Annotated in this window: 53 protein-coding genes, 5 tRNA genes and 1 pseudogene (1 of these 59 only partly in view); 46 read left to right on the top strand and 13 right to left on the bottom strand. The window is 62.7% G+C overall.

The genetic code is table 11. From position 1 onward, the window contains the following. The 8 genes from alaS to mgtE form a co-directional block, all read left to right on the top strand. Nucleotides 1-2,022, top strand: the 3' portion of a protein-coding gene (alaS, locus tag NTD88_RS03300) for an alanine--tRNA ligase (protein ID WP_262155577.1). Its footprint begins 603 nt before the window's first position; the window shows 2,022 of its 2,625 coding nt (coding positions 604-2,625); the start codon falls outside the window, past its left edge; the stop codon is at nucleotides 2,020-2,022. An 86-nt stretch (nucleotides 2,023-2,108) separates the two neighbouring features. Then, entirely contained in the window at nucleotides 2,109-3,344 is a 1,236-nt protein-coding gene (locus tag NTD88_RS03295; RefSeq protein WP_095156839.1) for an aspartate kinase, read from the top strand. Nucleotides 3,345-3,524: 180 nt separating this feature from the next. Then, a complete protein-coding gene (gene csrA, locus NTD88_RS03290; RefSeq protein WP_010226667.1) occupies nucleotides 3,525-3,713 on the top strand; it encodes a carbon storage regulator CsrA in 189 nt (62 codons plus the stop codon). Between the two features lie 72 nt (nucleotides 3,714-3,785). Next, nucleotides 3,786-3,876 (top strand) — tRNA-Ser (locus NTD88_RS03285). A 108-nt stretch (nucleotides 3,877-3,984) separates the two neighbouring features. Then, nucleotides 3,985-4,061 (top strand) — tRNA-Arg (locus NTD88_RS03280). A 76-nt stretch (nucleotides 4,062-4,137) separates the two neighbouring features. Continuing rightward, nucleotides 4,138-4,214: transfer RNA gene (locus NTD88_RS03275), tRNA-Arg, on the top strand. Nucleotides 4,215-4,291: 77 nt separating this feature from the next. After that, a tRNA-Arg gene (locus NTD88_RS03270) sits at nucleotides 4,292-4,368 on the top strand. Nucleotides 4,369-4,739: 371 nt separating this feature from the next. Beyond that, nucleotides 4,740-6,182, top strand: a complete 1,443-nt coding sequence (mgtE, locus tag NTD88_RS03265) for a magnesium transporter (protein WP_262155575.1) — start codon at nucleotides 4,740-4,742, stop codon at nucleotides 6,180-6,182. A 120-nt stretch (nucleotides 6,183-6,302) separates the two neighbouring features. Here the strand turns inward: mgtE and NTD88_RS03260 are convergent, their stop codons facing one another. Further along, a complete protein-coding gene (locus tag NTD88_RS03260) occupies nucleotides 6,303-6,629 on the bottom strand; it encodes an Arc family DNA-binding protein (protein ID WP_003254499.1) in 327 nt (108 codons plus the stop codon). A gap of 338 nt (nucleotides 6,630-6,967) precedes the next feature. Between NTD88_RS03260 and phnN the strand changes: the two genes are divergently transcribed. Then, nucleotides 6,968-7,564 carry a phosphonate metabolism protein/1,5-bisphosphokinase (PRPP-forming) PhnN gene (phnN, locus tag NTD88_RS03250; protein WP_262155574.1) on the top strand — a complete coding sequence of 199 codons (597 nt, stop codon included), beginning with the start codon at nucleotides 6,968-6,970 and terminating at the stop codon, nucleotides 7,562-7,564. On the opposite strand, the gene NTD88_RS03245 is transcribed toward phnN, so the two are convergent. After that, on the bottom strand, nucleotides 7,561-7,749 hold the full coding sequence (locus NTD88_RS03245) for a hypothetical protein (protein ID WP_095156842.1): 189 nt from the start codon (nucleotides 7,747-7,749) through the stop codon (nucleotides 7,561-7,563). The genes phnN and NTD88_RS03245 overlap by 4 nt on opposite strands. A gap of 294 nt (nucleotides 7,750-8,043) precedes the next feature. On the opposite strand from NTD88_RS03245, the gene NTD88_RS03240 reads away from it, so the two are divergent. Continuing rightward, nucleotides 8,044-8,120 (top strand) — tRNA-Arg (locus NTD88_RS03240). Nucleotides 8,121-8,128: 8 nt separating this feature from the next. Here the strand turns inward: NTD88_RS03240 and NTD88_RS03235 are convergent. Then, nucleotides 8,129-8,593 (bottom strand): MarR family winged helix-turn-helix transcriptional regulator, encoded by a 465-nt coding sequence (locus tag NTD88_RS03235; RefSeq protein WP_262155573.1) that lies wholly within the window; start codon nucleotides 8,591-8,593, stop codon nucleotides 8,129-8,131. A 257-nt stretch (nucleotides 8,594-8,850) separates the two neighbouring features. On the opposite strand from NTD88_RS03235, the gene NTD88_RS03230 reads away from it, so the two are divergent. The 3 genes from NTD88_RS03230 to NTD88_RS03220 all read left to right on the top strand — a co-directional run bounded on the left by NTD88_RS03230 (nucleotide 8,851) and on the right by NTD88_RS03220 (nucleotide 11,938). Beyond that, the gene (locus NTD88_RS03230; protein ID WP_262155572.1) at nucleotides 8,851-9,804 is read left to right on the top strand and encodes a PDR/VanB family oxidoreductase; all 954 of its coding nucleotides are present in this window, start codon (nucleotides 8,851-8,853) and stop codon (nucleotides 9,802-9,804) included. Between the two features lie 31 nt (nucleotides 9,805-9,835). Next, nucleotides 9,836-10,915 carry an aromatic ring-hydroxylating dioxygenase subunit alpha gene (locus NTD88_RS03225; protein ID WP_262155571.1) on the top strand — a complete coding sequence of 360 codons (1,080 nt, stop codon included), beginning with the start codon at nucleotides 9,836-9,838 and terminating at the stop codon, nucleotides 10,913-10,915. Between the two features lie 93 nt (nucleotides 10,916-11,008). After that, on the top strand, nucleotides 11,009-11,938 hold the full coding sequence (locus NTD88_RS03220) for a LysR family transcriptional regulator (protein ID WP_262155570.1): 930 nt from the start codon (nucleotides 11,009-11,011) through the stop codon (nucleotides 11,936-11,938). Here the strand turns inward: NTD88_RS03220 and NTD88_RS03215 are convergent. Beyond that, nucleotides 11,929-12,372, bottom strand: coding sequence for a GlcG/HbpS family heme-binding protein (locus NTD88_RS03215; RefSeq protein WP_262155569.1), 444 nt, complete (start codon nucleotides 12,370-12,372; stop codon nucleotides 11,929-11,931). The genes NTD88_RS03220 and NTD88_RS03215 overlap by 10 nt on opposite strands. Before the next feature lie 2 nt (nucleotides 12,373-12,374). Beyond that, nucleotides 12,375-13,718 carry a metal-dependent hydrolase family protein gene (locus NTD88_RS03210; protein WP_262155568.1) on the bottom strand — a complete coding sequence of 448 codons (1,344 nt, stop codon included), beginning with the start codon at nucleotides 13,716-13,718 and terminating at the stop codon, nucleotides 12,375-12,377. A gap of 260 nt (nucleotides 13,719-13,978) precedes the next feature. Here NTD88_RS03210 and NTD88_RS03205 point away from each other — a divergent pair, with 260 nt between their 5' ends. Continuing rightward, complete coding sequence (locus NTD88_RS03205; RefSeq protein ID WP_095156853.1) at nucleotides 13,979-14,356, top strand: nuclear transport factor 2 family protein; 378 nt, start codon at nucleotides 13,979-13,981, stop codon at nucleotides 14,354-14,356. A 49-nt stretch (nucleotides 14,357-14,405) separates the two neighbouring features. On the opposite strand, the gene NTD88_RS03200 is transcribed toward NTD88_RS03205, so the two are convergent. Next, complete coding sequence (locus NTD88_RS03200; protein ID WP_095156854.1) at nucleotides 14,406-15,344, bottom strand: LysR family transcriptional regulator; 939 nt, start codon at nucleotides 15,342-15,344, stop codon at nucleotides 14,406-14,408. 400 nt (nucleotides 15,345-15,744) lie between these two features. On the opposite strand from NTD88_RS03200, the gene NTD88_RS03195 reads away from it, so the two are divergent. From NTD88_RS03195 to NTD88_RS03140, 12 genes are all read left to right on the top strand, one after another. Next, nucleotides 15,745-17,424, top strand: coding sequence for a DUF1302 domain-containing protein (locus tag NTD88_RS03195; RefSeq protein ID WP_262155567.1), 1,680 nt, complete (start codon nucleotides 15,745-15,747; stop codon nucleotides 17,422-17,424). A gap of 10 nt (nucleotides 17,425-17,434) precedes the next feature. After that, on the top strand, nucleotides 17,435-18,799 hold the full coding sequence (locus NTD88_RS03190) for a DUF1329 domain-containing protein (protein WP_095156856.1): 1,365 nt from the start codon (nucleotides 17,435-17,437) through the stop codon (nucleotides 18,797-18,799). Between the two features lie 57 nt (nucleotides 18,800-18,856). Beyond that, nucleotides 18,857-19,957, top strand: a complete 1,101-nt coding sequence (locus NTD88_RS03185) for a WD40/YVTN/BNR-like repeat-containing protein (protein ID WP_262155566.1) — start codon at nucleotides 18,857-18,859, stop codon at nucleotides 19,955-19,957. 5 nt (nucleotides 19,958-19,962) lie between these two features. Continuing rightward, the gene (locus tag NTD88_RS03180) at nucleotides 19,963-22,386 is read left to right on the top strand and encodes an efflux RND transporter permease subunit (protein WP_262155564.1); all 2,424 of its coding nucleotides are present in this window, start codon (nucleotides 19,963-19,965) and stop codon (nucleotides 22,384-22,386) included. Further along, nucleotides 22,379-23,572 carry an MFS transporter gene (locus NTD88_RS03175; protein WP_262155562.1) on the top strand — a complete coding sequence of 398 codons (1,194 nt, stop codon included), beginning with the start codon at nucleotides 22,379-22,381 and terminating at the stop codon, nucleotides 23,570-23,572. Before NTD88_RS03180 ends, NTD88_RS03175 begins: the two co-directional genes overlap by 8 nt. Before the next feature lie 10 nt (nucleotides 23,573-23,582). Beyond that, complete coding sequence (locus NTD88_RS03170) at nucleotides 23,583-24,350, top strand: SDR family NAD(P)-dependent oxidoreductase (RefSeq protein WP_262155560.1); 768 nt, start codon at nucleotides 23,583-23,585, stop codon at nucleotides 24,348-24,350. A 12-nt stretch (nucleotides 24,351-24,362) separates the two neighbouring features. Next, the gene (locus NTD88_RS03165; RefSeq protein ID WP_262155559.1) at nucleotides 24,363-24,935 is read left to right on the top strand and encodes a cupin domain-containing protein; all 573 of its coding nucleotides are present in this window, start codon (nucleotides 24,363-24,365) and stop codon (nucleotides 24,933-24,935) included. Next, nucleotides 24,932-25,924, top strand: a complete 993-nt coding sequence (locus NTD88_RS03160; protein WP_262155557.1) for a fumarylacetoacetate hydrolase family protein — start codon at nucleotides 24,932-24,934, stop codon at nucleotides 25,922-25,924. The genes NTD88_RS03165 and NTD88_RS03160 overlap by 4 nt, the downstream gene beginning before the upstream one ends. Further along, nucleotides 25,915-26,901 (top strand): NAD-dependent epimerase/dehydratase family protein, encoded by a 987-nt coding sequence (locus NTD88_RS03155; protein WP_262155556.1) that lies wholly within the window; start codon nucleotides 25,915-25,917, stop codon nucleotides 26,899-26,901. Before NTD88_RS03160 ends, NTD88_RS03155 begins: the two co-directional genes overlap by 10 nt. Nucleotides 26,902-26,912: 11 nt before the next feature. Next, entirely contained in the window at nucleotides 26,913-27,713 is an 801-nt protein-coding gene (locus tag NTD88_RS03150; RefSeq protein WP_262155555.1) for a cyclase family protein, read from the top strand. Nucleotides 27,714-27,728: 15 nt separating this feature from the next. Further along, nucleotides 27,729-29,366, top strand: coding sequence for an arylsulfatase (locus NTD88_RS03145; protein WP_262127501.1), 1,638 nt, complete (start codon nucleotides 27,729-27,731; stop codon nucleotides 29,364-29,366). Between the two features lie 257 nt (nucleotides 29,367-29,623). Beyond that, complete coding sequence (locus NTD88_RS03140; RefSeq protein WP_262127502.1) at nucleotides 29,624-30,028, top strand: hypothetical protein; 405 nt, start codon at nucleotides 29,624-29,626, stop codon at nucleotides 30,026-30,028. 108 nt (nucleotides 30,029-30,136) lie between these two features. Here NTD88_RS03140 and NTD88_RS03135 read toward each other — a convergent pair whose 3' ends face one another. Both NTD88_RS03135 and NTD88_RS03130 read right to left on the bottom strand, forming a co-directional pair. Further along, nucleotides 30,137-31,072 carry a VOC family protein gene (locus NTD88_RS03135; protein WP_095156866.1) on the bottom strand — a complete coding sequence of 312 codons (936 nt, stop codon included), beginning with the start codon at nucleotides 31,070-31,072 and terminating at the stop codon, nucleotides 30,137-30,139. Between the two features lie 21 nt (nucleotides 31,073-31,093). Then, nucleotides 31,094-32,251, bottom strand: a complete 1,158-nt coding sequence (locus tag NTD88_RS03130) for an alpha/beta hydrolase family protein (RefSeq protein ID WP_262155554.1) — start codon at nucleotides 32,249-32,251, stop codon at nucleotides 31,094-31,096. A 322-nt stretch (nucleotides 32,252-32,573) separates the two neighbouring features. On the opposite strand from NTD88_RS03130, the pseudogene NTD88_RS29065 reads away from it, so the two are divergent. Together NTD88_RS29065 and NTD88_RS29060 are read left to right on the top strand one after the other, a co-directional pair. Beyond that, nucleotides 32,574-33,695 (top strand): annotated as a pseudogene (locus NTD88_RS29065) (HAMP domain-containing protein); the annotation flags it as partial. Further along, nucleotides 33,687-34,556, top strand: coding sequence for a methyl-accepting chemotaxis protein (locus NTD88_RS29060; protein WP_410017245.1), 870 nt, complete (start codon nucleotides 33,687-33,689; stop codon nucleotides 34,554-34,556). The pseudogene NTD88_RS29065 and the gene NTD88_RS29060, both read left to right, overlap by 9 nt. Before the next feature lie 9 nt (nucleotides 34,557-34,565). Here the strand turns inward: NTD88_RS29060 and NTD88_RS03120 are convergent, their stop codons facing one another. Beyond that, complete coding sequence (locus NTD88_RS03120; RefSeq protein WP_095156869.1) at nucleotides 34,566-35,489, bottom strand: LysR family transcriptional regulator; 924 nt, start codon at nucleotides 35,487-35,489, stop codon at nucleotides 34,566-34,568. 187 nt (nucleotides 35,490-35,676) lie between these two features. On the opposite strand from NTD88_RS03120, the gene NTD88_RS03115 reads away from it, so the two are divergent. The 15 genes from NTD88_RS03115 (at nucleotide 35,677) to NTD88_RS03045 (ending at nucleotide 49,109) form a co-directional block, all read left to right on the top strand. Continuing rightward, nucleotides 35,677-36,801, top strand: coding sequence for an FAD-dependent oxidoreductase (locus tag NTD88_RS03115; RefSeq protein WP_175651457.1), 1,125 nt, complete (start codon nucleotides 35,677-35,679; stop codon nucleotides 36,799-36,801). Nucleotides 36,802-36,862: 61 nt separating this feature from the next. Next, a complete protein-coding gene (locus NTD88_RS03110) occupies nucleotides 36,863-37,195 on the top strand; it encodes a Rieske (2Fe-2S) protein (protein WP_262127505.1) in 333 nt (110 codons plus the stop codon). 488 nt (nucleotides 37,196-37,683) lie between these two features. Then, complete coding sequence (locus tag NTD88_RS03105) at nucleotides 37,684-38,682, top strand: ATP-grasp domain-containing protein (protein ID WP_262155552.1); 999 nt, start codon at nucleotides 37,684-37,686, stop codon at nucleotides 38,680-38,682. 73 nt (nucleotides 38,683-38,755) lie between these two features. Continuing rightward, complete coding sequence (locus NTD88_RS03100; protein WP_095156872.1) at nucleotides 38,756-39,895, top strand: trypsin-like peptidase domain-containing protein; 1,140 nt, start codon at nucleotides 38,756-38,758, stop codon at nucleotides 39,893-39,895. A gap of 70 nt (nucleotides 39,896-39,965) precedes the next feature. Next, nucleotides 39,966-41,093: a phosphoribosyltransferase domain-containing protein gene (locus NTD88_RS03095; RefSeq protein ID WP_095156873.1), complete on the top strand. Its 1,128-nt coding sequence runs from the start codon at nucleotides 39,966-39,968 to the stop codon at nucleotides 41,091-41,093. Beyond that, a complete protein-coding gene (locus NTD88_RS03090) occupies nucleotides 41,083-41,841 on the top strand; it encodes a trehalose phosphatase (protein ID WP_095156874.1) in 759 nt (252 codons plus the stop codon). Before NTD88_RS03095 ends, NTD88_RS03090 begins: the two co-directional genes overlap by 11 nt. Continuing rightward, nucleotides 41,834-42,928, top strand: coding sequence for a cysteine protease StiP family protein (locus NTD88_RS03085; RefSeq protein ID WP_262127508.1), 1,095 nt, complete (start codon nucleotides 41,834-41,836; stop codon nucleotides 42,926-42,928). Before NTD88_RS03090 ends, NTD88_RS03085 begins: the two co-directional genes overlap by 8 nt. Continuing rightward, nucleotides 42,928-43,878: an HpcH/HpaI aldolase/citrate lyase family protein gene (locus tag NTD88_RS03080; RefSeq protein ID WP_262155549.1), complete on the top strand. Its 951-nt coding sequence runs from the start codon at nucleotides 42,928-42,930 to the stop codon at nucleotides 43,876-43,878. The genes NTD88_RS03085 and NTD88_RS03080 overlap by 1 nt, the downstream gene beginning before the upstream one ends. Further along, entirely contained in the window at nucleotides 43,875-44,588 is a 714-nt protein-coding gene (locus NTD88_RS03075) for an HAD family hydrolase (RefSeq protein ID WP_095156876.1), read from the top strand. Before NTD88_RS03080 ends, NTD88_RS03075 begins: the two co-directional genes overlap by 4 nt. A gap of 2 nt (nucleotides 44,589-44,590) precedes the next feature. Further along, complete coding sequence (locus tag NTD88_RS03070) at nucleotides 44,591-45,181, top strand: TerD family protein (protein WP_262155548.1); 591 nt, start codon at nucleotides 44,591-44,593, stop codon at nucleotides 45,179-45,181. Continuing rightward, the gene (locus NTD88_RS03065) at nucleotides 45,178-46,353 is read left to right on the top strand and encodes a TerD family protein (protein ID WP_262155547.1); all 1,176 of its coding nucleotides are present in this window, start codon (nucleotides 45,178-45,180) and stop codon (nucleotides 46,351-46,353) included. The genes NTD88_RS03070 and NTD88_RS03065 overlap by 4 nt, the downstream gene beginning before the upstream one ends. 50 nt (nucleotides 46,354-46,403) lie before the next feature. Continuing rightward, nucleotides 46,404-46,853, top strand: a complete 450-nt coding sequence (locus NTD88_RS03060) for a tellurite resistance TerB family protein (RefSeq protein WP_095156879.1) — start codon at nucleotides 46,404-46,406, stop codon at nucleotides 46,851-46,853. Nucleotides 46,854-46,897: 44 nt separating this feature from the next. Continuing rightward, a complete protein-coding gene (locus tag NTD88_RS03055) occupies nucleotides 46,898-47,902 on the top strand; it encodes a TerC/Alx family metal homeostasis membrane protein (RefSeq protein ID WP_177454443.1) in 1,005 nt (334 codons plus the stop codon). Between the two features lie 21 nt (nucleotides 47,903-47,923). Further along, on the top strand, nucleotides 47,924-48,499 hold the full coding sequence (locus NTD88_RS03050) for a TerD family protein (protein WP_095156881.1): 576 nt from the start codon (nucleotides 47,924-47,926) through the stop codon (nucleotides 48,497-48,499). Between the two features lie 31 nt (nucleotides 48,500-48,530). Next, nucleotides 48,531-49,109, top strand: a complete 579-nt coding sequence (locus NTD88_RS03045) for a TerD family protein (RefSeq protein WP_095156882.1) — start codon at nucleotides 48,531-48,533, stop codon at nucleotides 49,107-49,109. A gap of 108 nt (nucleotides 49,110-49,217) precedes the next feature. Here NTD88_RS03045 and NTD88_RS03040 read toward each other — a convergent pair whose 3' ends face one another. From NTD88_RS03040 to NTD88_RS03030, 3 genes are all read right to left on the bottom strand, one after another. Beyond that, nucleotides 49,218-50,468: a VWA domain-containing protein gene (locus NTD88_RS03040; protein WP_262127511.1), complete on the bottom strand. Its 1,251-nt coding sequence runs from the start codon at nucleotides 50,466-50,468 to the stop codon at nucleotides 49,218-49,220. Between the two features lie 130 nt (nucleotides 50,469-50,598). Beyond that, on the bottom strand, nucleotides 50,599-51,498 hold the full coding sequence (locus tag NTD88_RS03035; RefSeq protein WP_095156884.1) for a DMT family transporter: 900 nt from the start codon (nucleotides 51,496-51,498) through the stop codon (nucleotides 50,599-50,601). Nucleotides 51,499-51,534: 36 nt separating this feature from the next. Beyond that, on the bottom strand, nucleotides 51,535-52,161 hold the full coding sequence (locus NTD88_RS03030; protein WP_262155546.1) for a glutathione S-transferase family protein: 627 nt from the start codon (nucleotides 52,159-52,161) through the stop codon (nucleotides 51,535-51,537). Nucleotides 52,162-52,246: 85 nt separating this feature from the next. Between NTD88_RS03030 and NTD88_RS03025 the strand changes: the two genes are divergently transcribed. Continuing rightward, on the top strand, nucleotides 52,247-53,104 hold the full coding sequence (locus NTD88_RS03025; RefSeq protein WP_262155545.1) for an AraC family transcriptional regulator: 858 nt from the start codon (nucleotides 52,247-52,249) through the stop codon (nucleotides 53,102-53,104). Nucleotides 53,105-53,119: 15 nt separating this feature from the next. On the opposite strand, the gene NTD88_RS03020 is transcribed toward NTD88_RS03025, so the two are convergent. Continuing rightward, nucleotides 53,120-53,914, bottom strand: a complete 795-nt coding sequence (locus tag NTD88_RS03020; RefSeq protein WP_262155544.1) for a hypothetical protein — start codon at nucleotides 53,912-53,914, stop codon at nucleotides 53,120-53,122. Nucleotides 53,915-53,985: 71 nt separating this feature from the next. Here NTD88_RS03020 and NTD88_RS03015 point away from each other — a divergent pair, with 71 nt between their 5' ends. After that, nucleotides 53,986-54,699: a conjugal transfer protein TraX gene (locus NTD88_RS03015; RefSeq protein ID WP_262155542.1), complete on the top strand. Its 714-nt coding sequence runs from the start codon at nucleotides 53,986-53,988 to the stop codon at nucleotides 54,697-54,699. Between the two features lie 70 nt (nucleotides 54,700-54,769). Further along, nucleotides 54,770-55,519, top strand: coding sequence for a FadR/GntR family transcriptional regulator (locus NTD88_RS03010; RefSeq protein WP_262155541.1), 750 nt, complete (start codon nucleotides 54,770-54,772; stop codon nucleotides 55,517-55,519). Nucleotides 55,520-55,563: the final 44 nt, after the last annotated feature.

Below are 55,563 nucleotides of genomic sequence, written 5' to 3'. Positions count from 1 at the left end.
GACGGAGACCGCTACATCGAGATCTGGAACAACGTTTTCATGCAGTTCAACCGCACCGCGGACGGCGTCCTGCACCCGCTGCCGGCGCCTTCGGTGGACACCGGCATGGGCCTGGAACGCATCAGCGCGGTCCTGCAGCACGTTCACTCGAACTATGAAATCGACCTGTTCCAAAGCCTGCTGGCCGCTTCGGCCAAGGCCATCGGCTGCAGCAACGACGCCCAGCCGTCGCTCAAGGTGGTCGCTGACCACATTCGCTCCTGCGGTTTCCTGATCGCCGACGGCGTGCTGCCATCGAACGAAGGCCGTGGCTATGTGCTGCGCCGCATCATTCGACGCGCTTGCCGTCACGGCAACAAGCTCGGCGCCAAGGGCAGCTTCTTCTACCAGATCGTCGCCGCGCTGGCGGGCGAGATGGGCGAAGCCTTCCCTGAGTTGAAATCCCAGCAGGCGCATATCGAGCGCGTGCTGAAAAGCGAAGAAGAGCAGTTCGCCAAGACCCTGGAACAGGGCCTGAAGATCCTCGAGCAGGACCTGGCCGAACTGAAAGGCAACGTGGTGCCGGGCGACGTGGTGTTCAAGCTGTACGACACCTACGGCTTCCCGATGGACCTGACCGCCGACATCGCCCGCGAACGCGAGCTGACCATCGACGAAGCTGGCTTCGAGCGTGAAATGGACGCCCAGCGCGAGCGCGCCCGTTCCGCCAGCGCCTTCGGCCTGGACTACAACAGCCTGGTCAAGGTCGACGTGGACACCGTGTTCACCGGCTACACCACCACAGAAGACAGCGCCAAAATCGTCGCCCTGTACAAAGACGGCCAGTCCGTTGAGCAACTGGGCGAAGGCGAGGAGGGCGTGGTGATCCTCGATCGCACGCCGTTCTACGCCGAATCCGGCGGCCAGGTGGGCGACACCGGTTACCTGCTGGCGGGCGCCGTGCGTTTCGACGTGCGTGATACCACCAAGACCGGTGGCGCGTTCCTGCACCACGGCATCGTTGCCAGTGGCAGCCTGAGCGTTGGCGCCCAGGTTGAAGCCAAGGTCGATGCCGATGTCCAGCACGCTACCTCGCTCAACCACTCGGCCACCCACCTGCTGCACGCCGCGCTGCGTCAGGTACTGGGCGATCACGTACAACAGAAAGGCTCGCTGGTGGACAGCCAGCGCCTGCGTTTCGACTTCAGCCACTTCGAAGCGATCAAGCCAGAGCAGATCAAGGCGCTGGAAGAGATCGTCAACCGCGAAGTGCGCAAGAACTCCGAGGTGCAAACCGAAGAGACCGATATCGAAACCGCCAAGCGCAAAGGCGCCATGGCACTGTTCGGCGAGAAGTACGGCGACAATGTGCGTGTCCTGAGCATGGGCGGCGACTTCTCGGTTGAACTGTGCGGTGGTATCCATGCCAAGCGCACCGGTGATATCGGTCTGCTCAAGATCATCAGCGAAGGCGGTGTGGCCTCCGGCGTCCGTCGTATCGAAGCGGTCACCGGTGCTGTGGCGCTGGCTTACCTGAACGCCGCCGAAGAGCAGTTGAAGGAAGCCGCGCAACTGGTCAAGGGCAGTCGCGACAACCTGATCGACAAGCTGTCGGCTGTGCTCGAGCGCAACCGCCAGTTGGAAAAACAACTGGAGCAACTGCAGGCCAAGGCCGCCAGTGCCGCCGGTGACGACCTGGCCAACAGCGCGGTGGACGTCAAGGGCGTCAAGGTGCTGGCTGCGCGTCTCGACGGTCAGGATGGCAAGGCCCTGCTGGCGCTGGTCGATCAACTGAAGAACAAGCTCGGCCGCGCAGTGATCCTGCTCGGCAGTGTCCACGAAGAGAAGGTCGTACTGGTCGCAGGCGTGACCAAGGACCTTACCGGCCAACTCAAAGCCGGTGATTTGATGAAGCAAGCCGCTGCGGCGGTGGGCGGCAAGGGCGGTGGTCGTCCGGACATGGCGCAAGGCGGTGGCGTGGACGCCGCGGCGCTGGACGGCGCACTGGCCCTGACCGTGCCATTCGTAGAGCAGGGTGTCTGAGGCGCCTGCGGCCCGTCGTCTAGTGGCGGGCCGCGGGCGTTGTGATTGTTTATTGGGTGCCCTTCACGGGCTGAGGCGGCTTTGAAATGGCGTTGATCGTACAGAAATTTGGCGGTACTTCGGTCGGCACAATCGAGCGAATCGAGCAGGTTGCCGAAAAGGTCAAGAAATTCCGCGAAGCTGGCGATGACCTGGTGGTTGTGCTGTCGGCGATGAGCGGCGAAACCAACCGCCTGATCGACCTTGCCAAGCAGATCAGCGATCAGCCGGTTCCGCGTGAACTGGATGTGATCGTTTCCACTGGTGAGCAGGTGACTATCGCCTTGCTCGCCATGGCACTGATGAAGCGTGGCGTTCCGGCGGTTTCCTACACCGGCAACCAGGTGCGGATTCTCACCGACAGCGCGCACAACAAGGCGCGCATTCTGCAAATCGACGATCAGAAGATCCGTGGCGACCTCAAGGCCGGCCGCGTGGTTGTGGTCGCAGGTTTCCAGGGTGTCGATGAGCACGGCAACATCACCACCCTCGGTCGTGGCGGCTCCGACACCACCGGCGTGGCCCTTGCGGCAGCGCTGAAGGCTGATGAGTGCCAGATCTACACCGACGTGGACGGTGTCTACACCACCGACCCGCGCGTCGTGTCCCAGGCCCAGCGCCTGGACAAGATCACCTTCGAAGAGATGCTGGAAATGGCCAGCCTCGGTTCCAAGGTGCTGCAGATCCGTGCCGTCGAGTTCGCCGGCAAGTACAACGTTCCGCTGCGCGTGCTGCACAGCTTCCAGGAGGGTCCGGGTACCCTCATTACTATTGATGAAGAGGAATCCATGGAACAGCCGATCATTTCCGGCATCGCCTTCAACCGCGATGAAGCCAAGCTGACCATCCGTGGCGTACCGGATACTCCGGGCGTTGCCTTCAAGATCCTCGGCCCGATCAGCGCCGCCAACATCGAAGTCGACATGATCGTGCAGAACGTTTCGCACGATAACACCACCGACTTCACCTTCACCGTGCACCGCAACGACTACGCCAAGGCGCAGCAAGTGCTGGAAAACACCGCACGTGAAATCGGCGCTCGGGAAATCATTGGCGATACCAAGATCGCCAAGGTTTCGATCGTCGGCGTCGGTATGCGCTCCCACGCGGGCGTTGCCAGCCGCATGTTCGAAGCGCTGGCCAAGGAGAGCATCAATATCCAGATGATCTCCACTTCCGAGATCAAGGTCTCCGTGGTCATCGAAGAGAAGTACCTGGAACTGGCTGTACGCGCGCTGCATACGGCTTTCGAGCTGGACGCTCCGTCCCGTCAGGGCGAGTAAGCGTTGGTCCCCAGGGGCGCGGCCAGGCCGCGCCCCTTCTTTTTTGGCTGGTGTGGAATCTGTTCTTTTGTCCGCGCTGGTCAATACTTAGGTGTAGGTCGATAGCCATCCTGGTTGTAGGCTGAAGCCCTTTTTTTTGCAGACTGTTGTCCCTGAACTGAATTGCGTGAGGAGAAAGGTATGTTGATTCTGACTCGTCGGTGCGCAGAGAGCCTGATTATTGGCGATGGCGAAATCACCGTGACCGTGCTCGGCGTCAAAGGAAATCAAGTGCGGATCGGTGTGAACGCCCCCAAGGAAGTGGCCGTACACCGTGAGGAAATCTACCTTCGGATCAAGAAAGAGAAGGACGAAGAACCAACCCATTAATTTTTATCGATTTTTTTTCAAAAAAGAGTTTGCAAACGGGGAAAGCTCTGGTTATTATACGCCCCGTGTTGCGGAGAGGTGGCCGAGTGGCCGAAGGCGCTCCCCTGCTAAGGGAGTATACCTCACAAGGGTATCGGGGGTTCGAATCCCCCCTTCTCCGCCATTATTCATGTAGGGCGCTGTAATCTGATCCAAATTGCTAAGTCGTTGAAACTAAACGAAAAAGCACTTGTAAAAACGATTAAGCGAACTATAATGCGCGGCTTCAAATGCACTCGTAGCTCAGCTGGATAGAGTACTCGGCTACGAACCGAGCGGTCACAGGTTCGAATCCTGTCGAGTGCACCATATAAAGAAGCGGTTTCCAACAGGAAGTTGCTTCTGCTTCAACCAGAGGTGATCTGGTCCATCAAATACCAACCCTGCACTCGTAGCTCAGCTGGATAGAGTACTCGGCTACGAACCGAGCGGTCACAGGTTCGAATCCTGTCGAGTGCACCATATAAAAGAAGTGGTTTCCATCAGGAAGTTTCTTCTGCTTCAACCAGAGGTGATCTGGTCCATCAAGTACCAACCCTGCACTCGTAGCTCAGCTGGATAGAGTACTCGGCTACGAACCGAGCGGTCACAGGTTCGAATCCTGTCGAGTGCACCATATAACGAAGAGCCCGCCTTAATGGCGGGCTTTTTGTTTTCCGCGTTTATTTCTCCGATTAATAAAAGGTCATCGAGCAATCGATAGGGCGTGCTAATTTTTAGTTGGCGCATGTGCTCTTTTTCGGGCGCTTGCCGTCGCATTGATGGATTCGGGCGTTTGCGTCGGTCATTTCCGCAAACGATTGTTTTCGCCGATATTTTCAGCCTCTGGCAGCTCAAGCGGTGTATGATTGCGCCCGTCAGCCCCGCCGGGGCTTGTGGAATACCACCATGGACTTACCCAGTAGTTACTCAATAGCTCGTTTTGCCAATCACGATGTGACTGATTGATCTCCCGGCGTGCTCCGCTGCTGGGAGTGGAGTTCGCCTATGACTGAAGTCGAAGTAAAAAAGACGCAAGATAGCCTGCAGGATCGCCTGGCCCAGGTGGTCGAGTTGCTCCATCGCCAGCGCGTGGTGGAAGATCTCACTCACCGCCAGGAAGGCCATCATCAAGACCGGGTAGAAAACCTGGTTCACCGGCAGAATCTGGTCGAGCTGCAACGCAAGCTCGATGACCTGCACTCCGCCGACGTTGCCCATATTCTCGAAGCATTGCCCCTCGACGACCGCCTGACGGTCTGGCAGCTGGTCAAGGCTGAGCGAGACGGCGACATTCTCCTCGAAGTATCCGACGCGGTGCGTGAAACCCTGATCGCCGACATGGACGATCATGAGTTGCTCGCCGCCGCCAAGGAAATGGACGCCGACGAACTCGCCGACCTCGCCCCTGAACTGCCCCGTGACGTTGTCCATGAGTTGATGGAAACCCTCGATGGCCAGCAGCGTGAGCGTGTGCGCTCAGCCCTGAGCTACGACGAGGAGCAGGTAGGTGCGTTGATGGACTTCGAGATGGTCACCATCCGCGAAGACGTCAGCCTGGAAGTGGTTCTGCGTTACCTGCGCCGGCTCAAGGAGCTGCCAGGGCACACCGACAAGCTCTTCGTGGTCGATTACGACGGCATCCTCAAAGGCGTGCTGCCGATCAAGCGCTTGCTGGTCAACGACCCGGACAAGCAGGTTTCCGAAGTAATGGCCAGCGACCCGGTCAGCTTCCACCCCGACGAGGACGCCTATGACGCGGCCCAGGCGTTCGAACGTTATGACCTGGTATCAGCGCCCGTAGTCGACAAGAACGACCGCCTGATCGGCCGTCTGACCATCGATGAGATGGTCGACCTGATCCGCGAGGAAAGCGAAAGCGAAGTGCTGAACATGGCGGGTCTGCGCGAAGAAGAAGATATCTTCGCATCGGTCTGGCGCTCTCTGCGCAACCGCTGGGCCTGGCTGGCGATCAACTTGATCACTGCCTTCCTTGCTTCGCGGGTGATCGGCCTTTTCGAGGGCTCGATCGAGAAGCTGGTGGCGCTGGCTGCACTGATGCCAATCGTGGCCGGTATTGGTGGCAACTCCGGGAACCAGACCATCACCATGATTGTGCGGGCCATGGCGCTGGATCAGGTCAGTCCCGGTAACACCACGCGCCTGATGCGCAAGGAACTGGCGGTCTCTTTGCTCAATGGCCTGATCTGGGGTGGTGTAATCGGTGTAGTTGCCTTCCTGCTTTACAGCAGTTGGTCGCTGGGGCTGGTGATGATGGCGGCGATGACGCTCAACCTGTTATTGGCGGCGCTCATGGGCGTACTCATTCCGATGACCCTGGTACGACTCGGGCGAGATCCCGCGATGGGGTCCAGCGTGATGATTACTGCGGTCACCGACAGTGGTGGCTTCTTCATCTTCCTCGGCCTGGCCACGTTGTTCCTGCTGTGATGCCCAGCTGAAGTAAAAGAAAGCCAGCTGAGATGCTGGCTTTTTTTGTGAGCGCCGAAAAGCAAAACGCCCGGTGCAATGCATCGGGCGTTTTGTTCTGAAGCGGGTTCAGGAATAAGGTCAGGAAGCGTCCGCGGCCATCTCTACGTCGTGGGCGATCAGAGCCACCAGGGCGTTTTGCTGGCGATGGGACAGTTGACGGAAGCGTTGCAGCAGCTCGCGTTCATGCAGGGACAGTTCCGGGCTGTCCAGGCGCATGCTCAGCTCGTCTCCCAGTGCGCCTTCCTGGATAAGGCTCTGCTCCAGGCGGGCAATGATCTCGGAGTTCATGCTGCGGTGATGGTTACGCGCAACCTCGGCAATGCGCTCACGCATTCCGTCGGGTAGGCGGACGACGAATTTGTCTGCGGTGCGGCTTGAGTAAATAGCCTGTTTCATTGGGCGCATATAATTGACCGGTTTAGTTCAGGGGAAGCGGTTCTTGAAATTGGCCGCGCGATGAGACTACGACCATCATCACGGTCAAATGTTCAACCTGAATTGTGAATGAGGCCGTTATGATGCCTCATTGTCGCCGGTTCCTTGGCGTCAATTCTGTGACAAATATTGAACCGGGTGGAGGCTTTTTGCCAGTACCAATTATCAGAAATGAGTACTGGTTTGAAAAGTTTTGTGTCACCACTTTTCCGATTCAGCCACCTTTTTACCTGCCATCAGCAACAGGCGAAAAGGTCATGGAAAGCGCCTAGAATGCGCGGGCTTTCCTATCTATGAGCATAGTGGCTATGCAGCATGACGCAAGGGGCGACGGCCCGTTGGCCGCCCACGGCAGGTTGATCTACCTGATGGGACCCTCCGGGTCTGGCAAGGACAGTGTGATTGATCACGCACGACCTGCGTTGCAGGCGTTGGGGGTGGCTGTCGCCCGACGCGTCATTACTCGTTCCGCCGAGGCGGTGGGCGAAGTGGCGCATAGTGTATCGCCATGGCAGTTCGCCACGCTACGTTCGAATGGGGCTTTCGCGCTGGATTGGCAGGCCAATGGCCTGTCGTACGGCATCCCTGTGGAGATCGATACCTGGCTCGCTGAAGGCCGGTCGGTCCTGGTCAACGGCTCCCGTGGCCACTTGCCGGCGGCGCGTGCGAAGTATCCTGACTTGGTGCCGATTCTTCTTACGGCGTCTGCAGAAGTCTTGAGAGACCGACTGCTGCGCCGCGCCCGGGAAGGCGTAGCGGAAATCGAGGAGCGACTGGCGCGCAACCTGCGGATTGCAGGTCAATTCGATGAGGGTGTGTACCTGCTGGACAATTCCTCGACGCTCGACGCTGCCGTGCAGCGCCTGCTGGCGATACTGCGGGAAGAGGGCGTCAGTAACGTCTAGAAGGAGAGGGTATGCTCGGCGACCGGAGTGGCGGACTGCTGCGGTGCCTCGCCGAGAACGGCACGGTTTGGCTGCATCGAGGTTTTGTAATCCAGAGAGCCCACAGAAGTTTGCGCAGGCATGAGGTTCAACCCGATCACGGCCGTCAGGGCAAGGGCATTCAAGGCGATGAGGACGTGATTCATGGCGTGGGTTCCAGGGCTGTGGGATCAATACATTCCATTGTGGTTGATACAGCAGTTGTCGTGCCAATCGAATTTTTTAAAATTTTACTTTTAAATCAATTAGTTAGATGTTATTTGAGCTGGCGTTTTCGTGCATCCTGCAATGATGGCTTTATGCTTTGTTGCAGAATGCACGATTGGTTACGTAAGCCTCGCGACGTCGGCAGGCAAAAAGCCCGATTCACGGCATGACAAATAACGCCCTGCTGGTTAACATGCACGCCTTCCGCCGCGCGGCGTCCGCTGCCGGCTTGTGTCCCAGTAGCTCAATTGGATAGAGCATCCCCCTCCTAAGGGGAAGGTTGGCCGTTCGAACCGGCCCTGGGACACCATCTCGATTTCACTCCTCTGGCTCCACCGCATTCACCTTGTCCAACTGAGCAGTCATCCGGTGCAGAAAACCGATGAGTGTTTCCACCTCTGTTTCTGTCAAATCCCCCAGCAACAACCGCTCCCGCTCCAGCGCGGTGACCAGCACCCGATCATGCAGCGCATGCCCCGCTTCAGTGAGCGAGACGGTGTAGCGACGCGCATCTTTTGCATCCACCTCAGTCGATATGTGCCCATCCCGTTCAAGCGTTTGCAGTGCCCGGCTGATGGCGCTCTTGTCCAGTCCGATCACCTGAACCATACGGTTGGCGCTGATGTTGTTTTCAACCGCGAGCATCGCCAGCAGTCGCCATTCGACGATGCCAATCCCGAAATGCTTGCGGTAGCAGGCGGATGCGCCACTCGACATTTTGTTGGTCAGGAAGGTCAGCAGCGCCGGTACGTAGCGCTCCAGATTAAGTGGCGTATGTGGCATGGCAGGAGAGATACCCGTGCATTGAAATGAAATTAGTTGACACCGCAACTAAAATGGCTAGGATGAAAATCACGTGAGGATTGCGCGTCCGCATCATAAGCGCACGCGACACTACAACAAAAACCAGAGGTCCCGTGTCATGACTCGCTTGTGCCCTTCGTTCCTGCCTGATCCGTAAACCCCGCTTTTCCCGCCGGTGTGCCCGGCACTCCCGTACTCATTTTCAAACACTGCATAACCGTGGTGAGGGCAGGCTCATGCTCGAAGTTTGTGTGTCACAGAAAACCATCGAAGCCGATGGCGTTTGCAGTTTCGAACTGCTCGCCGTGGAGGGGGCGGCGTTGCCCGCGTTCACCGCGGGTTCGCATGTCGATGTTCAGGTTGCCCCAGGTGTGGTTAGGCAGTATTCGCTGTGCAATTCCCCGCAGGAGCAAGGTCGCTATTTGATTGCCGTGCTTCACGAAGCCGAATCCCGTGGCGGTTCAAGGGGCATGCACCTGGATGTCGGGGAGGGTGCCCGGCTCACTATCGGCACACCGAGAAACCTGTTCGACCTCGACCTGACGGGCCAGCGCTATCTGCTGTTCGCGGGAGGCATCGGCATTACGCCGATCCTGGCAATGGCTCATACCCTGATTGCCGCCGGCAAGGATTTCGAGCTGCATTACTGCGGACGTTCGGTTCAGCGCCTGGCCTTTGTTGAGCTGCTGAACAGCCCGCTTTTCAGCCGCCACCTTCGACTGCATGTGGATGACGGACCTGTCGAGCAGCGGTTCAATGTCGCGCAGGTGCTCGCGAGCCCTGCCGCGGGTGACCAGCTTTACGTCTGCGGCCCAGCGGGCTTCATGACCCATGTTCAGTCCACCGCCAACGCCTGCGGCTGGAACGACCAGCAGATGCATCGAGAGGATTTCGCCGCGCCGCCCCAGGTGCTTGAGGGCGACCGTGCTTTTGACGTCGAGCTTGCGCGTTCCGGGCGGGTCATCAGCATCCCGGCCAGCCGCACCGTGCTTGAGGTGCTGCTGGAGAACGCCATCGATATCGACAGTTCCTGTGAGCAGGGCATCTGCGGCGCCTGCATGACAGGGGTGTTGGCTGGTGAGCCTGACCATCGTGATCAGTTCATGACCGAAGCGGAACACGCCCGCAATGACCGTTTCACCCCGTGCTGCTCACGTTCGAACAGCCCCCGCCTGGTGCTGGACCTGTGACCCCCCAACAAGAAGATGAAAGGAGATCGTTATGAGTGCATCCCATGCTCACGCGCTTGCCCACGCGATAGGCGCGACAGCCGAAGAACCGAAGTTCCCGCTGAACCAATGGTACGTCGCCGGGTTCGCCTGGGAGCTCAAGGACAAGCCGCTTGGCCGGACATTGCTGGGCAAGCCGGTGGTGCTTTTCCGCACCGCTGACGGCAAGGCCGCCGCACTCGAGGATCGTTGCTGTCACCGGGCACTTCCGCTGTCCAGCGGCACGCTGGAAGAGCAGGGTTTGCGTTGCGGTTATCACGGCCTTTTGTTCGACGCCACGGGGCAGTGCCTTGAGGTGCCGGGCCAGGCGAAGGTGCCGACCAAGGCCAGGGTCCAGGCATATCCCGTTCAAGAGCGCGACCAGATCATCTGGATCTGGTTCGGCAGCGCCTCGCAGCCGCAGCCAACGATCGAACCGCCGGCGTACGAGGTTCACAGCAGCGGCGAATACGTCTTCGAAGGCGGCATCTATCACTACGATGCGCCGTATCAACTGATCCACGACAACCTGCTGGACCTGAGCCACCTGGGCTATGTGCACCTGCGCACCATCGGCGGCAACGCCAGCGTTCACATGAATGCGCAGATGCGCGTCGAGAGTGATGACACCTCGGTGAAAGTGGTCCGCCACATGCCCGGGTCGCAGCCACCCCCGACGTACAGCGCGGCGTATCCCTTCAAGGGCAAGGTCGATCGCTGGCAGGAAATCGAGTTTTTGGTCAGCCATTTGCGCATCTGGACCGGCGCGGTCGATGCCGGAACGGACGCCCTCGATGACCCTCGCCGTGGCGGCTTCCACATGCGCGGTTTCCATGGCGTGACGCCAGAGACCGAGACGACCAGCCACTACTTCTGGACCATGGCGACCAACCCCGAAAGCAATGTCGAAGAGGTCAAGGCCAAGGTTGTCGAGCAGACCGCGCTGACCTTCGATGAAGACAAGGTGGTGATCGAGGCCCAGTACAAGAACATGCTCGGTTTCGGTCCCCGGCCGATGGTCGATATCCACGTGGATGTCGGCGCCAACCGCGCGCGCAAGATCATCGAACGGCTACGCCTGGCGTCTGCCTGATGTCACCGGCCCCAGGCGAGGTATCGCCTGGGGCGATACCTGGTAACGCGAAACTGGCACGCGGGCGATGACCCGGCAGGGTATAAGTCGCCCATGCGCTACCGTCGTCTCGATCTGAACCTGCTGGTCGCTTTGAATGTGCTGCTGGAAGAATGCAGCGTCAGCAGAGCGGCCCAGCGCCTGAACCTCGGCCAGTCGGCGACCAGTGCCGCGCTGGGGCGGCTGCGCGAGCATTTTCAGGACCCGTTGCTTGTCCCGCTCGGTCGCGGCTTGCAGCTCAGCCCGCTGGCACGTCAACTGGCACCCAAGGTGCGCGATGTACTCGACCTGGCCGGCGAACTCGTGGAAACCACCGCCGACTTCGACCCCGCCCGTTGTGAGCGGCGTTTCACCCTCGTGGCGTCGGACTATGTGGCGGCCACGCTGATACCCGCCGTCAGCCGCGAACTGTGCCGTCTGGCGCCCGGCGCATCGCTGGTGGTGCGGGATCTGTCGCTGTCGCGTGACGGTGACCAGGTGGGCGAAGCGCTGGAGTACCGCCGCAGTGATCTGGTGATCGTGCCGCAACGGCGGATCAATCCCGCGTATCCCCACGCCCCGCTGCTCGAAGATGAACTGTGCTGCATTGTCTGCGCGGAGCATTGGCCTGAAGGCAATGACCTGGACCTCGCCCGTTACCGCGCCGCCGAGCACGTGGTGCGAGAGTTCGCCGATGGGCAAAGCCTGTCGCTGGACACGCAGCACCTGAGGGACATCGGCATCGAGCGACGGGTGGTCGCGACGGTGCAGAGCTTCGCCCTGATGGCGGATTTCGTGATCGACACCCCACGGGTTGCCACGCTGTTTCGCCGCCAGGCCGAGGCGCTGGCGCGACGGTATCCGTTGCGGGTGCTGCCGGCGCCTATCGAATTTCCGCCAGCCTCCCAAGCGCTGCAGTGGCACCCGCAACAGGTGTGCGACCCGACGCTGGCCTGGTTCCGCCAGGTGCTGGTGGAGCAGGCCGGGTTGCTGCGTCAGGGCTGAGGGTCACCGGTTTCGCCGTGCAACCCGACTTCTTCGATGGCCAGTAGCGCACAGCGCTCGTCATTGTCCGAGGTGTCGCCGCTGACGCCGAGGGCGCCCAGCAAGCGGCCTTCGGCGTCGCGCAGGAGTATGCCGCCGGCCACCGGGATTACTTCGCCGTCGGTCAGGCTGTTGATGGCATCGAAGAACGCCGGCATCGCCTGGGCGCGGCGCGCCAGTTCGCGACCGCCCATGCCCATGCCCAGGCAACCGCGAGCCTTACCGGTGGCGATTCGCGGACGCAGGAAGCTGGCGTCCTCATCGCGCAGCACGGCCAGCGGGTGGCCGGCGCCATCGAGCACCGCCGCGGCGAGCGGGCGCAGGCCGAGGTTGCGGGCATGGCGAAGGGTGGCTGCCGCGAGGCGCGCGGCGTGTTCGACATCGAGACGGGTCATGTTCATTGGCTCCATTTGCCGAGTTCCGCAACGCGGCTGCGGGTGTAGAGATCGGTCCACTTCAAGGTGTTGAAGTCCGACACCTGTTTCGGGTTGTAGGCGGTCCGTTGCAGGTTCACCGGTTCGCCGGCTTTGTAGACGGCGTGCAGGCGGTTGCGGTCCTGAAGGATGCGGATGTCATCCAGCGGCGAGCCGTCGAGTATCAGCAGGTCGGCCTGTTTGCCCGGTTCCAGGGTGCCGATGGTTTCACCGCGGGGCATCAGGCGCGCGCCGACGTTGGTCGCGGCAAACAGTGCTTCCGCTGGCGTGAATTCCAGGCGGCGGACCAGCAACTCCAGTTCACGGGCATGCCACTCACCGTACGGCGTGACCGCGAAGCCGCTGTCGCTGCCGCAAGCAAAGGGGATTCCGGCGGCTTTGGCCCGCTTGAGCACTGGCGTTCCCACTTCCAGGGTACGTGCGCAGTAACCGGCGTAGCCGGTGGTGATGGCCGGGTCGTGGGGCTGGCAGAAATCCACGGTGTTCTGCGGGAAGGTCATCGTCGGCGCCAGTACGGTGCCGGCTTCGAGCAGGGCCTCGATGCAGGCGTCGTCCATATAGAACGCATGGAAGACCAGGTCCACGCCCGCCTTGGCGGCGTACATCACGGCCTCGCGACCGTAGGCGTGAGTGGCCACGCGGCAACCGAGCCGATGGGCTTCCTCGACCATCTCGCGGGTTTCGTCGGCGGTGAAGGCGGCGATGATTTCGCCGTTGGGACGACGCTGGGTGCCGTCCATGGCGATCTTGATCAGGTCCACGCCATCCTTGGCCTGCTTGCGGATTTCCGCGATGGCGCCGGTACGGCTGGTGACCAGCGCGGCGGTGAAGAATTCCGGTGCGCCGACGCGGCTCGGGAACCAGTCGTTGAGGCTCTGCCGGTTGGTGATCACGCGGCTGCTGGCGGCGATTCGCGGCCCGGCGAAAAGCCCCGCGTTGACCGAGTTGCGCACGGCGATGCTGAGTTGGCCGCTGTCGCCAGGGCAGACCATGGAGGTGACACCGGCGGCAAGCACGTGCTGGGCGAAGAACAGCCCGCGCAGGGCGCGAAATTCGTCACTGGTCCAGATGTCGATGTCTTCCTCGCTCTGGGCGTTGCCGAACGCCAGGTGGGTATGCACGTCCACCAGGCCCGGCATGACGAAATCGCCACGGACTTCCCGGTCGCCCGCCGCGGGCCGTGGGGCCTGGGCTGTCGGGCCGACATGGCGGATCACGCCGTTCTCGATGACCAGGGTCTGCTGCTGGCGGACGTCCAGGCCGGTGCCGTCAAACAGGGTGGAGCAGTGCAGGTGCAGGGCGCTCATGGTTGTGGATCTCCTCGTCTTGTTTGCCCCGGAGGCTAGGGCGCCACTGCCTGCATGCACTATCAGATGCTATCGATGGCGAACCATCGACGCCGTGGATAGCTGGCGAGACCCGCGCAGGGCCTGGGCGCGAGGGGAAAAACAGCGGGGCCGGAGCAGGTATCGGGAGTGGCGATGCCAGGCATGGGGATTGGCGATTTTTCCCCGGGGCGTGGTGAGGCGAGGATGCGCCTCCCAATCACCTCGGAAGGAAAATGTTCATGAATGTTGTTGATGACCTCCTGCGACGGGAAGCCGAACGCCAGCGCGCGCTGGTCGAAGAAGACCATGCCGGGCTCGAAGGTCTGTTTGCCGATGAGCTGGTGTATGTCCATACCACCGGGCTGGTGCAGGACAAGGCGCAGTACCTGGACTACGCGCGGCAAGCGGTGCGTTACCTGGCGGTGGAGCGGGGTGAGCTGACGGTTCGCCTGTTTGGCGACAGCCTCGCGTTGATGAGCGGGCCGCAGTGCAATCTGCTGCAGAAGCGCGGAGGTGGCGAGCCGGTGCGCGCCGAAGGATTTGCCACGCAAGTCTGGGTGAGGGAGGACGCCGGTTGGCGCATCGCCTCGTTCCATGGCACCCGCACCGCGGGCTAGGCGCACGCTGCCCCGACGCCGGCGCGGCGCTCGGGGTGGCGGGGCGGTTTCAGCCGGTTGCCAGCCAGTCGTCTTCCTGCTGGTCGATGCGCTGGATGCAGTCGCGGATGCGCTCGCGCAACCAGCGGTGCATGGGGTCGCCCTCCATGCTCCGGTGCCAGAGCATGAATTCGCGCATCACCGGAATTTCCATCGGCGTCGGCAGGATGCGCAGGGGCAGGTAGCGCGCATAAAGCCGGGCCAGGCGACGGTGCATGGTCGCCAGGCGCGGGGTGCCCACCAACAATTGCGGCAGGGTGTTGAAGTCGTTGCTGATCACCTCCAGCCGGCGGTTGACGCCGTACTGGTTCATGATCCAGTCCTCGATGCTCAGGTGCCGGTTGCGGCCGAAGCCCACCGAGATGTGCCCCATCTCCAGGTACTGCTCCAGCGTCAGCGAATCGCCGACGGCGGGGTTGTCGCGCCACACCACGCAGACATGGTCTTCCTCGAACAGCAACTGCGCGGGATGGTCGTCGATGATGTAGCGCTCGGGGACGATCATCATGTCCACCTCGCCGCGCATCAGCAATTCACCACTGTTGTCGCCGGGGCTGATGATCTCGAAGGTGATGTGCGGCGCCTGCTGGTGGATCTTCTGAATGACCTGGGCGAACAGCACGCTGATCAGGTAATCCGAGGTCACCAGGCGAAAATGGCGCTTGCTGCTGGCAGGGTCGAACACCGGTCTGGCGGTGATGGACGAGCGGATGGTCAGCAGCACTTCACGCACCGGTCCCGCCAGTTCCAGCGCATAGGGGGTGGGCTGCATCTTGCGCCCGACCTGCACCAGCAATTCGTCTTCGAAGAAGGTTCGCAGGCGGCCCAGCACACCGCTGGTGGCCGATTGGGTCATGTGCAGGCGCTCGGCGGTGCGGGTGATGTTCTGCTCTTCCAGCAGCACATCCAGCGCGACCAGGAGATTGAGGTCCAGGTGATGAAAACGCATGGTGATGGCTCAGGTTTCTTGTAGTTGTTTTGCCGATACCTTCCCGTCGCTCCCGCGTTGCGTCAATCCCCCGGTTCCCCTGAAAAGCGGCAAATGCCCGGCGCCATGGCCCGCCGCGCAGGTATCGCGATTGCCGATGCCTGGCATCCCCGTTGGCGATGGATCCGGTCGCTCACGCCCCGTGTAACGGCGCGTTTCAGGTATCGCGCTGCTCGATAGGTCACATCCCGACAAGCGATTAGTCAGAGGCGGCAGCGCGAGTCAACCTGTGCCCGTCGCCCGGTCTATCCCGCCGGGTGGCGCCACCTCGGCATTTCGACCGTACCGGTCCGGCTGCCTTACCGGCCGGTGGTGGCTGAGATAAAAATGCCAACAAAAACAATAAAAGAGGGTTAGTTCGATGGCTATTCGCTCCATCGCCGCATCGCGGCGTGCGCCCTTCACCCTGACGCTCGCGGCGGCGCTGGTAATCGGTCTTCCGTCCGCCCAGGCGTTCGAGATCCAGACCGGCAACCCCGACCTGAGCCTGCGTTGGGACAACACCATCAAATACAGCGCCGCCTGGCGCACCCAGGACCAGAGCAGCAAGCTCACCACGGGCCAGGTCGCCCTGAACCAGGACGACGGTGACCGCAACTTCAACAAAGGCCTGATTTCCAACCGCCTCGACATCCTCTCGGAACTGGACATCGGTTACCGCGATTTCGGCGCACGCGTCAGCGGTGCCGGCTGGTTCGACACCGAGTACCAGAAAGACAACGACAACAACGATCCGTCCCGGGCCAACGTGCGCTCGGTGGCCTATGACCAGTTCAGCGACGACACCCGTCACCTGCACGGCGGCGATGCCGAGTTGCTGGATGCATTCGTGTACTGGAACGGCGACGTGGCGGATCGCGCCGCCTCGGTACGGCTCGGTCGTCACGGCCTGATCTGGGGCGAGAGCCTGTTCTTCGGCGCCAACGGCATTGCCGGCGGCATGGCCCCGGTGGACGTGGTCAAGGCCGTGTCGGTGCCCAACACCCAGTTCAAGGAAATCACCCGTCCGGTCAGCCAACTCTCCGGCACCTTTCAACTGACCGACGCGCTCTCGCTCGGCGCCTACTACCAGTTCGAATGGGAAGAAACCCGGCTGCCGGGGGCCGGCAGTTATTTCTCGGTCAGCGACACCATTGGCGAGGGTAACGAGCGCCTGATCACCGGCGCACCGTTCCCGGCGTTCCTCGGTGGCAATCCGAACAGCCCGGCGGCGTTCTTCCACGGCAACGACAAGGAAGCGAAAAGCTCGGGGCAGGGCGGCCTGCAGTTGCGCTACACCGCCGACACCGTCGAGTACGGCCTGTACGCCATCCAGTACCACGACAAATCGCCCAAGCTGTACCTGAAACCCAACGCCACCGGCCCGAACTTCGCCACCGGGCAGATCGGCGAGTACTACTGGGTGTACCCGGAAAATATCCGCGCACTGGGCGCCAGCTTCGCCACCAGCGTCGATGAATTCAGCTTCGCCGGTGAGGCATCGATGCGCTGGAACATGCCGCTGGTGTCCAACGGCCAGACCGTCACCCCGGGCATGGTCGCGGACAACGACGACCACCCGCTGTACGCCGTCGGCCGCACCGCGCACCTCAACCTGAACATGATCGCCTCGCTGGGCCCGTCGTTTATCGCCAACGAGGCCAGCCTGGTGGGCGAGGTCGCCTGGAACCGCCTGCTCAGCGTGACGAAGAACCGCGCCGCGCTGGACCCGGGCGCCACCGACGATGGCGTCGGCCTCAAGCTGGTCTACACCCCGACGTATCGCCAGTTGTTTCCCGGCATCGACCTGAGCGTGCCGCTGGGCATCAGCTACTTCCCCATGGGCAAGTCGGCGGTGGTCGGCAGTTTCGGCCCTGACCGCGGTGGTGATTTCAACGTTGGCGTCACCGCCACCTACCTCGACCGGGTCACGTTCGGCCTGACCTACACCCACTACTACGGCCCCGAGGACACCAACCTCAATTCGCTGTCGCAGTTCACCTTCAAACAAGCACTGAAAGACCGGGACTACCTGGCCTTCTCGGTTAAAACAACATTCTGAGGGGACGTTCATGACCTTGCCTTTTTCTCTCAAGACCTTCTGCGTCGCCGTGCTCGGCGCCGCGGCCCTGAGCCTGCAACCGGCCCAGGCCGCCAGCCCCGATGACCTCGGCAAGCAGTTGACGCCCATGGGCGCCGAGCGCGCCGGCAACGCTGACGGCAGTATCCCGGCCTGGGATGGCGGCTACACCAAGGTGGATCCGTCCTTCAAACAGGGCGGCACGCGCAGCGATCCCTTCAGCGGCGACAAGCCGCTGTACAGCATCACCGCGAAGAACCTCGACCAGTACGCCGGCAAGCTCAGCGATGGCACCAAGGCCATGTTCAAGCGCTACCCGGAGAGCTACCGCATCGACGTCTACCCGACCCGCCGCAGCGCCGCCGCGCCGCAATGGGTCTATGACAACACGCTGAAAAATGCCCGCGACGCGAAGCTGGTGGACAGCAGCGCCGGGCCGGTGCCGGAAGGTGCTTATGGCGGCATCCCGTTCCCGCTGCCGAAGAACGGCGCGGAGGCGATGTGGAACCACCTGCTGAACTGGCGCGGGACTTCGCTGGCCATGGATTTCCGGCACTACCTGATGACCGCCGACGGCGCCCAGGTGATGACCACCGACGGCAAGGCCATCCAGGAAATGCCGTACTACTACCAGGACGGCAACGCCGCCAGTTTCGATGGCGATTACTGGCTGTTCCGCCTGCTCAACGTCGGCCCGGCGCTGCGGGCCGGCGAGCAGATCATGGGCCGCACCAACATCAACGGCGACAAGTCCCAGGCCCACGTCTACCTGACCGGCCAGCGCCGCGTGCGCAAGTTGCCCAACGCCTGTTGCGACACGCCGACGCCGGCCACCGCCGGGGTCATGTCGTTCGATGAACTCAGCGTGTTCCAGGGCCGCATGGACCGCTTCGACTGGAAGCTGGTGGGCAAGCAGGAGATGTACATCCCCTACAACACCAACAAGATCCAGACCGCCGCGAAACCCGAGGACCTGTTCGCCAAGCACCACCTCAACCCCGACTACGTGCGCTGGGAACTGCACCGGGTCTGGGTGGTGGAAGCCGACCTGGCGCCGGGCAAACGCCACCAGTTGCCGAAAGGCCGCTACTACCTCGACGAGGACACCTGGCAGGCCATGCTCGGCGACCGTTGGGATGCCAATGGCCAACTGGCCAAGACCCTCTGGTCGCTACCGTCGGTAATGCCCGACCTGCCCGCCGTGGCCCAGTTGTCCTCGGGCTTCTACGACCTGGTGTCCGGGGCCTGGTTTATCCAGAACCTCTACACCGGCAAGGACCAGCAATACGCCATCGTCGATCGCTACAAGGCCGCCGAGTTTTCCCCGGCCGCCATGGCCGGACGCGGCGTGCGCTGATGAGCCGAGGGGAGGGCGCCCGTCGCCCTCCCGTCCAGGACTGGAATCGAGGTAGATATGAACAGAGTGCTTCAGTTGAGCGGCCTGTTGCTGGCCCTCGCCTTGCCGATGGCGTCGCAGTGCTTCGCCCAGGCGTCGCTGCATCGGCTGACGGTGGGCGATGTGCTGGAGAGCCCGGCGAGCCAGGTGCCGAACCCGCAGCGGGCGGTGTACACCGCGCTGGCGCGGGCCGGCGAGCGGCTGGTGGCGGTGGGGGAGCGCGGGCTGGTCCTGCTGTCCGATGACAATGGCCGGCAATGGCGGCAGGTGCCGGTGCCGGTATCGGTAGGCCTGACAGCCGTGCAGTTTGCCGATGCACGCAGTGGTTGGGCGGTGGGGCACGCCGGGGTGGTGCTGGCGACCCGCGACGGCGGCGAAAGCTGGGTCCTGCAACTGGACGGAAAGGACGCTGCTCGACTGGAGCTGGAGGAAGCCACACGGGCGTTGCCCGGCGCGGCGGATCAGGCGGCGGCGCAGTCGCGCCTGGAGACCGCGCAGCGCATCGCCGCGGAACAACCGGACAAACCGTTCCTGGCCATCGCCGCCAGCGATGCCGCCAACGTGCTGGTGGTCGGCGCCTATGGCCTGGCCATGCGCAGCACCGACGGCGGCGAGCATTGGCATTCGCTGATGGGCCGCATCGATAACCCGGACGGCTTGCACCTGTACGCCGTCGCCCGCCAGGGCGAGGCCTGGGTGCTGGCCGGCGAGCAGGGTTACCTGGCCCGTTCCGCCGACGGCGAGGACTTCCATCCGCTGCCCAGCCCCTACGGCGGCAGCCTGTTCACCCTGGCGCCGCGGGGCGATGGCGCGCTGCTGATCGGCGGGCTCAAGGGCAATGCCTTCGTGCTCGCGGCCGACGCGCAAGAAGCCGAAGCCCTGCCGGCCCTGGCGCCGGTGTCGTTCAGCGACGCCATCACCCTGGGCGACGGCCGCGTGCTGTTGGCCAACCAGGCGGGCGGCTTGTTCGCCAGCTCGCCCGACGGCTTTGCCGCCGTCTTCGAGCCGCTGCGCAAACCGGTGTCGGCCGCCATCCAGGCCGCCGATGGCAGCCTGGTGTTCGCCGGCTTTACCGGGCTCTCGCGCGTCGCGCCGCCCGCTGTTTCCGCTTCGGAGTGACCCTCATGAATTGCGCTAGCCGCCCTCCCGCCCCCAGCGGCCCGGAGGCGTTCGATCCACGCTCCGGCTCGCTGGTCGAGCGGGCCCTGTTCAACCACCGCCACTGGGTCTTGCTGCTGTGCCTGCTGACCACCGTCCTGCTGGGCTGGCAGTCGGCACGCCTGGAACTCAATGCCAGCTTCGAGAAGATGATCCCGACCGGGCATCCCTACATCGCCAATTACCTGGAGCGGCAGCAAGAGCTGTCGGGCTTGGGCAACGCCTTGCGCATTGCCGTGGCGAACCCCAAGGGCGATATCTATGACGCCGGCTACCTGCGCACGCTGCAGGCCCTGAGCGAGCAGATCTACCTGCTGCCGGGCGTCGATCGCGCCTACATGAAATCGCTGTGGACCCCCGCGACCCGCTGGGTCTCGGTCACCGAGGACGGCCTGGATGGCGGCCCGGTGATCCCGGACGACTACGACGGCAGCCCGAAGTCCCTCGGTGAACTGCGGCGCAATGTGCAGTTGTCCAACGAGATCGGCCAACTGGTGGCGTTCGACCAGCGCTCGAGCATCATTTACGTGCCGTTGCTGGCCCGCACCCCGGACGGCCAGGCGCTGGACTACGCGGTGCTGTCCGAGCGGCTGGAAGCCTTGCGGGCGAAGTTCCAGGGCGACAGCGTCGACATTCACATCACCGGCTTCGCCAAGAAAGTCGGCGACCTGATCGAGGGGCTGCAACAGATCCTGCTGTTCTTCGCCGTGGCCATCCTGATTACCACCGCGGTGCTCTACGCCTACACCCGCTGCGTGCGCAGCACCTTGCTGGTGGTGGCCTGTTCGCTGGTGGCGGTGGTCTGGCAACTGGGCCTGCTGCCCTTGCTGGGCTTCCAGCTTGACCCCTATTCGGTGCTGGTGCCGTTTCTGGTGTTCGCCATCGGCATGAGCCACGGCGCACAGAAAATGAACGGCATCATGCAGGACATCGGCCGCGGCATGCACCGCGTGGTGGCGGCGCGCTTCACCTTCCGCCGCCTGTTCCTGGCCGGGCTGACGGCCTTGCTCTGCGATGCGGTGGGTTTCGCCGTGCTGATGATTATCCAGATCAAGGTCATCCAGGACCTGGCGATCATCGCCAGCATTGGCGTGGCGGTGCTGATTTTCACCAACCTGATTCTGCTGCCGGTGCTGCTCTCGTATGTCGGCGTCAGCCCACGCGCCGCCGAGTTGAGCCTGCGCAGCGAGCGGGCCGAGGAGAGCGGCAAGGCGCGTCATCCGTTCTGGCGTTTTCTCGATCTGTTCACCCGCAAGCCCTGGGCGAAGCTGTGCATCGGCGTCAGCCTGGTCATGGCCGTGCTCGGTTTTCTGGTCAGCCTGCACCTGGCCATCGGTGACCTCGATGCCGGTGCGCCGGAGCTGCGCGCCGACTCGCGCTACAACCGTGACGATGCCTTCATGACCCAGGCCTACGGCGCCAGCAGCGACCTGTTCGCGATCATGGTGCAGACCCCCGCGGGGGCCTGTGCCCGGTACGACGTGCTGCGCAAGGTCGATGAACTGGATTGGCAACTGCGCAGCTTGCCGGGCGTGGACTCCACCAATTCGCTGGCGCTGCTCAATCGGCGGATGCTGGTCGGGCTGTCCGAGGGCAACCCGAAATGGTACGAGCTGCAGAACAACCAGGCGATGCTCAACATGATCACCGCCAGCGCGCCGCGCGGCTTGTACAACGAGTCTTGCAGCCTGTTGACGCTGTACGTCTACCTCAGCGACCACAAGGCCGAGACCCTGACCCGGCTGGTCCAGCATGTCGAAGGATTCGCCGCGGCCAATGACACCGACGAGGTGAAGTTCCTCCTCGCCGCCGGCAACGCCGGGATCGAGGCCGCCACCAATATCGTCGTGCGCGAGGCCAACCGCGAGATGCTGTTCTGGGTCTACGGGGCGGTGATCCTGCTCTGCCTGGTGACCTTCCGTTCCTGGCGCGCCACGGTCTGCGCGGTGATTCCGCTGATGCTCACCTCCATCCTGTGCGAGGCGCTGATGGTCTGGCTCGGCATCGGGGTCAAGGTCGCCACGCTGCCGGTGATCGCCCTCGGGGTGGGGATCGGGGTCGATTATGCGCTGTACGTGATGAGCATCCTGCTCGGCCATCTGCGCCAGGGCGCGAGCCTTTCCGAGGCGTATTACCGTGCCCTGGTGTCCACCGGCAAGGTCGTCATGCTGACCGGCGTGACGCTGGCCATCGGCGTCGGCACCTGGATGTTTTCCCCCATCAAGTTCCAGGCCGACATGGGCGTGCTGCTGGCCTTCATGTTCGTCTGGAACATGGTCGGCGCGCTGGTGCTGCTGCCGGCGTTGGCGCGTTTTCTGTTGCCGGTGCGCAACCGGCCCGGGCAGGACGCCGCGCAAGCGTCCTCTACCAAGGAGGTGACCCATGCGTAATCAAGCCCAGGCGGGCCTGCCGCAATCGCTGTTGCTGTTGCTCGGCAGTTGCCTGCCCGTGCTGGGTGCCGTGCTGTTGGCACCGGTGCTGCCGCGCATGCACGAGCATTTTGCCAACGACCCACTGGTCGCCGTGCTGGTGCCGGTGAGCTTGACCATCCCGGCGCTGGTGATTGCGTTGTTGGCGCCCTTCGCCGGACTGATCGCCGACCGCCTCGGGCGCAAGCTCTTGCTGCTGGGTTCGATGCTGCTGTACAGCCTGTTCGGCCTGTTGCCGCTGTGGCTGGAATCGCTGCCGGCGATCGTCGCCAGCCGCGCCGGCCTGGGCCTGGCGGAGGCGGGGATCATGACCTGCTGCACCACCCTGATCGGCGACTATTACCAGGGCGCCCGGCGCGAACGTTTGTTCGCTTTGCAAATGGTCTGCACCTCGCTGTCGGCGGCGGTGTTCATCAGCGTTGGCGGCGCATTGGGGCAGGACGATTGGCGCACCCCTTACACCTTGTATGGCGTCGGCCTGCTGTTCCTGCCGCTGATGGCGTGGTTGCTGTGGGAGCGCGAGGGATCTTCGGTGCAGGTCGAGGGTGAAGCTTCCGGGTTTCCCTGGAGCACCTTGCTGCCGCTGTACCTGTTCAGCCTGCTGGCCGGCGCCAGCCTGTTCATCGTGCCGGTGCAGGCGGGCTTTTTGCTGGGGCTGTTGCAGGTCGATTCGCCGCAGCAGATCGGCATGGTCATGGGCGCCAACCAGTTAGGCGTGATGCTCGGCGCCCTGAGTTTCCGCCTGTTCCATCGCTGCGCCCGGCAGCACCTGTTGCTGCTGGCGTTCGTCACCGCCGGGCTTGGCGGATGGCTGATGGCGCGTGCCGGTGACCCAGCGTTGCTGACCCTCGCGGTCGCCCTCAATGGCCTGGGGATCGGACTGATGCTGCCGACGCTGATTACCTGGATCATGTCCCGGGCCAGTTTTGCCCAGCGTGGGCGGGCGACCGGCGGTTTTACCGCCGCGCTGTTCGCCGGTGAATTTGCCAGCCCGCTGCTGGTGCTCGGGCTGACCGGAGGCAACCACCAGGCACTGCCGGACGCACTGGCGCTGGTGGGCTTGGCGCAACTGCTCCTGGCCCTGAGCTGCCTGCTGTTGCCGCGCTTGATCGCGTCGCGGGCGGTGCCTGCGCCGACCTTGCCGTGAGGGCGCGAACATGAACGTCCATCCGCTGTTTTCCCTCGAAGGCAAACGCGCCCTGATAACCGGCGGCACCCGCGGCATCGGCCTGGCCATCGCCCGCTTGTACGGGCAGGCCGGCGCCCGCCTGGTGATCAGTAGCGAGAACCAGGAGGACTGCCAGCGGGTTGCCGCCGAGCTGAGCGAGGAGGGCTTCGACGCCAGCGCGTTCGCTGCCGACCTGGCTGACCGTCAACAGGTCCTGGCCCTGGCCCGTCATGCGGGCGCCGTCGATGTGCTGGTGTGCAACGCCGGCGTGGCGCCGCACTTCGGCCCGTTGCACAGCATCGACGAGCCGCAGTGGCGTACCACCCTCGGCGTCAATCTTGAAAGTGCGCTGTGGCTGAGCGCTGCCCTGTTGCCCGGCATGGCCGAACGCGGCGGCGGCAGCGTGGTGCTGATGGCAAGCATCGCCGGTGTGCGCGGCAACAAGGCGCTCGGCGCGTATGGGCTGACCAAGGCGGCGCTGGCGCAGTTGGCGCGCAACCTGGCGGTGGAGTGGGGGCCGGCCGGTATCCGGGTCAACGCCATCAGTCCGGGGGTGATCGAAACCGCCTTTGCCCGCCCGATGACCGACAACCCCGACATCATCCAGCGCCGCCTGGCGCTCACCCCGCTGCGCCGTGTCGGCACGGCCGACGAGGTCGCTGCACTGGCCTTGCTGCTCGCCACCCCCGGCGGCGCTTTCATCAGTGGACAGAATCTGATCGTCGATGGTGGAACCACCATTGGCGATGGCAATTGAACGGAGTACCCCATGCAATCACTTCCCCCCTTCAAACGCGTCGTCACCGGTCACAGCGCCGCAGGCACGGCGCTGGCGGCGCTGGTCGGCGCGGTGCCCAACAGCTTTGATCTCAAGGCCGTGCCCGGTACGGTTTTCCATGAAATCTGGAACAGCGATACGACCCCGGCAACCCTGGACAACGGCGCGGACCCGACGCTCAAACCGCTGGTGCTGAGCCCTGCAACGCTGGGCAGCCTGATCCGCGTCGTGGACATCCCGCCCGACAGCGTGCAGAACCAGGTCAGCGACGCCAGCGCCGCGGCGGTGTTTGCCGAAATCGGCCAGGCCCATGCCGGTACTGGCCAGCGCGATTCGAAGCACAAACTGATGCACCGTACCGAAACCCTCGATTACGGCATCGTCACCGAAGGTGAGGTGTGGCTGGTGCTGGACGATGAGGACGTGCACCTCAAGCGCGGCGACATCGTTGTCCAGCGCGGCACCAATCACGCCTGGAGCAACCGCACCGATGCGATGGCACGGATGGTCTTCATCCTGCTCGACGGGCGTTATGCCGACAGCCTGCGGGAGGTGCTGCCATGAAGCTGGCGACCTTGGCCGACGGCAGCCGCGATGGCCGCTTGCTGCTGGTTTCCCGGGACCTGGGCCGGGCGGTGCAAGTCACCGATATCGCCACGACGTTGCAGGCGGCCATCGACGATTGGGCCCGCGTCGAGCCGGTGTTGCAGGCGCGCTACGCGGCCTTGAACCACGGGGATGCCGAGGGCGCCTTCGCCTTCGATCCAGAGCAGGTCATGGCGCCGTTGCCGCGCGCCTGGCAATGGCTCGATGGCTCGTGCTTTCTCAGCCATGGCGAGCTGATGCAGCGGGCGTTTCACCTCGACCCCATCGAAGGGGTCGAAGACACGCCGCTGATGTACCAGGGCGCGGGCGATGACTTCCTCGGGCCGCGCCAGGACATCGCGTTGCCCAGCGAAGCCCATGGCATCGATTTCGAAGGCGAGTTCGCGGTGCTGGTGGATGAAGTACCCATGGGCTGTTCCGCCGCCGATGCGCTGACCCATGTGCGCTTGATTCTGCAAGTCAACGACGTCAGTTTGCGGGCGCTCGCGCCACGGGAAATGAAGACCGGTTTCGGCTTCATCCAGGCCAAGTCGTCCTCCAGCTTTGCGCCGGTGGCCGTGACCCCGGACGAACTGGGCGAGGACTGGCGGGACGGCCGCGTGCACCTGCCGCTGAACGTGACCCGCAATGGCGAGTGGTTCGGTCATCCACACGGCGGCGCGATGCACTTCGGCTTTCACCGCTTGATCGCCCATGCGGCCCTGACCCGGCGCTTGAGCGCCGGCACCCTGATCGGTTCCGGCACCGTCTCCAACGCCGATCGCAGTGTCGGCTCGGCGTGCATTGCCGAACGCCGCGCGGTGGAGATGATCGAGCACGGCGCGCCCCGCACGGCGTTTATGCACTTTGGCGAGCGGGTGCGCATGGAGGTCCGCTGCCGTGACGGCGCGGCGCTGTTCGGCAGCATTGACCAGCAGGTGGTCGAGGCAGGTGCGCCATGCGCGTGATGGTCACCGGCGCCGCGGGCTTTCTCGGTCGCCAACTGGTGCAGCGCCTGCTGGCCGAGGGGCAACTGCGCGGGCGTCGTATCGAGGCGCTGATCCTGCTTGATCAACGTCTCGACGGCTTTCCCGACGACCGCCGCCTGCGCCATCTGAGCGGCAGCATCACCGACCCCGCGCTGCTGCGCCGGGGGCTGGCCGATGGCGTCGACGTGATCTTCCACCTGGTCAGCATTGCCGGTGGCGCCGCCGAGGAAAACTATGGCCTGGGCCGGCAGGTGAACCTGCTCGCCAGCCTGCAGTTGCTGGATCTGCTGCGTAATGCGCAACAGCCGCCGGTGCTGGTGTACGCCAGCAGCGTGGCGGTCTACGGCGGCGACTTGCCGGCGCGGATGGACGAGCACTATCGGCCGCGACCGGCACTGTCCTATGGCGCTCACAAGCTGATGATCGAAAACCACCTGAACGATCTTGGCCGGCGCGGCGAGGTCGATGGTCGCGCCTTGCGCCTGCCTGGCATCGTCGCCCGGCCGGGTGACGGCAACGGCCTGCGCTCGGCGTTCATGAGCGTGCTGCTGCAGCGTTTCGCCTCGGGCGAGCCGTATGTGTGTCCGGTATCCGCCGACGCCACTGCGTGGTGGATGTCCGCGTCCTGCTGCGTGGACAACCTGCTGCATGCCGCCGGGTTCGACCTCGCGGCGGATGCGCCGTCGCGGGTCTGGCAACTGCCGGTCTTGCACCTGTCCATTGGCGACGTGGTGGATGCCCTGGCCGAGGTCTTCGGCGAGGAGCGCCGGTCGCTGGTCAGCTTCCAGCCGGATGCGGCCCTCGAAACGCTGTTCGGACGTTTTCCCCCGTTGCGAACCCCACTGGCCCGTGAACGTGGCTTTCGTCACGACGGCACGGCGCGGGCGCTGGTTCGCCACGCGCTTGACCTTACTCAGCGCCCACGTGTTTCTCGCGTCGCCGCTGCAACCGCTTGAGAGGAACTGCGATGACTCTGCCCCTGAACCTGACCCGAAAGCGCCGCCTGGTCGATCTGTCGGTAACCCTGGACAACAACCCCTACACCGACCCGCCGCCGCTGCTGCCGAAAATCGACTACATGGACCATCAGCAAGGCTGGCCGGAAATGGCCGCGATGTTCCCCGGCCTGACCCTCGATCAGATGCCCGGACAGGAATCCTGGGCCGCCGAGCGCCTGTCGATCACCACCCACAGCGGCACGCACATGGATGCGCCCTGGCACTACGCCTCGACCACCGACGGTGGCAAGCCGGCCTTCGGCATCGATGAGCTGCCGCTGGACTGGTGCCTGCAACCGGGGGTGAAGCTGGACTTGCGGCACCTGCCGGACGGTCATGTGGTCAGCGCCGCCGAGGTCGAGGCCGAACTGCAACGTATCGGTCACGCGTTGCAGCCGCTGGACATCGTGCTGATCAACACCCGCGCCGGCAGCCTGTTCGGCCAACCGGGCTACCTGGATGCGGGGATCGGCATGGGCCGCGAGGCGACCCTGTACCTGCTCGATCGCGGTGTGCGCGTGGTCGGCACCGACGCCTGGAGCTGGGATGCGCCGTTCAGCTTTACCCGCCAGCGCTTCGCCGAAAGCGGTGATGCCTCGATCATCTGGGAAGGGCACAAGGCGGGTCGCGACATCGGCTACGGGCAGATGGAAAAGCTCGCCAATCTCGACGGCTTGCCGGCCAATGGTTTTCTGGTGTCGTGCTTCCCGTACAAGATCAAACACGCCTCCGCCGGGTTTGTCCGTGCCGTTGCCATCTTCGAAGAATAAAAAAGTGAGGTTCGCGTGCGTTTTCCCTTTCTCCTGGCCGCGCTGGCATGCGCGGCGCCGACTTTTGCTGCGACTGCCGAGCGGCCGAATATCCTGCTGATCGTCGCCGATGACCTCGGCTATTCCGATCTCGGCGCCTTTGGTGGCGAGATCGACACGCCAGTGCTGGATCAACTGGCGTCCACAGGGCTGCAACTGACCAACATGTACGCGGCCCCGACCTGCTCGCCGACCCGCTCGATGCTGATGTCCGGCACCGACAATCACCTGGCCGGGCTGGGCACCATGGCCGAGGGCATCCAGCCGTTCCAGCAGGGCAAACCGGGCTATGAGGGCTACCTCAACCAGCAGGCCCATTCGATTGCCGAGCTGCTGCGCGACGGCGGCTATCGCACTAGCATGGTGGGCAAATGGCACCTCGGCCTCACGCCCGAGCAGGGCCCTGACCGACGCGGCTTCGAGCAGTCGTTCACCTTGCTCGAAGGCGGTGGCGTGCACTTCAAGCCACCGGCGCAGGCTACGGCGAAAATCGAGCAGATCACCTACCGCGAGAACGGCAAGCCGGTGGAACTGCCGGACGATTTCTACTCCTCGGACTTCTACACCGACAAGCTGATCGACTACCTGCGCCAGGGCCAGGGCAGCGGCAAGCCGTTCTTCGCCTACGCCGCCTACACCTCGCCGCACTGGCCGTTGCAGGCGCCGGATGCCTGGCGGGACATTTACCGCGGGCGTTACGACGAAGGCTACGACAAGGTCCGTGAGGCGCGGATCGAGCGGCTGCGGGAGAAGGGCCTGCTACCGGCGGACTTTGTGGCGGCGCAGCGTTTGCCGGTGGCGCCGAACCTGCCTGGCTGGGAGCAACTGAGCGCGGATCAGCGCCGCGTTGAAGCGCGCAAGATGGAGATCTACGCGGCGATGGTCGGCAACCTCGACCACAACATCGGCCGGCTGCTGGACTATCTGAAAAGCACCGGGCAGTACGACAACACCCTGATCGTGTTCATGTCCGACAACGGTGCTGCCGGTGAACGGCATGAGCAGTTCTACCCGGCGGGGCCGGATACCGATAACCGGCTGGAGAACCTCGGCCGACGCGGTTCGCAGGTCGACTACGGTCTGCGCTGGGCGGAGGTCAGTGCTGCGCCGTTGCGTCTGTTCAAGGGCAGCACCGCCGAGGGCGGCATCAGCGTGCCGGCCATCATCCATCTGCCGCAGGCGCTGGCTCGCCAAGGGCTGGAGCGCAGCGTGGCGCGGGTCGATGACCTGGCGCCGACCTTCCTCGCGCTCGCCGGCCTGCCAGATCCGGGTGATCGCTACCAGGGGCAGCCGAAGCATCCGATCACCGGTCGCTCGATGGTGCCGATGCTGGAAGGCAAGGCGCCGGCATCGCCTGTGCTGGCGGGTGAATTGTTCGGCAGCCTGTATTACCGCGAAGGCAACCTGAAACTGCTGGGGCTGCGCCCCTGGACCATGCCGGGCGAGGCGCCGCAGCCTTTGCGCTGGCAACTGTTCGACGTCGCCCGTGACCGCGGCGAGGTCGAGGATATTGCCGCACGGGAGCCGGAGACGTTCGAGCGATTGAAGCGTGCATGGCAGGAGTACGCGCAGAGGGTTGGTGTGGTCTTTCCACCTCAGGCCAAGGCGCCTTGAGCCGGACGGGTGTCGTCCTCGGCGGTGTGCAGCCCTACAGTATTGCTGTCTATGTGCCCGAGAAATGGGCGCTATACAGCGCCGACGTCATGACCTGCCACTGACGGAGTATTCCAGGCGGATCACCGGAACCTTCCTACATCTATTCCTTTTCCTCCTTGTTAGCGTACTCGGCCATTCCCCATGTCCTACCACCAAGGAGGCGCTGAGCCAGCCGTACCATGGGGTTCGGAATATGAAAAAAAGGAAATGAAGTTGTGACGGTTACGCCGAAAACGGTGCTGCGCCTCTGGGGCGGTCTGGATGTTTTTTATGTGCTTTGGTACTGCCTGAAGAATGTAACTGAGGGGCGAGCCCCGTATGTGTCGGACTTCTACCATATGCTGCAATTGGGCGGTCAGATCGGTTGGCCCTTGCTGAACATGGGAATTCTTGCCTGGGTTCTCCAAGTATCGTTGCTGATAAGTGGCATTTTGCTGCTGTGTGGCTATGGGCCGGCGCGGTATATCGCGTTTGCACAAGTTCCCTTTCGGATGCTTTTTCTCTACCCGTCACTATTACTGGTTTTGGAGGTGGCGGGTTATCAGTCCGCTTTGCTGTTTTTGGCGCTGGTGGTCGCGTTTGAATACCTGAAAGTCCGGAGTCTCTGGAAACGCTCCTGAGGCCGCATACAGCCGTTAGAAGTTTAGATATCCATGCCTTCAAGGGCAGTGTGAACCAAAAAAAGGGGCGTCATCCGACGCCCCGATTCACCACGTTAAAACCCCGACTCAGTGCTTGGCAGGCGGTCCGCCTGGGAACCATTTCTCCTGATAGTGGAAGAGGAAATACTGCGAGTTGTCCGCGCCGGGTGCGGCGGTGCGGGCGGTCCAGTGTTCGTCATGCAGGTCCATGTCGGCGTCGTATTCGACATGGCAGCCCATGGGGCTGTTGAAGTACCAGAACCAGTTGGAACCCAGTTGGTGGCGTCCCGGTCCCCAGAACGATTCATACCCTTTTTCCACGAACCGGGTGCCGGCCACCAGCACTTCGGTCGGGCCGCCCATATGGAAGGTGAAATGCTCGATACCCTTCATGAACGGTGGCGTCTGGATCAGGAACAGGGTGTGGTGGTCCTGGGTTCCGCCCGGGCGCAGGAACGGGCCGGTGTCGGCGAAACGGTCGGTGCAGACGAAGCCGAGGCGCTGGTAGAAGGCCTCCGCCTTGGCCGGATCGGGAACGAAATACACCACGTGGGAAAGGCTGCGCGGCAGCGCCGGCATGTCGTCGCTGGCGCCCAGCGCGTTGATCGGCCGTGCGGCAGGCGCGCCCGGCGCATGGCTGGCTTCGCCAGGCAGTTCGAGGGTGCGGCGCTGGGTGATGCGAAAGCCCAGGGCGAAGCCCATGTCGTCCACACAGCGCAGCACGCCGTCTTCGCCGCGCACTACCTCGCGGTCCTTGCTCAGTTCGGCTTCGATGGCCTGCAGGGTGGCTTCGTCAGCCACGCCATACACGGTTTCCCGCAGGGTCGTGGCGGTTTCCATCGCCGCCGGCAGGCGCGGGTCGTTGCGCGGGCGGATCAGCACGCCGGTGCCGTCCAGGGCTTCGAGGTAGCCGCCGTTTTCGTCCAGGTTGCAAGGCTTGAGACCGTAGTCGGTCATGTACTGCACACAGTCGGCGACGTTGTCGACGCCGAACACCAGGTAATCGGGTCCGATGATGTTCATGATCTTTTATCTTCTCTGCATTCAGGCGGTGCGGCCGCCGAGGTTCTCGGCAACCCAGTCGGCGATGAACTGGCCAGCGTTGATGGAGTTGTCGAAGCTGGAGTGCTGCACGCCGCCTTCGCGGGCGGTGAAAATCTTCAGTTCGCGTTTCGGGCTGTTGACCAGTTGCTCGTAGGTGCGGTGCGCCCACTTGAGCGGAATCTGCGAGTCCTGTTCGCCGTGGGTCACCAGGAACGGCACGCGGATTTTTTCCACCACGCCGTCGAGGTGGACGTTCTCGGCGATCTGCATGAACTCTTCGATGTCCTTGCCACCCCAGACCCAGCGAACGTGCTCCCAGTAATGCGGAACCGGGAAGCTGCCTTCACGCTCCAGGCGGCGCTTCTGCACGTCGCGCCAGTCGTGGTTGGCGCCCCACACCACGCCGCAGGCGAAGCGCGGTTCGAAGGCCACGGCGCGCGGGCAGTAGTAACCGCCGAGCGACACGCCTTCGCAGCCGATGCGTTTTGCATCGATGTCCTGGCGGTCTTCCAGCCAGTCGACCACGCGGCTGGCCCAGTGCTCGGCGTCGTAGCGCGCCTTGAGGTCATGCAGGCGCAGCGCCTCGCCGGTGCCCGGCTGGTCGATCAGCAGCGAGGCGATGCCACGCTTGGCCAGCCAGGCCGGCAGGCCGACGCGGTATTTCATCTCTTTGGTGGAGTCCAGGCCGTTGAGCTGGACCAGGATCGGCGCCGGGCCGCTGACGCCTTCGGCACGCACGTAGAGGCCGGAGATCACTTTGCCTTCGTACGGAATTTCGACACGCTCGCAGTTCTCTTTCGACAGCGCCACGCCGCGGGCGAAGGTGTCGAGAAAGCGCTGGTAGAGCGCCATGCGGCCGGGGGCACCGTGAGCCTGGAGGCGTTCGCACGTCAGGTAATAGGTCGCGGCGCGGTTGTATTTTTCGCCGGCGGAGAGCAGCCGCCCGAGCGCTTCATCCTCGCGGGCCATGTCGCAGAGCTTGTCGGCCATCTCGGCCCAGGTCTGACGAAAGGCCCGTGTGCCTTCGGCGTCGGGTTGCTTGGCGGCCTCCAGCAGGGGCTCGCACATTTCAACGATCTCGCCGATGCGTGCGCCCATTTCCAGGGCCAGGTTCACCGACAGGTTCCAAACGTAGTTGGTCGGGAAGTAGCGGAACATAGTGTTTTCCTTCTTGTTATGCGGATCGCCAGCAGCTTCGGGCGCGCAAGGCAGGTATCGACGGCACGCCGTCAGGCCACCGCTGATGACGCGAAGCAGGCGACGACCACCCTTCGGGCGGTGATTGCAAGCTCGCATGGGGTCAGGAAGTGGACAAATCGCTTGTTCGGATGCCAGCTATCTGGGGCGGCGATACCTGGGCGCGAGGCGGTTGCAGGCATGGCGATTACCGATGGTTCGCATCGCCAGTCTCGATTGGTTGCCTGCAAGTGGGGGAGGCTAGGGTACGCGGCCGTGCACGACGCGCAGGTTCCCAAGGAGGATGCCCTTGTCTGTTACCACCGTATTCGAAACGCTCCCGACCACGACGATTGGCGCCACGCTGGGCCGGCTCAGTGTTGGCGGCAAGTTGTCGCTGGGTTTTGCCCTGGTACTGTTCTGCACCCTGGGCATGGGGCTGGCCGCCTGGTATGCGCTGCAGGTCAATCAGGCCAGCAGCGCCCGCTTGAGTGCGCTGGAGCGCTTGCACAATCACCTGGTGCAGGCGAGGCAAGCCGAGAAGGAATTCGCGCTGCTCGCCGGTCCTGAATCAGCCACTCGCCTGGAGAGCGCTTTGCACCTGTTGCAGGGCCAGGTGGCCGAGGCTCAGTCCGGGGAGGCGTTCGAGCGCACCTTGCGTGAGCGTAGCGACGACTACCTGCAAGGGTTCCGCGCGTATGCAACCGCGCGGCTGCAAGCCCAGGACGCGCGACTGCGCATGCAGGCGCTGGCGCAGAGTGCGGGTCAGCGATTTGCCGCGCTGTTCATCGATCAACTGGACGATATCAATACCGGGCTGGAGCATGACCGACCGCCAGACGCGACGGCCATGCAGCTTCTGGAAGATGCCGCGACGTTGCGCGAGCGCCTGGCCAATCTGCGCGACAGCGAGCTGTACTTCATCCTCGATCCGCAGCAGCGCTATCGCGATGACTGGGTCAACCGGGTCAGTGAACTCGGCAGCGCCTTGAGCAATCTGGCCGCGCAACTGGAGGGCGATCGCCGTCTAAGCCTGGGCGAAGCCGCCACGGCGCTGGAGGAATACCGACAGGCGTTCCTGCGCTACATCAGCAGCGGTGAGCAGGCCGTGGCGCAGCAGGGCAGCATGGACACCTCGGCGCAGCAGGCGATTCAGGCACTGGATGATGAGCGCGCGCGGGCATCCAGCGCCTGGGAGGCGCAGCGCCGGCGTCTGGACCTGCAATTGGCGGCGATGCTGGTCCTGGCATTGCTGTCGAGCGTGAGTGCCTGTGTGCTGATCCGCCGCTCGATTGCCGTGCCGGTGCGGCAGATGCTGGCGCTGGCCCAGCGGGTTGCCGCGGGGGATTTGCAGGGGCGTCCGCCGCGTCTGGGGCGCAGTGATGAGCTGGGGCAATTGAACGACGCGATTGGCGTGATGCTGCAGGCGCTGCGCGAATTGGTCGGGCGGATTGGCGAGGATGCCGATCAGCTCGATGCTGCCGCCGAAACCCTGGCCGAGATGGTTGAGCGCACCGGACGGGGTGTTAGGGCCCAGCGCCAGCAAACCGGCGATGTGCTGCACGCCATGCAGGCGATGACCCAGTCGACCGTCCAGGTCAATCAGCGGGTGGATGGCAGCCAGGCCAGTCTGGGCGAGGCCAGTGCCTTGATTCACGAGGGCGACCGGCTGGTGCGCGAGGCGAGCCAGAGCCTGCAACGGTTGTCACTGGAAATGGGCGCCGGGACCGTCGCCATGCAGCTCTTGCAAAGCCAGAGCGAGGCCATCACGGGCGTACTGGATGTGATCAGCGCGGTCGCCGAGCAGACCAACCTGCTCGCCCTCAATGCCGCGATCGAAGCGGCGCGGGCCGGTGAACATGGCCGCGGTTTCGCCGTGGTGGCGGACGAGGTTCGCGGGCTGGCCAGCCGCACCCGCGCCTCCACGGGCGAAATCGACGGCATGATCCAGCGTCTGGGCCAGGTCACCCGCGACGCCGCGGCGAGCCTGGAGGACAGCCAGCGCCTGACCGGCGAAGGCGTGGAATTGACCGCGCGGGCCAGCGAGGTTCTGGCGGCGATTACCACCAGCATTGTCGAGGTCGAGAACGCCGGCCGGCACATCGCCGAGGCGGCGCGGACCCAGCATCATCTGGCGGGTCGTGTGGACGGTGCGGCGGGAGAGGTCGAGCGGGTGGTGGAGCAGAATGCCGAGGATTGCGCCCGTCTCGAAGAGGCCTGCGGCAGCCTGCAGCGCCTCAGCGCCAGCCTGGGGCAGGCGCTGGGAGCGTTTCGTCGCGGCGCCTAGCGCAGGTGTTCAAGCGGCCAGCGGCGTGGTCGGGCGGCTGGCCATCTCCAGCAGTTTTTCGCGCAACCAGGCGAGCACGGGGTCGCGGTCGAGGCTGCGATGCCAGCTCATGTATTCCTGCATGGCGGGGAGATTGACCGGTGGCGGCACGATGCGCAGTGGCAGGTTGCGCGCGTAGAGACGGGCCAGGCGGCTGTGAACCGTGGCAACCCGTTGGGTGCCGATGACCAGTTGCGGCAGGGTGTTGAAGTCGTGGGTGATCACCTCGATGCGGCGTTTGCAGCCGTACTCGGTCATGAACCATTCTTCGATGCCAGGCGTGCGGCTGCGGCCGAACACCACCGAAACGTGCCCCAGCTCCAGGTACTGCTCCAGCGTCAGGCGGTCACCCACCGCCTGGTTGTCCTGGCAGATCACGCAGACATGCTGCTCCTCGAACAGCAACTGCGACGGGTGCTCCTTCACGATGTAGTGCTCCGGGGCGATCATCAGGTCGACCTCGCCGCGCATCAGCATTTCCCGTGCGGTTTCGCCGGGGCTGATCAGTTCGAAGGTGACCATCGGCGCCTGCTGGTTGATCTCGCGGATCACCTCGGCGAACAACACGCTGATCAGGTAGTCCGAGGCCATGATGCGGAAATGGCGCTTGCTCTCGGCGATGTCGTGCACCGGCTTGGCGGTGATCGAGGTCTGAATTTTCAGCAGCACTTCACGCACCGGAATTTCAAGGTCGCGGGCCAGGGGCGTGAGCATCATCTTGCGTCCGACCTGGACCAGCAAGTCGTCCTCGAAGTAGGTCCGCAAGCGACCGAGTACGCCGCTGGTGGCCGATTGAGTCATGTGCAGACGCTCGGCGGCACGCGTGATGTTCTGCTCTTCGAGCAATACATCCAGCGCCACCAGGAGGTTCAGATCCAGGTGTTTGAAGCGCATGGCAGGCACTCTCTTGTTGTATTTATTTTCGCGATACCCTGCATCCCCAGTAACGATTAGTCAAATTGTTCGCGTGTTTCTAGCCTGTGCTTCCAGGCTCCCGATGGTGGCCGTCGCGTGAGCCGGAAAAGGCTGTGGCGACGGGCCCGGAGGGCCGGTCCACACAACAAGAACAAAGGATTCACGCATGAGCGATATCAACAAAGTACTGATCGTGGGCGGAGGCATCGGTGGCCTTTGCGCGGCGATTGCACTGCGCCGCCAAGGGATCGAGGTCGATCTGGTGGAGATCAAGTCCGAGTGGACGGTCTACGGCGTCGGCATCATCCAGCAGAGCAACGTGGTCCGGGAAATGGCCCGCCTCGGGGTGCTGGACCGGTACCTCGACGCCGCCTATGCCTTCGAGGACGTCGGGATCTACGACCTGCAGGGCAAGGCCCTGGCGCGCATCCCCGGACAACGCCTCGCGGGGCCGCAATACCCCGCCAACGTCGGCATCTCCCGGCTGGCCCTGCATCAGGTCTTGAGTGATACCGCCATCGAACTGGGCACCCAGGTGCGCCTCGGTGTGACGGTGGAAACGTACGAAGAATTCCCACGTGACCTGAACGTCACGTTCACCGACGGCAGCTCAGGCCGCTACGACCTGATGGTCGGCGCCGACGGGGTGTATTCGAAGGTTCGCGGCATGCTCTACGGCGACACCTACACCCCGCGGTTCACCGGGCAGGCCGTGTGGCGCTACAACTTCCCGCGCCACCCCTCCATCGACCACCTCGCCAGCTACACCGGCGCCGAAGGCAACGCCGGGCTGGTGCCGCTGGCCGACAACCTGATGTACATGTTCTCCACCTCCCACGAGCCGAACAATCCCTGGTACGAGCAGGATCAACTGGCCGCCACCATGCGTGACCGTCTTGCCGGTATCGGCGGGCTGGTGGGCGAGTTGCGCGAGCAGATCACCGACAACAGCCAGGTGATCTACAAACCGATGGAAGTGTTGTTCGTCGATGATCCGTGGTTCAAGGACCGCGTCGTGCTCATCGGTGACGCGGCCCACGCCACCACCCCGCACCTTGGGCAGGGCGCCGGCATGGCCATCGAGGATGCGCTGGTGCTGGCCGAGGAACTGTTCGGCGAAGGCGACCTGCGCACCCGCCTGCAACGGTTCATGATGCGGCGTTTCGACCGCTGCAAATACATCGCGGAAAACTCGATCATGGCGGGTGAGCGGGAGATGGCGAAGGATGCCGCTTTCGATCGCATCGGCCTGACCAAAGCCATGCTGGCGCGCACTGCCGAGCCTATCTGATCCTGAGCGCGGCACTGCTGGCAGTGCCGCATTTCTGTTCGCCAGATGCGAGAAGCCAGCCGTGGCCACATTTCTTTGCCACCGTGAGCAACTGCTGGAGGGACAGGCCCGTGGCTTTGATCCTTGGCAGCAGGGGCGCGACACGGTCATCGCGCTGCTGTGGCAGGGTGAGGTGAAGGCTTACCGCAATCTTTGCCCCCACCTCGACGTTGCCATGCAGTACCGCAAGGACCGCTTCATGTCGGGTGATGGCCGTCACATCGTCTGTTTTGCCCATGGTGCGTTGTTCGATCCCGCCGACGGTGCCTGCCTGCTCGGGCCTTGCCTGGGGCAGGCGTTGCAGGCGCTGGTAGTGACGGCGGACGGCGACCTGAACCTGTGGATTCAGGCCTGAGCGTGTCTGTCCAACGTTGCCGCACCCTTGTGATGGGGCTTCAGCCAAATCAGGCAGAGCCCCGTAATTACGTCACACAAGGGCAGTTACACTCCTCCTGCTTCAGGTCGCGTTGACCTGTTTGATCTGAAAGACCTCTTCTGGTGATGGGAACGCTGGCAGTTCAAATCTGCTCAGAGAGCCCATCTCTTGGCTCATTGCTCATTCGCGACTTCTTGATCTCGGTATTTATTTTCTGGGTACCAGTAGAACTTTCCAACTCACATCCATCTAAGAGTCGATTGTCGGGTGATGGGTAATCGCCAGTATGCTGTGGTTCTCGTTGTACACATTCAGTGGCAAAGTGTTCCTGCTCGACCAGGCGCACCGCGTTGACAGGTTGAGTAGAATGTTCGCCGGTAAAGAGTTGCTGACGTCAGTCAGTGCTTTTTCCTCGGTTTCAATCAGCGGCTGCCACTGTTCAGAACAAAACATTGAGGATCTACATCTTGATCTGGTTTCTTGAAGGACAGTCCAGTCAGCGTGACATTATTCTGGGCGCCCGTGATGCACTTCCTTCTGAAGTGAAAATCTTCGCATCGCATCGTCAGGATCGTCCGGAAATCACCAGCATCGCTGATGTAGCCTTTATGGAGCCCAAGGACGATCAGCAACGTATCGACTGGATTATCCAGACGTCTGAAGCCCATGGCATCAAGGTGATTCTGGCAGGAAGGGCAGGGCGTATCCATGAGGCTGAGCGGCATCGTTTCGAGTCCGCCGGCCTGAAGCTCGTAACTGGCGGCCTGTCATTGGAAACCTTTGATCTTGTCGACGACAAGAGCAGGTTCACGGCCGAGGCCGAGAAGGCCGGATTGAACTGTGTTCCGGCGATCACCGTGAACAATGCCCGTGAACTGGTGAATGCCTACGAAATTCTCCGGGCACAGGGCGAGGTCTGCGTGAAGCCTGCGGTAGGCATCTATGGTCAAGGTTTCTGGCGGTTCAAGGAGTCGGTCGATCCATTCCGCTGCTTCGCCAACCCTGATGCACGGGATGTTAATTTCGAGACCTATCTCGCGGCATACAGCACCCAGGCCGACCGACCACCGATGCTTGTGATGCCTTACATGAACGGCGCGGAGTGTTCTGTCGATATGGTGTGTGAGGCTGGGCGTCCCGTTGCCTATGTTGGCCGGCGCAAACAAGGCCTGCATCAAACATTCGAGAGAAATTCCGCTGCAGTTGAACTCGCGCTGAGCGCCGCTGCTCACTTCAAGTGCGATGGTCTCGTCAATGTTCAGACACGGGATAACACTGTTGGCGTTCCGCATCTGCTGGAAATCAATCCGCGTTATTCCGGGGGCATCGGATATACGCGCCACACAGGTATCAACCTCCCTGGAATCTTCGCCACTCGACAACTTGGTTTACCCGAGCCTGCGACCGATTGGCAGGCAAACATCAGAGTCAAAGCTGTTACCGTTGCGGTGCCGATCGCGAACTGATACTTAACCCAATGCAAGCTCGATATCATTTCGACATGAGTTGGACGGATTCAACATCAAGGAGCGTTCAGGAATGATCGCGTTAGCGCCTGGCGCGAATATTACTCTGGGATCGGCTCAGTGTTCCTGGACTATCGAGTGTGCGAATACTTCTGCTTTTGGGGAGCACGCTGCGATCGCACTGCTCCCTACGGATGACAAGCGTCACTCCAAAGGCGAGCCTGCTCTGTTCCACCTTGAGCAGCCCTGGATGGATTGGGTCGGCAGACCTGAGCGCCCGGGTTGTACGCTGAATCTCGCCACGCTGCCTGCGGGTGCGGACCGTTTGCTCCTTGTGGTCTACACCTTCTCTGCTGCCGGCCCGGTCAGCGAGCTTCGTTCGTTGCGGCTGCAGCTTGACGGTCAAATCGAGTCCCATGTGGATCTCAGCGCGAATGGTGAATCAGCCATCATCATTGGCGAATTCTATTCTCGTAATCAGTCTTGGAAGTTCCGGGCGTTGGCGGAAGGCTCTGCTTATGGGCTATCGGCCCTGGGGCGCAGGATAGGCCTGGACATCGACGATGCCCATCCTCATCGGCGCTCGTCGCCTTCCGATGCAAACCGGGCACGTAGCAGCGCAACCGGGACCGGGTTTGCGGTAACCACCACACACATCCTCACCTGTGCACATGTCATTGAAGACATGCAGGAAATCCATGTTTCTTCGTTCGAGGGAAGGCACCGTGCCGAGCCAGTGGTAGTGGATCGCCGCAACGACCTGGCACTGCTGCGGGTGCAGAACTCGCCGTTGCTCAAGCCCGCCTCATTCCGTGATGGCGCGCGTTGTGACCTGGGAGAACCGGTCGTAGCACTGGGCTTTCCCTTGGCGGGGCTCGCCGGTGGCGGTATCCATGCGACCCAGGGCGGAGTATCGGCACTGTTCGGCTTGCACAACGACGCCAGCGTATTGCAGTTCACCGCCCCCATTCAGCCAGGCTCCAGTGGCAGTCCGCTTTTTGATACTTCGGGTGCTGTTATTGGAATGGTGACTTCCACGGTACCTGACGCACAGAACATGAATTTCGCGGTGAAGGCCGGGCTCACTTTGGCTTTCTTGAATGCGTGTGGCATCCAGGCTCTTCGATCTGACTCCGACACTACCTTCACTACCGCGCAGATCACCCGCGAGGCGCAGCATGGCCTATGGAAAATCGAAGCGCGTAACCCTTAGCAACACTTGAGTTGAACCCCAGGAAAAGAGGTGTCAGGTCACCGACCTCGCACCCGATCAGGAAGCAGTCATGGAAAGCAACGTAGTACCCACATCCCTTAGCGCTCAACTCACGCGGGGAGTGCTCGAAGTCAATGTTGACGACGCTGTCCTGACGCCAGCCGAGTTGTTCGGCTTTGCCGAGCGCCGAAACCCCAAACGCGCATTTCTTTTTGTTTCAAAGGTGCTGGGGCGTCATATACCCGTGCGTCCGTCCATCATGCGCGCTTCTTTCGAAAGCCTGGCAGCTGAAATTCCGGCTGATCTTCCGGGGCCGGTGCTGGTAATCGGCATGGCCGAAACTGCGGTGGGCCTGGGCGCCGGTGTACACCGCGCCTACAGTGCGACACGCTCGGACACCGTGTATCTGGTCAGCACCCGCCATCCGGTGGGCACCGAGTTGTTCACCCGATTCGAGGAAGAACACAGCCACGCCAGTGCCCATCTCATCCACCTGCCTGTCGATCCGGACCTTCGGGAGCGCATGCTCAAGGCTCGATCACTGGTACTGGTTGATGACGAAGCCTCAACCGGAAAGACGTTCGTCAATTTGCACCGTGCCCTTGTCGATGCTGGCTTGAGTCATATCGAGCGGGTGGTGACCTGCGTGCTGACGGACTGGTCGGTGGGTGCTGCGCAGCAAATCATCGGAGCATCGGCAAGCTCGGTCGCGCTCATGAAGGGGTCTTACCAGTTTCATGAGGACCTGCATGCCCCTTTGCCGGACATGCCGGACGTCGGCACTGTATCGATGGGCGACTGGCCGCTGTCGCCGGATCGCGATTGGGGACGTCTGGGTGTGAGCCATGTGGAAGATAGCCTTGCGCCTGACCTGCAGGTTCGCGCCGGTGAGCGCATCATCGTGATCGGTACCAGCGAGTTTGTCTGGCGTCCGTTCCTGCTGGCTGAGCGCCTGGAGCGCGCGGGGGCCGATGTTCATTTCAGCTCCACCACACGCTCTCCCATCGCCATCGGCCATTCCATCAAGCATGCGCTGTCGTTTTCCGACAACTATGGCCTTGGTATCCCGAACTTCCTCTACAACGTCGAGCCCGGTCAGTTCGACCGGGTGCTGATATGCACGGAAACACCACTGCCGGCGGTTTCGGCGGAGTTGGTGGCTGCCCTGGGCGCGGAGGTTGTCGTCGATGGCCAATAATCGCCCGCTGATCTTCGTTGACCTCGATGACACGTTGTTCCAGACCGCGCGCAAAATGCCGGAAGGGACGCGGAGAACGCCGGCGACCCTCGATGTGAACGGTCAACCCAACGGCTACATGAACCCCGTCCAGTATGCGTTCGTCAACTGGTTGCTGGACTGCGCCGATGTCGTTCCGGTAACGGCCCGCAGTGTCGAGGCGTACAGTCGCGTGAGCCTGCCGTTCACCCAGGGCGCCATTTGCTCGCACGGCGGTACCATGCTGCGCCGCGACGGCTCGCTTGATCAGGATTGGCACACGCGGATGAGCGATGCCCTGGGAGCATTTCAGGACCGCTTGCCGCTGCTGAGCGAGGCGACGTTGCAGATCGGCGAGGAACTTGGCCATTCCCTGCGTGGCTGGGTGGTGGAAGAGGAGGGGCTGCGCCACTACGTGGTGACCAAACATAACGAATCCGATGACGCGGTGCTGGCTGATGTGCTGGCCCACGTCCAGTCCCGGGGTTTGCTGAAGGGCATGCATGTCCATGGCAATGGCAACAACCTTGCGTTCCTGCCTGAGCACCTGGCCAAACGCATGGCTGTCGAGGAATGGTTGCACCGTGATCGCGACGTGAATGGCGAGCGACCGGTATTGGGTTTTGGTGACAGCATCACCGATCTTGGATTCATGGACCTCTGTCACTGGTGGGCAACGCCGTCGCGCAGCCAACTGGCCGGTGCCGTGGAGAAAATGATCCGTGACTGACCTTCTCGCAAGCCTGATGACCGTGGGCAGCGGTAGCTACGCATCGGCAGACGTGCATTTTCTCCTGCAGGCCATGCAGATGCAGGTTACAGACGTCGAGGAAAAGGAGCGCCTGATCCAGACGAAGCAGAAACACTATTCAGACATGATCGGCATGGAGCATGTGCCGACGGCCATGCATATGACCCTTTATGCGCGAGCGCTGGCCCAGAACGGCAAACGCATGGCAACGGATGTTCAGGCGCTGGCCCAGGCACTGAATGCTGCTTGCCACGGTCCGTCCATTGCCTTGGTTTCCTTCGTTCGTGCCGGCCTGCCGCTGGGTGTCCTGTTGCGTCGTGCACTGACCGGAATGGGCCGCGATGCCCATCACTATGGCGTCAGTATCATTCGTGACCGCGGGATCGACCGTGTGGCCCTGGAGGCAATCATCCAGGCGCATGGCGCCGAGAATATCGTCTTCGTCGATGGCTGGACCGGGAAGGGAGCCATTTCGGGCGAGCTCAAGCGAACCCTGGCCGGGGACGATCGCTTTGCGCCAGAACCTCGCCTCGTGGTTCTGGCTGATCCCTGCGGACGTGCCTGGTTGGCGGCGTCCTCGGACGATTGGCTCATCCCCTCGGGAATTCTCGGGGCAACGGTCTCTGGCCTGGTGTCACGCTCCATCTGGCCAGCGCAGGGCGGACTGCATGGCTGCGTTGTCTACGACCACCTGCAAGCGCATGACGTGACCCGTGAGTTCGTCGACCAGATCGAAGTCGAGCGCCGCACGTTGGGCGAAACGTTGACTGCAACAGCCTGGACTGTTGAGCAGCGGCGGGAGCTGCAATTGGGCGCGGACGGTGTGGTGACGGCCCTTGCCGCTCGGTTTGCCATCAGCAACCTCAATCGAATCAAACCGGGTATCGCCGAGGCCACCCGGGCGGTCTTGCGCCGCGTGCCTGAACATGTGCTGGTACGCAGCCGCGATGATGAGGACGTCCAGCTGCTGATGCACCTGACGGACAGCGCCGGAGTGACGGTGGAGGAAGCGGGTGCAGAGTTGGGGCCTTATCGCGCGGTGACCATTATCCGGAGCGTCAACTGATGAGGGTGATTTCCCCGTTCGCCCTGGGCGCGACGCTTTATATGCCGGCCACTCGTGGTGACATGCTCGAGGTGGTGTTCGGCGCCAAATTTCCCGAGCTGCGTTCTCTCGTTGTTTGTCTGGAAGATGCCGTATCGTCAATCGATGTCGAGAGCGCGCTGGAGAACCTCAAGACGCTGCTCCTGGCCATCAATGCCTGTGGTGGGCGTCCCGAGCATGGGCCGCTGCTCTTCGTCCGACCGCGTGACGCGGCAATGGCCGCCATCCTCAATGACTGGCCATTGATGAAGCACGTCGATGGTTTCGTCGTGCCGAAGCTGACCCTGCTGTCGCTCCCGGCATGGGAGCAGGCGATCAGCAATCCGGACCTGTACCTGATGCCAACCCTGGAAACCGCTGACGTCTTTAACCCGGGTGCCATGGTGGAGTTGGGGCAGGCACTCAAGTCCAGCCTGAACCAGCGGATCATCGCGCTGCGCATTGGTGGCAACGACCTGATGGGTTGCCTGGGACTACGCCGCAATCCTGTGACCACGCTGTACAGCACGCCGATGAGCTACGTCATTCCCATGCTCGCCGGAATCATGGGGGCGCAAGGTTTCGCGCTGACGGCGCCGGTGTTCGAGCAACTGGCCACGCCGCTGTTATTGAAGGAGGAGCTGGAACTGGATATCTCTCATGGGTTAGTCGGAAAAACCGCCATCCATCCCAGCCAGATCAACCTCATTCAAGACGCGCTCCGGGTCAGCCTCGAAGATCTCAATTGCGCCCGGCTGATCGCCAATGACGTGGCCCCTGCCGTTTTTCGGCACAACGATGCCATGTGCGAGCCAGCCACGCATTACAAGTGGGCGACGAACATTCTCGAACGCGCCAAATGGCACGGGGTCAAGCCCGCGGAAGCGGGTGGCGGCGAACCCGGGTTCCGTCTCGCGGAGATCAATGGATGAGTCTGGATATGCTCGAAGCCGGCCCGGAAGGGGCAAAGGTGCTCTCGGTATTCGACTTCGATGGCACGCTGACCCGGCACGATAGCTTCGTCCCGTTTCTGCGCTTTGCCTTCGGCAAGCGTGAGTTTTTACGCCGTGTCCTCAAGCTGGTGCTGCCCGGCCTCAGGTATGTCATGCGAGGCATGACCCGGGATGAACTCAAGGCTCATCTGATCAGTGCTTTCCTGACCGGCGTGGAGGCTTCCTGGTTGAGAAGCCGGTCCGTGGCGTTCTGTGAACACAGTTGGTCTGGACTCATGCGCCCGTCCGGCCTGCGCGCGGTGGAGTCCGAGCTGGCCTCCGGCGCCGAGGTCACGCTGTGCTCGGCGTCGCCCGCGCTGGTGCTGCAGCCCTTTGCGAATCGCCTTGGGGTCAAGCTGATCGGCACCGAGCTTGAAGTGATTGATGACCGTTTGACCGGCCGAATCAACGGCAACAACTGCCGCTGTGAACACAAGGTCCTTCGGCTCGAAGCGGTCTACGGCCCATTGACCCAATACCGCCTCAGGGCCTGGGGCGATACCCGTGGCGACCACGAACTGCTGGCCGCCGCCCAGGATCCTCACTGGCGTCATTTTCACCCTGCGTGGCGGCGATCCCGCGCGCAATTTGGCAAAGCCGGGAACCTACCCGACTCTCAACGGAACACCAAAGATCAACATGGAGCGTAAGCATGGCACTCACCCTGAGCAAAAATCAGAGCATCTCGCTGGAGAAAACTGCCGGCACTGGCTTGACCTCGGTCAGCCTGGGGCTGGGTTGGGATCCCGTGAAACCGACAGGCTTCTTTTCCAAGCTATTGGGTGGTAACGAATCGATCGATCTCGATGCGTCGTGCATCGTTCTGGACGCTGGCCTGAATCCGGTTGATGTGGTCTGGTTCCGTCAGTTGCAGTCCCGGGACGGCTCGATCAACCATTCCGGCGACAACCTCACGGGCGAAGGCGATGGCGACGATGAAACCATCTACGTCGACTTGCAGCGCCTGCCTGCCACCGTTCATTACCTGGTGTTCATCGTCAACAGCTTCCGCGGGCAGACCTTCGAGCAGGTTCAGAATGCCTACTGCCGCGTGTTGGACCAGTCCACCAACAAGGAACTGGCGCGTTTCAACCTGGCCGAGAAAGGCGGGCATACCGGTGTGGTAATGGCCAGCCTCAGCCGTGACAGCGGTGGCTGGCAGTTCAAGGCCATCGGCCAGTCCACCAATGGCCGTACTGCCGAAGAGCTGGTCGACCTGGCCATCCGGGCGGTGCGCGGATGACTACCCTGACGCCTGGTGGTAATGCGCCGGTAGCCTCCGGCCAACTGCGTGTCGATATCAATTATTCGCCCATTCCTGGCGCTGATATCGACGTTTCCGCCTTCGCGCTGGGCAGTGCGGGCAAGGTCCGTGGTGACGGTGACATGTGCTTCTATGGGCAGACCGGCATTCTCGGTGGGGCGATCCAGTTGAGTGCGACCTCGCCGGGGCGGGCCGAATTTACCCTGGATCTTGCACGTCTCGATACGTCCGTGGAAAAAGTCGCCCTGACGGCGACCATCCACGAGAACAAGGCGAGCTTTGATCGTGTGTCCACGCTGTCGCTGGCGGTCAGCGGTGGTATCGAAGCACAGATTCCGACCCGTGGCATGAACGAGACGGCGCTGATTCTCGGCGAGTTCTATCTGCGCCAGGGGTTGTGGAAATTCCGCTGCGTGGGCCAGGGCTTTGCCGGCGGCCTGGAACCACTGGCCAGGCATTTTGGCGTCGAGGTCGCGGCACCGGCGAGCCCGGCGCCGGCTGCGAGCCCGGCTCCGGCTCCGGTCCCGCCGGTACCTGCCGCGCCGAAGTCCTCGGTCAGTCTCAGCAAGGTCACCCTGGATAAAACCCGCTCCAGCATCAGCCTGGAGAAAACCGCTGCCGGTTTCGGCGAAATCAAGGTCAACCTGAACTGGCACCGTGGCAGCGGCGGCGGTTTCTTCAGTCGCAACAAATCCATCGACCTGGACGTGGGCTGTCTCTACGAACTCCAGGATGGTGAAAAAGGAGCGGTCCAGGCGCTCGGCAACAGCTTTGGCGATCTGGACTACGCACCCTTCATCCAGCTCATGGGGGACGACCGCACAGGATCGGTCGCCGGTGGCGAATGGCTGCATATCAACGGCAAGAAGTGGAGCGAGATTCGCCGCATCCTGATCTACGCCTTCATCTACGAAGGTGCGCCCAACTGGCGGGCTACCGACGGTGTCGTCACGATCTTCGTTCCCGGTCAGCCGGAAATCGAGGTTCGTCTCAATGAAGAAGGCGGCAGCCTGGGCATGTGCGCGATCGCGATGCTCGAGAACGTCGGCGGAGGCGTCAAGGTTACCCGCCGGGTCGACTTCCACCAGGGTCACCGCAAAATGGACGAAGCCTACGGCTGGGGCATGCGCTGGTCCGCCGGCTCGAAATGAACAACTGATCCAGCGCAGCCATCTGGCTGCGCTGAACGAGGGAACAAGCAATGCTCGAGTGGCTTAAAACCAACGCGGCGAAAGCCCGTGAAACCTTGACGACCGAAGTCGGCAAGATCAAGAACCGGTCTTTCATGGAGGCTGCGGCCAATGCCTGTGCACTGATTTCCGCTGCCGATGGCGAGATCAAGTCTGAAGAAAAGATGAAGATGGCTGGCTTCATCAACAATTCGCCTGAGTTGAAGGTCTTCAACCTCAACGATGTGATCAAGGTATTTACCGATGCCTGTGGCAAGTTCGAATTCGACTTCCAGATTGGCCAGGCTGAAGCCCTGAAAAGTATCAGCAAGATCAAGGGCAAGGATGCCGAGTCTCGCCTGCTGGTTCGCGTTGCCTGTGCCATCGGTGCATCCGATGGCGACTTCGATGCCAAAGAAAAGGCCGCCTGCCGCCTGATCTGTCTTGAGCTGGGTCTGAACCCGGCTGATTTCGAACTCTGAGGAACTGAAACGTGGAATCTCATATCGGCTTCCCACCGCTGACCATGGCGGTCTTTGTCGGCATCGCGCTCGGCGCGCTACTGCTGGACATGGTTACTCACCGTAATGACAAGCCAATCACCCTGGCCGGTGCGTCGATCTGGTCGCTGTTCTGGGTCGCGATTTCCCTCGCCTTCGCCGGTTTTCTGTACGTCCAGCATGGCCCTGAAGCGGCCAGCCTTTTCGTTACCGGCTATGCGCTGGAGAAGGTGCTGTCTGTAGACAACCTGTTCGTGTTCATGGCCATTTTCGCCTGGTTCAAGGTTCCGGATGGCTTGCGTCACCGCATCCTTTACTGGGGCATCATCGGCGCCATCGTTTTCCGTGGCGTGTTCGTGGCCATCGGTACGGGGCTGCTGGCCTTCGGTCCGTGGGTGGAAATCGTCTTCGCGCTGATCGTCGCCTGGACCGCAGTCATGATGCTCAGAAGCGGCGGTGACGATGAAGGCGAGGAGGACTACTCCCAGCATATCGCCTACCGTTTTGCCAAGAAGCTGTTCCCGGTATGGCCAAAGCTGTACGGTCACAACTTCTTCGTCAGTCGCAAAGCGCTCGAAGTGGAAATTCAGAAGCCCGAGAACAAGGGCATGAGCCTGGCGGCCAAGGGCGGCATTTTCGCGACCCCGCTGTTCCTCTGCCTGGTAGTGGTCGAGGTTTCGGACGTCCTGTTCGCGTTCGACTCGGTTCCGGCGGTCATCGCCGTGAGCCGCGAGCCCCTGATCGTCTACTCCGCCATGCTGTTCGCGATCCTTGGCCTACGGACCCTGTACTTCGTTCTGGAAGCGCTGAAGCGTTATCTGGTACACCTGGAAAAAGCGGTTATCGTGCTGCTGTTCTTCATCGCAGCCAAGCTGGGCCTGAACGCCACCGATCACCTGTTCCACCATGGCATCAGCATCGATCCGAACACTAGCTTGCTTATCGTGATGGCCGTTCTGGTCATCGGCATCCTGGCCAGCGTAGCCTTCCCCGAAAAGGAAGATACGTCGGCTGACAGCAGTAATCAGTAGCAATCACAAGGAGTTGTATTCATGGCACTGACTCTTCAAAAAGGCGGCAACCTGTCCCTCTCGAAAACCGATCCGAGCCTGACCAAGATTCTGGTCGGCCTTGGCTGGGACCCGCGTGCTACCGATGGTACCGAGTTTGACCTGGACGCCAGCGCCTTCCTGCTGGGCGCCAGCGGCAAGGTTCGCGGCGAATCCGATTTCATTTTCTACAACCAGCTGAAAAGCCTGGACGGTTCGGTCGAGCACACTGGCGACAACCGCACGGGTATCGGTGAGGGTGATGACGAAGTGATCAAGGTTGACCTGAGCCGCGTTCCGGCTGACGTCGACAAGATCGCGTTCACTGTCACCATCCATGACGCCGAAGCCCGCAAGCAGAATTTCGGCCAGGTCAGCAATTCGTTCATCCGCATCGTCAACGAGGTCACCGGCGCCGAAGTGGTTCGCTATGACCTGGCAGAAGACGCTTCGGTGGAAACCGCGATGATCTTTGCGGAACTGTATCGCAACAATGGCGAGTGGAAATTCCGTGCAGTCGGTCAGGGCTACGCCGGTGGCCTGCGTGCGTTGGCCAACGGCTACGGTCTGAACTTCTGATCGCCCCCTCAACTGAACAAGGAATCACATCATGGCTGTAAGTTTGTCCAAGGGCGGTAACGTCTCGCTGTCGAAAGAGGCACCAGGCCTGAGCGAAGTCATCGTGGGCCTGGGCTGGGACCCTCGCGTTACCGACGGCACCGAGTTCGACCTCGATGCCTCCATCTTCATCACCGGTGAAAGCGGCAAGGTGCTGAACGACAGCAGCTTCATCTTCTACAACAACAAGAAGTCGGCCGACGGTTCCGTCGAGCACCTTGGCGACAACCGCTCGGGTCAGGGCGAAGGCGATGACGAACAGGTTGTCGTGAAACTGACCAGCCTGGCTGCTGAAGTGAAGAAGCTGGTCTTCGCGGTCACCATTCACGATGCCGATGGTCGCAAGCAATCCTTCGGTCAGGTTTCCAACGCCTACATCCGTGTGCTGAACAAGGCTGATGGCAAGGAAATCGCGCGCTACGACCTGTCCGAGGACGCCTCCACCGAAACCGCAATGATCTTCGGTGAGCTGTATCGTCACAACGACGAGTTCAAGTTCAAGGCGATCGGTCAAGGTTTCGCCGGTGGCCTGAAGCCGCTGGCTGAAGCCCATGGCGTAAGCATTGGCTGATGCTCCCGATTGGCCTGAGTCCCGGTTAGGGATTTGAGTCAAACTCGGAGTTTCCAGAGAATCCGATACCAGCTCCTGGTATCGGATTTTTTATGTCCACTCACCCGGTCAACGAATGATGTTTTTCGCGGTGGCTTCCTTGAGCCAGCCGGGGAACTCCTCCATCAACTGGTCGTAAAGCTGCTCTTCCGAGATTTGCTGGAGGTCGTCCAGCGCGAAGAAACCGCAGTTATCGACAACGCGTCCCTTCATGTCGTCGAGCTTTTCGAGGATGCCGTAACCGTTTCCGCCCAGGCCGACGAACTGCCAATACAGCGGCAGCTTTGCCGCTTCGCTCATCAGTGCGGTGATCTTGCGATTCTCGTGCACGCCGCCATCACTGATGAACAGCACATACACCGGGGAGCGATCGTTGGACGCCAAGTAGTGCTGCATCACCTGTTCCATCACCTTGGGCTCGTCGTTGACCCGGCTGCCCAGGTCCCAGTCGCGCCAGCCGCCCTTGTCACGGGCGATGAAGTCCTTGTAGTTGGCGAGGGTGATCTCGGACAGCTTCTGCGGCCTGGAGGCGAACGCCCAGCAATCGATGGAGCCATCATCATCGAAGTGGACAGCCAGTGGCAGCAGACGGTTGACGACTTCCTGCACCCGCCCCTTGGAGTACTGGCCGTTCATCGAGCCGGATGCATCGAGTACCAGTGCCACGCGAGCCTTTACATGGGTGAGCTTGGCCTTTTCCAGACTGACCTGCGCCTTCTTCGCCAGGCTGAGCAGTTGCGGGGCTGCGGCCGCGACCTTTTTCTCCAGTGACACCGTGGACTGGATGACGGCAGGCGGTGCGACAGGTTCATCAGCGACCTCTCCACCGAAATGCTTCACTAGCGCCCCGAGGCCTTCGTTGAAGCCTTGCAGGTTGGACGCGAGTCGCCATTGCCCGTCCTTGCGGTAGATGTCCGCCACCATGATGGCTTTCTCGCCACTGAACGTGCTGGCGCTGAACGGGCAGGTGGCAACCACTTGCCCGGCACTGTTCTTGATGTTGAACAAACTTGGCTGGATGTCACGCATCGCGCCATGGCCGTCGATGGCGGCGGTGAACACCAGGCGGTCGATCGAGGGCGGCAGACTGCCGAGGTTCAGCGCGAAATCGCCAGGTCCGGTCTGGCGCACGCTGTTGCACGGCGTGGTGGGCTGGTTGAAGAAGGTCATGTAGCGATCATCGGACAGTTGGCCACGAGCATCCAGGCCGAAGCAGGCGAGATCGATGGTGTGCGGCGAGTGAATCTGGATCGAGAACGACAGGGTGTGATCCTGGATGAGGTTGGACAACGGCACACGTTGTCCTTGGCTGATCTGCATGAAGCACTTCCTTGAATGATCGAATAGGTCCTGGGGGCCGGGCGCAATAATAGCCTGTCATCGGGCGCGCTGCGCAGATCAGGCGCGGCCCCATGAACAGGCTCCCGGCGTGGTCGGTAGCAGACCTTCGTCAGACCTCCCCCGTCACCGATCGCACCTTTTCCGGCGGCTTCAACGAGCCGATATACACCGCCACCACCGTCAGCAGCGCACCGCCGATCTGCAGGGCGGAGCTGGCCTTGTCGAGGAACACCACGTCGACGAAGTAGGTGATCACCGGTTCCAGCAGCAGGATCAGGCCGGCGAGGCCGAGGCTGATGAAGCCGATGGAGCGGTTGACCATCAGCCAGCCGACGAACTGCACCATGACGCCGTAGATCACCAGCATCAGCAGGGTCTGGCCGTCGACGATGGCCAGGCTTTCCCCGGTCAGCAGGGCGTAGCCGAGCATCACCAGGCCGGCCCAGATACTCAGGTTGAGCATTTGCGCGATCTTGTCGCCGCCGCTGTCGGGCAGGTTGCTGGCGGCCTTGAGGTAGTAGACGCAGATGGCGTAGGCCAGGCCCGAGGCGATGCCGAAGATCACGCCTTTGGTGCCGAGGCTGCTGCTCATTTCCGGGGCCAGCAGCAAGTACAGGCCGAAGAACGCCAGGACGATGGCGATGGCGAAGTTCAGCGACGGTTTTTCCTTGAGCAGGTAAAGGCCGAGCAGGGTCATGAAGAACACCTGGCAGTTGGTCAGGATCGAGCCGATGCCGGGGCCGACGATGTAGATGCTGTGGTGCCAGAGGATCAGGTCGATGGCCAGGAAAACCCCGGCCAGCGCGGTGAGTATCACGGCCTTGCGGCTGGGAAGGCGCACCGGGACCTTGCGCCATTTCAGGCTGAGGTAGAACAGCACCGAGGCGAACAGCATGCGGTAGAACCCCGCACCGCCCGCGCCGATGTTGGCGAAGGCCACGGCCAGCGCCGAGAGGCTGAGCATCAGGCCGCCCAGGGTCAATTCAAGTAAAGCGCGTTTGTTGTGCATGACAGTGACTCGACGTTAAGCGTCTTTCAATCCGGTTCAGGGCCGGGTGGAGGCCAGTTGCAGCCAGGTGCGCACGGGCGGGTAGGCGAGGATCGCGTCGGCGTAAGCCTGCAAGGGCGCCGGCAGGGCGATGCCGAAACGGCGGAAGCGGAACACGATTGGCGCGTACATAGCGTCAACGATGCCGAAGTGCTCACCGCACAGGTAAGTGCCGTGGCCGCTGCGGGCACGCAGGTCGCCCCAGATCTGGAAGATCCGCGCGATTTCTTCGCGGGTTGCCTCGAGCAGCGGTTCGCTGGTGTCGCCGGTGTTCAGGCCGAAGGACATTTGCGTGCGCAGGTTGACGAAGCCCGAGTGCATTTCCGCAGCGGCGGCGCGGGCGAGGGCGCGCAGTTCACGCGCGTCGGGCCAGAGGTCGGCCTGCGGGTGGATTTCGGCGATGTACTCGGCGATGGCCAGGCTGTCGTTGATGACCAGATCGTCGACCAGCAGCGCCGGAACTTTGCCTGACGGCGACAGTTTGAGGATGTTGGCGTGGGTGTCGTCCTGTTCCAGCAGGACCTGAGGGGTTTCGAAATCGACCCCGGCCGCATTCAGCACAAGCCATGCGCGGAACGACCAGGAAGACTTGTTGAAATCGCCGATTGCCAGCTTGATTGCCATGGGTGTGAGCTGCCTGTTAGGTTTGAATGGAAATCAAACTTAACAAGCTGTTTCAAACGGCGATTGTACGAAACTGGACTGCGACATGAATGACAGGCCGCACAACCGCAGTGTTGAGCCCACCGGCGACTTCTCCCGATTCCTGCGCATCCCCGAAGGCCGCTGCGAATTGCTCAGCGCCCGCTACAGCAATCAGCACTTTGGCCGTCATTCCCACGACCGCTATGCGCTGGGGGTGATTACCCAGGGCGTGGAAAAACTCTATTACCGCGGCGCCAATCACCTCGGCACGGCGGGCACCGTGGTGACCCTCACGCCTGGTGAAATCCACGACGGCGTGCCGGTGGACGAGGCCGGCTGGGTCTACCGCATGCTCTATATCGAGCCAACGTGGCTGAATGATGTGGTGCTGCAAGGGCGTGGCGGCACCAGTCATGTGCACTTGTTCCGCGAGCCTATGGCCCATGACCCGGCCCTGGCCAGCGCCCTGCTCACGGCCCACAGCACCCTCGCGGCTTCGGCCCTGCCGCTGGAGCGCGAGACGGTGCTGATCGAGGCGCTGGCCGGGTTGTTCCAGCGCCACGGTGTAGAGCTGGCCGGGCAGGGGCGCTCCGAGCGCGACGCGGTGCGGCGGATTCGCAGTCGGCTGGACAGCGAGCTGGAGCATAACCTTTCGCTGGAAACCCTCGGCCTGGAAGCGGGCATGGACCCGCTCTACCTGATCCGCGTGTTCAAGCGCGAGGTGGGGGTGGCGCCGCACAGCTACCAGATCCAGAAACGGGTGGCGCGGGTGCAGGCGCTGCTGCGTGCTGGCATGGACCTGGCGGAAGCCTCGGTGGCGTGCGGCTTCTTCGACCAGAGCCACATGGCCAGGGCCTTCAAGAAAGTCGTCGGGGTGACGCCGAAGGCCTTTCGCGACGGCCTGTTTCGCGCCGCGAGATAAGCCGTCGGCACCGGCTCACGGCTGCGGGTTGCTCCACCAGAAGGAAGGGTATTCGTCGAGCGGGTAGCGGTTGCCGTCGTAGCGCAGGGTCTTGCTGACCGTGCGCGACACCGGCTTGGCGTAGCCACTGCTGACCTGGGCCTGGACGATCAGGTCGGCGTAGCCCTGCGACTGCTGCGTGCCAACGCTGAAGGTCAGGGTGGCCTGCTCCATTTCAAAACCTTCGCTGCAACTGACGCCTTTCAGGGTGGTCCAGTTGCTCAGGTGGGTGGTGAGTACCGGGCGCAAGCCATCGGCGTCGGGCACCACGAGGGTGAGCAGGTTGCTGTAGCCGGCATCGGGGCAACTGGCGCCGCGGGCGGTGCTGGTCATGACCACGCCGAAGGCGCGTACTTCGGGGGCGAGGCGATAGCGGGCGGTGTCCAGCCACAGGCTATTGGCGCCGAACTCCAGCTCGGCATCTTCCGCCATGTCCTGGTCGAGGCGTTCGCGCAGCCGCCCGCTGTCGGTATCGACTTTCGCCACCAGCAGGTGCGGGCTGCGTTCGCCGGGCGGCTGGTGATCGTCGGCGTCACGGTAGGCCACCGCGACCACCGACAGCGCCGGGTCATCAGGCCAGCGCTTGCAGGCCGCCGCAAGCAGTGGGCCGTCACTGTCATCGGTCGGCGTGGTCCAGCCCTGCTGTTGCAGTTGGGTGGCCAGCGAATCGAGCAGTGGCTGCGGGCAAGGTTGCGGTTCTCGCGCCACGGCATCGGCGAGCGGCAGCAGGCAGAGCGTCAGGATGGGCAGGAGGCGGGGTGGACGGTCCATGTCGGGTCTCGATCAGCACGAAGGGTCGCGTATGCTACAGCGCTGATGGCCAACCCGCGAAGGAGCATTCATTGGCTCGACCCGTCCGCTCGGCTTCCCTTGATCTGCTGAAGTGGCTGGCGATCGTCACCATGGTCGGCGATCACCTGCGCTACCTCTGGCCCGAGCAGCATTGGCTGTTTGTGGTGGGGCGGCTGGCCTTTCCGTTTTTCTGCCTGGCGATTGCCGCCAATGTCGCCCGCACGCTCCCCGGCACGCTGTTCACCCCCGTCAACCTTCGTTATCTGGGCTGGTGCTTGGGTTTTTCGCTGCTGTCGGAGCTGCCGTACCGCTGGCTGGACAGCGGCTCGCCGACCCTCAACGTGATGCCGACCCTGACCCTCGGCCTGTTGGTCGCCTGGGGTGTGCACCACCGCACGCGGATGGCCGGGCTGCTGGCGCTGGCGGCGCTGCTGGTCGCGGTCTTCACCAGCGACCGGTTGATGTACGGATGGCCGGGGGTGTTGCTGCCGGCGGCGTTCGTCCTGGCCTTGCACGACCGGCGCTATATGTGGCTGGCCGGCGCGCTGGCGGTGGGCGGCAACCTCACCAATGGCTGGATTCTGCACAACGCCTTGCAACCGATATCGATCGTGGTCCTGGCCACGGCGTTTCTGTGCGCGCCGTTCGGGCTGGGGCTTTTGCGCCTGGACGTGCGCCGCGCCGTGCGCCCTGTCGGGCGCTGGGGCTATGCGTTTTATCCACTGCACCTGGCGGCGATCAAGCTGTTGAGCGTTTTTAGTTGACTCCGGGGATGACCGGCCGCGTTTCCCTTGGCTATGATGCACCCCCTCGTTCCCACTAGCCGTGCACTCGATGAATAACAACAGCACCCTCTCGCAACCCTTGCGCAAACGCCGCAGCCTGGCCGAAGAGCTGGTGGCTGCCCTCACCGGGCAGATCCGCGACGGCCTGCTCAAGCCGGGCGAGAAGTTGCCGACCGAAGCGCAGGTCATGGAGCAGTTCGGCGTCAGTCGCACCGTGGTGCGCGAGGCGATTTCCCGCTTGCAGGCCGCCGGCCAGGTGGAAACCCGCCACGGTATCGGTACCTTTGTGCTTGAGCCGCCGAGTTCGGGCCTGTTCAACACCCCGAGCGACACGGTGATGACCCTGGCCGATGTGCTGGCGGTGATGGAGTTCCGTATCAGCCTGGAAGTGGAGTCCGCGGCCCTGGCGGCGCAGCGCCGCACCGCCGAGCAACTGGCCAGCCTGCGCGAAGCGCTGGATGCGCTCAACGGGCTGATGGCCAGCGGCAGTGATTCGGCGGGCGCCGATTTCGCCTTCCACCTGTTGATTGCCGAGGCGACCGGCAACCGCTACTTCACCGATATCCTCGGCCACCTGGGAACCAAGGTGATTCCGCGGACCCGCCTCAGCACCCGCACTTACGCCCGCGCCGACGACCAGCGCCAGTACCTGGAACGCCTGGAGCGCGAACACGAGCAGATTTACAGCGCCATCGCCTCGCAGGATTCGGAGTCGGCCCGCGCGGCGATGCGTCTGCACCTGGGTAACAGCCGCGAGCATCTGCGCCAGGCGTATGAGAAGGCTCAGGCGCAGGGTTGATCCGCTTCGGGCCCTTCGCGAGCAAGCTCGCTCCTACACCTATA

This window comes from Pseudomonas sp. 20P_3.2_Bac5, from assembly GCF_025466035.1.
Taxonomy (GTDB): Bacteria; Pseudomonadota; Gammaproteobacteria; order Pseudomonadales; family Pseudomonadaceae; genus Aquipseudomonas.
Note: the sequence above shows the minus strand (reverse complement) of the source record. Positions and strands in the feature narration are given on the sequence as shown.

Excerpts from the sequence above, each read along its gene's own strand:
- NTD88_RS03295 (WP_095156839.1), top strand. The coding sequence starts at position 2,109 with ATGGCGTTGATCGTACAGAAATTTGGCGGTACTTCGGTCGGCACAATC.
- csrA (WP_010226667.1), top strand. The coding sequence starts at position 3,525 with ATGTTGATTCTGACTCGTCGGTGCGCAGAGAGCCTGATTATTGGCGAT.
- mgtE (WP_262155575.1), top strand. The coding sequence starts at position 4,740 with ATGACTGAAGTCGAAGTAAAAAAGACGCAAGATAGCCTGCAGGATCGC.
- NTD88_RS03260 (WP_003254499.1), bottom strand. The coding sequence starts at position 6,629 with ATGCGCCCAATGAAACAGGCTATTTACTCAAGCCGCACCGCAGACAAA.
- phnN (WP_262155574.1), top strand. The coding sequence starts at position 6,968 with ATGCAGCATGACGCAAGGGGCGACGGCCCGTTGGCCGCCCACGGCAGG.
- NTD88_RS03245 (WP_095156842.1), bottom strand. The coding sequence starts at position 7,749 with ATGAATCACGTCCTCATCGCCTTGAATGCCCTTGCCCTGACGGCCGTG.
- NTD88_RS03235 (WP_262155573.1), bottom strand. The coding sequence starts at position 8,593 with ATGCCACATACGCCACTTAATCTGGAGCGCTACGTACCGGCGCTGCTG.
- NTD88_RS03230 (WP_262155572.1), top strand. The coding sequence starts at position 8,851 with ATGCTCGAAGTTTGTGTGTCACAGAAAACCATCGAAGCCGATGGCGTT.
- NTD88_RS03225 (WP_262155571.1), top strand. The coding sequence starts at position 9,836 with ATGAGTGCATCCCATGCTCACGCGCTTGCCCACGCGATAGGCGCGACA.
- NTD88_RS03220 (WP_262155570.1), top strand. The coding sequence starts at position 11,009 with ATGCGCTACCGTCGTCTCGATCTGAACCTGCTGGTCGCTTTGAATGTG.
- NTD88_RS03215 (WP_262155569.1), bottom strand. The coding sequence starts at position 12,372 with ATGACCCGTCTCGATGTCGAACACGCCGCGCGCCTCGCGGCAGCCACC.
- NTD88_RS03210 (WP_262155568.1), bottom strand. The coding sequence starts at position 13,718 with ATGAGCGCCCTGCACCTGCACTGCTCCACCCTGTTTGACGGCACCGGC.
- NTD88_RS03205 (WP_095156853.1), top strand. The coding sequence starts at position 13,979 with ATGAATGTTGTTGATGACCTCCTGCGACGGGAAGCCGAACGCCAGCGC.
- NTD88_RS03200 (WP_095156854.1), bottom strand. The coding sequence starts at position 15,344 with ATGCGTTTTCATCACCTGGACCTCAATCTCCTGGTCGCGCTGGATGTG.
- NTD88_RS03195 (WP_262155567.1), top strand. The coding sequence starts at position 15,745 with ATGGCTATTCGCTCCATCGCCGCATCGCGGCGTGCGCCCTTCACCCTG.
- NTD88_RS03190 (WP_095156856.1), top strand. The coding sequence starts at position 17,435 with ATGACCTTGCCTTTTTCTCTCAAGACCTTCTGCGTCGCCGTGCTCGGC.
- NTD88_RS03185 (WP_262155566.1), top strand. The coding sequence starts at position 18,857 with ATGAACAGAGTGCTTCAGTTGAGCGGCCTGTTGCTGGCCCTCGCCTTG.
- NTD88_RS03180 (WP_262155564.1), top strand. The coding sequence starts at position 19,963 with ATGAATTGCGCTAGCCGCCCTCCCGCCCCCAGCGGCCCGGAGGCGTTC.
- NTD88_RS03175 (WP_262155562.1), top strand. The coding sequence starts at position 22,379 with ATGCGTAATCAAGCCCAGGCGGGCCTGCCGCAATCGCTGTTGCTGTTG.
- NTD88_RS03170 (WP_262155560.1), top strand. The coding sequence starts at position 23,583 with ATGAACGTCCATCCGCTGTTTTCCCTCGAAGGCAAACGCGCCCTGATA.
- NTD88_RS03165 (WP_262155559.1), top strand. The coding sequence starts at position 24,363 with ATGCAATCACTTCCCCCCTTCAAACGCGTCGTCACCGGTCACAGCGCC.
- NTD88_RS03160 (WP_262155557.1), top strand. The coding sequence starts at position 24,932 with ATGAAGCTGGCGACCTTGGCCGACGGCAGCCGCGATGGCCGCTTGCTG.
- NTD88_RS03155 (WP_262155556.1), top strand. The coding sequence starts at position 25,915 with ATGCGCGTGATGGTCACCGGCGCCGCGGGCTTTCTCGGTCGCCAACTG.
- NTD88_RS03150 (WP_262155555.1), top strand. The coding sequence starts at position 26,913 with ATGACTCTGCCCCTGAACCTGACCCGAAAGCGCCGCCTGGTCGATCTG.
- NTD88_RS03135 (WP_095156866.1), bottom strand. The coding sequence starts at position 31,072 with ATGAACATCATCGGACCCGATTACCTGGTGTTCGGCGTCGACAACGTC.
- NTD88_RS03130 (WP_262155554.1), bottom strand. The coding sequence starts at position 32,251 with ATGTTCCGCTACTTCCCGACCAACTACGTTTGGAACCTGTCGGTGAAC.
- NTD88_RS29060 (WP_410017245.1), top strand. The coding sequence starts at position 33,687 with ATGCTGCAGGCGCTGCGCGAATTGGTCGGGCGGATTGGCGAGGATGCC.
- NTD88_RS03120 (WP_095156869.1), bottom strand. The coding sequence starts at position 35,489 with ATGCGCTTCAAACACCTGGATCTGAACCTCCTGGTGGCGCTGGATGTA.
- NTD88_RS03115 (WP_175651457.1), top strand. The coding sequence starts at position 35,677 with ATGAGCGATATCAACAAAGTACTGATCGTGGGCGGAGGCATCGGTGGC.
- NTD88_RS03100 (WP_095156872.1), top strand. The coding sequence starts at position 38,756 with ATGATCGCGTTAGCGCCTGGCGCGAATATTACTCTGGGATCGGCTCAG.
- NTD88_RS03095 (WP_095156873.1), top strand. The coding sequence starts at position 39,966 with ATGGAAAGCAACGTAGTACCCACATCCCTTAGCGCTCAACTCACGCGG.
- NTD88_RS03090 (WP_095156874.1), top strand. The coding sequence starts at position 41,083 with ATGGCCAATAATCGCCCGCTGATCTTCGTTGACCTCGATGACACGTTG.
- NTD88_RS03080 (WP_262155549.1), top strand. The coding sequence starts at position 42,928 with ATGAGGGTGATTTCCCCGTTCGCCCTGGGCGCGACGCTTTATATGCCG.
- NTD88_RS03075 (WP_095156876.1), top strand. The coding sequence starts at position 43,875 with ATGAGTCTGGATATGCTCGAAGCCGGCCCGGAAGGGGCAAAGGTGCTC.
- NTD88_RS03070 (WP_262155548.1), top strand. The coding sequence starts at position 44,591 with ATGGCACTCACCCTGAGCAAAAATCAGAGCATCTCGCTGGAGAAAACT.
- NTD88_RS03065 (WP_262155547.1), top strand. The coding sequence starts at position 45,178 with ATGACTACCCTGACGCCTGGTGGTAATGCGCCGGTAGCCTCCGGCCAA.
- NTD88_RS03060 (WP_095156879.1), top strand. The coding sequence starts at position 46,404 with ATGCTCGAGTGGCTTAAAACCAACGCGGCGAAAGCCCGTGAAACCTTG.
- NTD88_RS03055 (WP_177454443.1), top strand. The coding sequence starts at position 46,898 with ATGGCGGTCTTTGTCGGCATCGCGCTCGGCGCGCTACTGCTGGACATG.
- NTD88_RS03050 (WP_095156881.1), top strand. The coding sequence starts at position 47,924 with ATGGCACTGACTCTTCAAAAAGGCGGCAACCTGTCCCTCTCGAAAACC.
- NTD88_RS03045 (WP_095156882.1), top strand. The coding sequence starts at position 48,531 with ATGGCTGTAAGTTTGTCCAAGGGCGGTAACGTCTCGCTGTCGAAAGAG.
- NTD88_RS03040 (WP_262127511.1), bottom strand. The coding sequence starts at position 50,468 with ATGCAGATCAGCCAAGGACAACGTGTGCCGTTGTCCAACCTCATCCAG.
- NTD88_RS03035 (WP_095156884.1), bottom strand. The coding sequence starts at position 51,498 with ATGCACAACAAACGCGCTTTACTTGAATTGACCCTGGGCGGCCTGATG.
- NTD88_RS03030 (WP_262155546.1), bottom strand. The coding sequence starts at position 52,161 with ATGGCAATCAAGCTGGCAATCGGCGATTTCAACAAGTCTTCCTGGTCG.
- NTD88_RS03025 (WP_262155545.1), top strand. The coding sequence starts at position 52,247 with ATGAATGACAGGCCGCACAACCGCAGTGTTGAGCCCACCGGCGACTTC.
- NTD88_RS03020 (WP_262155544.1), bottom strand. The coding sequence starts at position 53,914 with ATGGACCGTCCACCCCGCCTCCTGCCCATCCTGACGCTCTGCCTGCTG.
- NTD88_RS03010 (WP_262155541.1), top strand. The coding sequence starts at position 54,770 with ATGAATAACAACAGCACCCTCTCGCAACCCTTGCGCAAACGCCGCAGC.